Origin of the sequence: Lacicoccus alkaliphilus DSM 16010 (genome assembly GCF_900142805.1) — a bacterium.
Taxonomy (GTDB): domain Bacteria; phylum Bacillota; class Bacilli; order Staphylococcales; family Salinicoccaceae; genus Lacicoccus; species Lacicoccus alkaliphilus.
On the sequence record NZ_FRCF01000013.1, the window covers coordinates 1 to 57,671 of the forward strand.

A 57,671-nucleotide genomic window follows, 5' to 3' on the forward strand; every position below is an offset into this window, starting at 1 on the left:
GTCGATTCCTTGATGTACTGGACGTTGTCCAGCTCCTGATCGATTTTGTAGATCGTCTCATTTTCAAGGTCCACGTTTGCCGTGAAGGGATTGTTGTACATCATGATGGGCTTCGTCACGACATCATTGACATCCTTGAACTGGTGGAACGCTTCCTCTTCCGTCGGCGTCATGTAGAATGAGTTGATCAGCAGGTGACCGTCCGCGTTCGTCTGCTCAACGAATTTCGCATACTCGATCACTTTATCCGTCCGCTCATCCGCGATGCCGACCAGCAGTTTCGTATCACTGTCCTTGATCTGGTCACTGACCTGCGTGATGATTTTCTCCTTCTCCACATCATCCAGGGACGCAAACTCCCCCGTCGAGCCGACGATGATGATGCCCGCCACTTTCGCCTCCAGGAAATACTGGACATTCTCCTTCAATCCTTCATAATTCACGCTGTAGTCCTCGTTCATTGGTGTGATCAATACTGGAAATACTCCCTCAAATTTGTTCATTAAAATCTACTCCTTTTTTTAATTTATCTACTCATTATATTTGGTAACCATGTGATTAACACTGGTAATAAGATAATCAAAATAACAGCTATTAATTGGATGATTATAAATGGGACTGTTGCTTTGTATATCTTACTGATGCTGACTTTGTCACCAACCGCACTCTTCAGATAAAATATTGCAAACCCGAAAGGCGGAGTTAAAAATGCCATTTGTAACACTACCATAAATAAGATTGCCCACCATAGAGGATCAAATCCTGCTTCAATTATAATAGGACTTATGATTGGGGCGGCCAGCATAATCAGTGCCATGGTTTCTAAGAACATACCTAGAATAAGGATAAAAATCAAAGCAAAGATTAATACTCCCCACTCGCCACCTGGAGCATTGGCTGCCAGTTCAGAGACCATTTGGTTACCGCCAATACCTGAAAATACAGCACTGAATATTGCTGCTCCAATTAATATCCACGCCACCATTCCAGTCATTTTACCCGACTCTTTAACAGCCTCTTTTGCCTTTAACCAACTTAACCTCTTAGTTGCGACAGCTATTAGAATAGTACCTATAACTCCGACGGCTGCCCCCTCTGTCGGAGTTGCTACTCCAGCAAATATCGACCCTAAGACTAAAATTATTAAAAGTAAAGGTAGTATAACCGCTCTTAAAGCAATAAACTTTTCCTTCAATGAGACACGTTCTTCTTTTAATAATGCAGGAGCATTTTTGGGATTTTTATACGCCATAAACAATATGTATAGTATAAAAAGTGTGATTAGAAGCAAGCCCGCACTTAATCCTCCAGCAAATAAACTTGAAACTGAAACCCCAGTTATGGCTCCGTAGACAACCATATTTAAACTAGGGGGTATAAGTTGACCCAAAGTCCCTCCAGCCATTACTGTTCCCAAGCTTAAATTCTCGTTATATTTGTATCTCATCATATGAGGCAAGGCAATCAACCCTAAGCCTATAACTCCTGCTGCTACTACACCTGATATGGCACCAATTATAGCTCCAACTATAATGACAGTTATAGCAAGACCTCCTCTTAAGGGCCCTGACCACTTATAAATAGCATCAAACAAATCTGAAATTATATTCGATTTCTCTAACAATATTGACATGAATATAAAGAGTGGAATGGCTATCAATGTATAATTGTTCATTATGTTCCAAGCGCCACTCGTTAATAAAGCTGTACTATCATATCCCCAGAGAAGTAAAGCAAACAAAGCGCCTGTTCCGGCAAGTGAGAATGCGATTGGTACACCTAGGAACAACAGTATGAGCAATAGAACAAACATCCACAAAGGGGCATAATCAAATATCAGTTCCATTCTCGTCCCCCTTTTTTGTTATGACTTTTAAAAGTTCTACTAATGATTGCAATAATAAAAGGAAAGCACCAATAGGTATGAACCATTTAAACCACCAAATTATTGGATTAAACGAAGTTTGATGAGCTGAACGTTCTTGAATCATCGTTGACTCTAGAGATAAATCAATACCTTTGAGAAAAAGTAGTAAAGCCACACCAATTATTATTAAGCAAGTAAAAATATTCAGTGTTTTTGCGGCAGTACCTTTGATAGAGCTTTGTATTATATCAACTGATATATGCCCTTTAGTTCTTAAAGTATCCGCACCAATGAGCAGAATCATTATCCCGAACAGGAAGATTGTTACTTCAAAGCCCCATTCCGGATAACTGCCAAAAAACCTCCTCATTATAATAGTGTAGAATACCACGATAGTCAGAGGAATGATTAGATAATAAGCAATTTTCCCAGAGTACTCGGATATTAGTTCAATGCCTTTTATTAATTTTCCCATTCATTATCCTCCTTCATTCTGAGTATCCAAGTATTTTTGCTTCTTCCTCATACCCTAATTCCTGTAAAACTTTTGCATACTCATCAATATACTCCTTACTTAGATCACTTTCTTCTCTCTGGTTCATTAAATATTCAAACCCTATCTCTCGCATCTCTTCAATATCTTCTTCAGGTAATTCAATGAATTCTATATCTGGATTATTTTTCCATTCAGTCTCTGCTTTCTGACTTTCCACTCCATATGCAATTGCAGATTCGTACCTCACTTTATCTCTTGCCACATATACAGCCGCCTTCAGTTCTTCAGGAAGCTGCTCCCATGCATTTTCATTAACGATTAATTCTTTATCAGTACTCGGACCTACATGAATCGCTGGCTCTATTACATATCTTGTTACTTCATCTAAACCCATTTCTCCATTAACGAGAAAGTCATTAAATTCTGCTGCATCTACGGTTCCTAACTGCAATCCTGTATATATTTCAGGAGCAGAAAGCGATATTGCAGAGGCTCCTAATTCTCCATAAAAGCTCGAGGCCACTCCTGCTGCACGAATATTTTTACCTTTAAAATCTTCTATACCTTCAATGGGCACCCTCGACATAAGCATCTCTTCGGGTGCGTAATCAAACGCTCCAAGGTTCGTAATACCAAATTGTTCGTATGCTTTCGTAGTGATGGGTTCCAATCTATCTGATCTGTAGAAGTGCTCTTCAAAACCATTGATAGGGTCACCTGGTATCGTCCCCCCGGCTAAATTAAAAACTGGATCTTTGCCCGTCCAGAATCCTGTATAAATCGCAGCCATTTCAACTACACCATTTTGAACCATTTCAAATGTATCATTATTCGGAAATAATGTATTTGCACCGTAGGGCTCTATAATCAACTGTCCGTTTGTTATCTCCTCGACAGATTCCACAAATGGTTCAATAGTCCCATCATACCGTGAGGTTCCTTCTATTTGATGAGTGACCAACCTCCACTCATGAACTTTCTTCTCGCCTTCAGGTACGGTTTTGATAGGTGCACACGCGCTCATCAACACGATCAAAATTAAAGACAAACTTAATAAAATTCTTTTCAATTTCTCATCCCCCTTTAGAATCCGCTTACATAATTGAATTTTCTGTTAAAACAATAATATTTCACTCACAGTAAAAAGTCAATGTTTATTTTGCTGTGAGTGAAATTATTTTTTGTAGATTTATGTATGAAGAATAATTAGACATTTAAGGATAAATAAGAAGACCGACCATTCGGCCGGTCTTTCCATCAGTCCCACTTCTCTATCAGACCCTTCAGTTTTTCCACTTCCTCATCCTTGAGGTCCAGTCCTGGCTTTCTCGCGGGCTTCCATTCAGGACAGAAGATTATTATGTTTATCGACTTAAAGTGATAATTTCATCTGGTTGCCGAAGGATGATACCATTGGGAGCATTCCCCGATAATATTGCTTCTAGTAATACAACGCTGCCCGTGCAGGACCCTCTTCCTTCTGGTAAAATAAAGATTTTCCCAGCTACTTCAATACCATTTAACGGATGATATTGATCAATCACTTTCCCATTGGATGGATCGAGCCCACCCCAGAAGCTTAATGGAACTCGTGTACTAACAACTTGGCCTTCTCCATTCCCTTTGACAACTGCCGTACCATTGATGGTTTCATCTATTAATTGTTTCAAGTATAGTCCCTCCTTCATATAGAGTGCATTTTGCACTGATAAGGTTCTCAAGGTGGAAAAAGTTTGTTCTTGATTGTTTGGAAGAAGAAATCTTTCAAGTTATCCTAGCAAGAATGCACCTTGCAACAGATCTATTAGGGTGGCTACAAATTGATGGAAATCTATTATAAATACCTTCCCAACATTTCATTAATAACTACTTGAATATTCCCGATTTATCATTGGAGTTTCTCCCTTTTAATTTACTATATATCATACTTTCACTCATAAATAATCATTCTTCTTTTGGCTTCTTTAATATACTTTACACTAATCAACGCTCCATCATTCGACTCCCACTAGACTTTTAAATATTTCACAAACCTCCTTTATCTGTGTATCGATGAAGTCGTATTCCGGTGTATGGACAGGCGGGTGATTTTCTCCGTTCCCCATATAGAAGTATGTGGCCAGGACTTCCTTTGCATAATGTCCATAGTCTTCTGACCCTCTCAACGCGGCTGCCAGTTCATGAACAATGAACCCTTTCTCCTTCGCCGCCAGCCTCACATCATCTGTCACCCCCATCGATGCACACTGTACATTTCCATCCATCACATTTACAGAACGCTATCTCATGACGCTCATATTGTGAAAACCATATATTTTGTCTATTTTTTCTTTTCTATCAGCGACAGGCACTGTTTTGCACCGTCCCTGGAATCTTCGACCCCACGGCAGTTCAATGTATTCATCCATCGGCAACTCATAGTTCTTTTCTTCCATGCCATAGGCACTCCTTCCGTTGATTTCGATTTCAATATATATGCAAAATCTACAAAGACACAATCACAATGGCATACTCGCCTTTTGCTGTGAACCGTTGGATGTATCATACCTCTAAATATTCATCATTGTATTTTTTTGGTATAATATCAGTATGATAAATATCTAAATCTTTGAACACTTTCTAAATTGGAATACTTTATACGAGCATCATTATGAAGATTCATGAACTGAGCGTATGCATCAATAACACAAAAACCGCAATGTATAACAGCTATTTGCTGATTCAAGGAGATGTGTCGAATGCCACAAAAAAGCGCACTGATCATCGGCGGCGGACTCGGAGGGTTATCCGCCGCCATTTCCCTCGCTCAAAAGGGATATGATGTATCGTTATATGAAAAGAACACCCACCTCGGCGGGAAGCTGAACCGCCTGGAGCAGGATGGTTTCGGTTTTGACCTCGGCCCATCCATCCTGACGATGCCGCAAGTGTTTGAAAAGCTCTTTACCGGAAGCGGGAAGAAGATGGAGGATTATGTTCCGACCGTCAAACTGGATCATCAATGGCGTTCCTTCTTCCCCGATGGCAATGTCATCGACCTGTATGAAGACATCGATGATATGCAGGAAAAGAATCCGTCACTGAACAAAAAGGACATCAAGCAGTATGAAAGACTGCTCGCCTACTCCAAGAGGATATATGATACGACAGAAAACAGCTACTTCAAAGGTGTCGATGATGAAAAGGACATCCTTAAATATCAGGGTGTGTTCAGCACCTTGAGGGGCTTTGATCTGTTTTCAACTGTACACCAGGCGATCGATAAGCGGATCAGCAACAAGCAGTTCAAGGATATGCTGTCCTACTTCATCAAATATGTCGGCTCCTCCCCATACGATGCGCCGGCTGTATTGAATATGATGATATACATGCAGCATGATCAGGGCGTCTGGTATGTACCGGGCGGCATGGACAATCTGGCCAAGGGGCTCGTACAGCTTGCTGAAGAAATCGGCGTGAAGTTTCATACGGGGAAACACATCCGTGAACTCCGGAATGCGGAAGGCAGGATCACCGGTGCTGTTCTGGATGATGGTACACAACTCGATGCAGACTATTACGTCTCCAATATGGAGGTCATTCCGACATATGAACAGCTGATCGGCGGAAATGAAGGATATGTCCGGAAAATCAAAAAGAAATTCGAGCCTGCGAGCTCCGGTTTGGTCATGCACCTCGGGGTGAAGAAGATTTACCCCCAGCTTGCCCATCATAATTTCTTCTTTGCAGAAGATATGAAGAAGCAGATGGATAAGATCTTCCATAAGCATGAACTGCCGGATGATCCGGTCATCTACCTTGTGAATCCCAATAAGACGGACCCGGACCAGGCGCCGCCGGGACATGAGAATCTGAAGGTGCTCCCCCACATCCCACATATACAGGACGAACCGTTCACTGCTGAAGACTATGAGCGGTTTGCAGAGCTGACGCTGATCAAGCTTGAAAAGATGGGCCTGACAGATCTGCGGGAGAATATCGTAACAAAGGATGTATGGACACCGGAGGACATCCAGCAGGTGTACGGCTCCGACCGGGGCGCCATCTACGGCACCCTCTCCGACCGCAAGAAGAACAAGGGGTTCAAGCATCCAAAGCAGAGCGCGCACTATGACAACCTCTACTTCGTCGGCGGCACGGTGAACCCCGGAGGCGGGATGCCGATGGTGACCTTGAGCGGCCAGCATGTCAGCGACCAGATCGCCGAAAGGGATTCGGAGGGTGATTGATCCCTCCTTTTTGATGAAATTTTAAAATGATTCCGCAGAAGAATGCTGCGAGTTTTGAAGAAAGGCAGGAGACCCCGCCATGCAAGTAATCTCATTACCCCTGTTCTGGACCATCGTCGTAGATATACTCGCCTGGTTCTTCTTCCACATGGCCATTTCAATCATGTGTTTGAAGCTCCCGCCGGCAGCCTTCCGGAACAACGCTTTCTGGTCCCGCATCTATTCATGGGAAAAATATGGCGGACTTTGGCATCAGCTGTTCCGGGTGAAGTCATGGAAAAGCAGATTGGTCGACGGGGCCACGCTGTTCAGAAAAGGGTATCAGAAGAAATCACTCCATGGCATGAACAGAGGAGACCTTCGGACATTTGCCATGGAGACGAAGCGGGCTGAGCTGACACACTGGCTGTCGATCGTGCCGGCCCCGCTGTTCTTCCTCTGGAACCCGCCGTTGGTGGGCTGGCTGATGATCGTCTATGCGGTCGGCTTCAACATGCCCTTCATCATCACCCAGCGATATAACCGCGGACGCATCAAAAAGATGCTGTCCTGACCCGGCAGTTTAACATTATTCCAGGATTTTCATCTTTAAAGGGAAAGAGGTGTATGCATGACAAAAAAAGTGATCATCATCGGTGCAGGTGTGGCGGGGCTCGCAAGTGCCATCAGACTGCAGCATGCCGGCTATCAGGTGGAGATCCATGAAAAGGACGCCACTCCGGGTGGCAAGATGAACCGGCTTGAAAAAGATGGCTACCAGTTCGACCTGGGGCCGAGCATCGTGATGATGCCGGAATTGTACCGTGAAATATTCGAGCTTTGCGGCCGTGACCCCGACGACTACATCCCGATGGAAAAGCTGGATCCCATGTACCGCGTGTACTTCAGTGACACACCGGGTGCACCCATCGACATCTCCTCCGACCTGACCGAGCTGACCAGGACGATCGAATCCATCAGTCCGGGGGACACCGAGGGTTTCCTGCACTATCTGCATGATATATATAAAGGGTTCATCTTCGCACAGGACAATATTCTCAAACGTCCCTTCCACAGAAGAAGGGACTTCTACAATCTTTCGATGATCAGAAAAACACCGAAAGTGAAATTGGTGGGGACAGCCGACAATTTCATCGGGAGGTACATCAACAGCGAACGCCTGAAGCAGATCATGGGTTTCCAGACACTGTACATCGGCGTCTCCCCCTTCAACGGGCCGTCCTTCTATTCCATGATCCCGATGATTCAATTTCTGTACGGGATATGGTTCATCAAAGGCGGGATGTATACCATGGCAACGGCCATGGAGCGGCTTTTCAAGGAGCTTGGCGGCCAAATCCACTATGGAAGCAGCGTGCAGGAAATCTCCATCGATGACCGGAAAGCGACCGGCATCAAGGTTGATGATAAGAAAATCGATGCCGATTTTATAGTCTGCAACGCCGATTTTCCATATGCGATGAAAAACCTGGTGAAAAGTCCTCTGGCCAAAGGGAAATTCACCGATGAGAAAATTGATGGCATGAAATATTCGTGCTCCGCCTTCCTCCTCTACCTGGGGATGGATCGGAAATATGAAGACGTCGAAAATGTCCATAACTTCATCTTCAATGAATCACTCGAGAAGAACATGCAGGACATCTTTGAAGGAAAAAGATTGGAACACGGGGCTTTCTATGTCTATATCGCCTCTAAACTCGATCCAACGCTCGCGCCGGAAGGAAAGGACGGACTGTATATCCTGATGCCCGTATCCGACCTCGGCACGGCTGATTATGAGTGGAATGATGAAACGGTGCAGTACTACCGTACATACATTTTGGAGACTTTGAAGAAAATACGCGGATTTGAAAACATCGGGCAGGAGATCGTTACAGAAGCTCACTTCACACCGCTTGATTTCGAGTCGAGATTCAATTCATATAACGGTGCCGCCTTCGGTCTGCAGCCCACCCTTTCCCAAAGCATCCACAGGCGGCCGCAGAGCAAGTCACCGAGCTGCGTCAACTTATATTTTACCGGCAGCAGCACACACCCGGGCGCAGGTGTCCCGATTGTACTGCTGTCAGCCGGCATCGCTGCCGGGGAACTCATCAATGACGACGAATGAATTAAGAGGGGGAGAAAGTTATGATGATCAATATTATACTGGGTCTTCTGGCAATTGGTGTTGGAATGATGATGTTCCGGTCCCTGCCCCGCCCTGTCAACCGGGATGAAGATGCCGGGTATCCTTTTGTATCCATCATCATCCCTGCGAGAAATGAAGCGGAAAGGATCTCTTCCCTGCTGAAATCCTTACAGGAGCAGGACTTCAGATCATTTGAAGTCCTGGTCGTCGATGATCATTCCACCGATTCCACCGTTTCTGTGGCGTCGGCTTTTGATGCTACAGTGCTGCATAATGACTCCAAGGCGGCCGGGGCAGGAAAATCTTCAGCCTGCTGGCATGGTGTGCAGCATTCTAAAGGAGAATGGCTGTTGTTTTTGGATGCCGATACGCGCTTTTCCACCCCTGACAGTCTTCGGAATCTGTTGGCGCTGTACCGCCGGAAAGGGGCAAAAGGCATATTATCCCTGCAGCCCTTTCACCGCATCGAGGATATGTATGAGAACCTGTCGGCCATCTTCAACGTGATTGTGGTCGTGGGGATGAATGTATTCACCGTCTGGGGAAAGCGGTTTGAACCTGCAGGCTCGTTCGGTCCCTGCATCTTGTCCAACAGGGCGGATTACCTTTCCACAGCCGGACATAAAGGAATCCAGGAAGCCATCATGGACGACCTGGCATTGGGTCAGGCGTATCTTGACCGGGATCTGCCTGTGCATTGCATGGGCGGCAAAGGCGTCATCTCCTTCCGCATGTATCCGGAAGGCTTCAAAAGCCTTGTGGAGGGCTGGTGCAAAAGCTTTGCGCTCGGTTCAAAGGCGACCCACCCTATAGTCATGCTGATGACCATCATCTGGATCTCCGGCAGTTTCATCAGCACCGGGGCATTTATTTCTTCACTTATCGCCATGGATCTTGTGCTCATTGTGCTCACCGGAGTGGTATATCTCCTTTATGCCTTGCAGACGATGATTTTTGCCCGAAGGTGCGGGGATTTCAAAAGGTTCATTTTCATATTCCACCCCATCCTGTTCTCTTTTTTTGCAGGCGTGTTCGTCTACTCCATCTTCCGGGTATATATACTGCGTACAGTGAACTGGAAAGGACGGAAGATCAATGTTAAATAAATCGTCTTCCTCTTCCTTCCAGCCGATGTCCACGAAATTTTACATATGAATTTAAAAAATAAAGCGAGGTCAGCCAGTCATGCCCAAAGTCATCATTGCAAAATTACTGAGGCTCTTTCCAAACAAGGCAGCTAAAAATCCGTTGGTTGATCACCAGCCAGTAAAAAACAAAAAGGATCTCACCGTCGATACATCCGCCGGCCCCACCGCCATATCACTATATTATCCAATGGAGACAGAGCATAAAAAGCCTCCCGTCTACATCAATTTCCACGGCGGTGCCTTCATAATGAATGATATGAAGATGGATGACCCGTATTGCCGGTATCTCGCCAATGAGACGGGGTGCGTGGTCCTCAACATCGATTATGTGAAAGCGCCGGAATACCCTTTTCCTGAAGCAATCGAACAAAGCTATGACGTGTACCGATGGATGAAGGCACATGCGGAGGAATTGGACATAGACCCCGAAAAAGTGATGGTCGGCGGTCAAAGTTCAGGCGGCAACATTGCCGCTGCATTCTGCCTCCATCTTGAGGAAAAGTCGGAAAAGCAGCCACTCCTGCAGGCATTGTCCTACCCGATGCTGGATTTCATCACCTCGTATGCAAAGAAACCCGAGCCCAATAAGCTGCGCGCGAAATTCCCGCAGGTGGCACACTTTTTGAATGCGTGCTATGTACCCAAAAGGGAGATGGCCTGGAACCCCCTCGCCTCCCCGGTACGTGCTGATGTGAACGACCGATTGGCCCCTGCCCTCATCCTCATCGCCGAGCACGATGCATTCAGGCCGGAGGCACAAACTTATGCCGATAAATTAAGAGCAGCAGGCGTCAGCGTGCAGGATGTCCTTTTCACAGGCTGTTCCCACGCGTTCACACATCTCGGTCCGAAAGAAAAAGCACAGGCCGCCTGGGATTTGATCGCACGTAAAATCAGGGAAGCTGCCGGAACCGAAGCAGTTGAAAAAAGATGATGCAGAACACAAACCATTCCATAAAAATAGGGGGATATGATCAATATGGTTAAACTCAATACATTTTCAATCACAGCGCGCTGCGCAAAAACCGGACAGCTCGGCATCGCAGTATCCACCAAACTGCCGGGTGTGGGCATGCTGTGCCCTTTCGTGAAAGCAGGTGTCGGGGCGGTCGCCACGCAGTCCTTCGTCAATCCTTACATCGGCATCCGCGGACTGGAGTACCTTTCCTCGGGCATGTCCGCGCAGGAAGCGAAGGAGAAGATAATGGCAGAAGAGATCAACCTGGAGCACAGGCAGTTCGCGATCGTCGATAATGATGGCGGCACCGCAGCGTTTTCGGGCAATGAGTGTGACGGCTACTATAATCACTTCGAAGGTGACGGTTTTGTCGTGGCAGGCAACATGCTCGTCAATGAAGAGACGCTCACGGATATGAAAGCGGCATTTGAAAACCACACCGGGCTGGATTTGTCGGAGCGGCTGCTGCGGGCGCTGGAGGCCGGCCAGGCGGCAGGCGGGGATAAGCGCGGTAAGCAGTCGGCGGCACTGAAGGTTTTCGACACGGAAGAATATCCCTTCGTCGATCTGCGCGTCGATGAACACGAGGACCCTGTATCAGAACTTGCACGTGTGTATGACGTGGCCAAGGCGGAACTCCTCCCCTTCATGCCGATGATGCCGACGAAGGACAACCCGGGCGGCAGCTTTAACCCGGATGAATATTAGATGCATTGAACAGGAAGAAGGGATGCCCGCTTGCATCCCTTCTTCCTGTTCCATTCGATTGTGCCAAACCTCATGAGAAAGTGACTTCCACTTCGCCCAGGTGATCAAAAGTGGCTTTGAATGTATCACCGCTTCTGACTGCTTCCGCCTTGGTCAACGCTCCGGCGAGTATGATTTCCCCGGCTTTAAGTGAAATGCCGTATTCATGCAGTGCCTCCGCCAGCCAGACGACGGCTTTCAACGGATTCCCGAGCACGGCGGCACCCTCACCCTCGCTGATCTTTTCACCGTTTTTGAAGACTTCCATCTTCACAGACGGGAGGTCGATGTTCTTCAGAGGTACATGTCCCCCGCCCAGTACTGCGCCGGCTGATGAGCCGTTGTCGGCTACGGTATCCTCGAACTTGATCCTCCAGTCCCGGATGCGGCTGTCGATGATTTCAGCCGCCGGCAATGCGTAGTCGATGGTATCCGCCACATTCTCCAGAGTGACCTTGGCACCATCGATGTCCTCCTTCAACACGAAGGCGATTTCGAATTCCACCTTCGGTGCGATGAAGCGGCCTGTATCGATTGCTGTGTCTTCGCTGAAGACCATGTCATCCAGAATATGGCCGTAGTCCGGACGGTCGACGCCGAGCATCTCCTGCATGGCCCTGCTCGTCAGTCCGATCTTCTTGCCGACGATTGCCGTGCCATCCGCAAGCCTTTTTTCAACATATTGGAGCTGGGCCCGATAGGCTTCCTCCACCGTGATGTCCGGATGGCTTCCGGTGATGGGCGGAATGGGCTTCACACCCTTTTCCGCTTCATAAATTTCCTCTCCAAGCAACCTGGTGATTGCCATTTAAAAACCTCCTATTGTGCGATCAGTTGATAGTCGGAGTATGTTGCGACCCTGCTATCCCATGTGATGGCAATTTCATTCCGATCGATTTCATCCATCAGGCAGCGCCTGGTGAAGGAAATCTTCTGAGCACGGTTGTCCACGTGGATCTGGGAATGGTGGCGCCTTCGGCCTGTATCGATGATGACATCATAGACGCCGTCCTGAGGCAGCATATAATACGGCTTCAGGGACAGATACCCCCGTGAAATTTCAGCGCACGTCCGGTATTTCCTCCCCATAAGCTGCTCCACCTCGGAGAGCCGGCCATTCAGTATGGCACTCCTGATGCGGGTCGAACTGATCTTCTCCCCCTGATAGGCCACTTTTTCGACCCGCGATGCAGTGATGCACCCGCCGGAGTCGGATGCTATAGTGTCGATCGTACCTTCCCCCCTGTAGCCATAGGAGAAGTCATACCCTGCCACGGCATGGATGGTGCCCATGCGTTCCAAATAAGCTTCAATGTATTCTTCCTTCAGCAGGGAGGCGAATGCCTTCGTGAACTTCACGATATAGAAACGGTCTGCACCGAAAGCTTCGAGTGCACGTGCCTTCTCCTCAAGCGGCATGAGATAGTCCATATTGATCCTGCCATCCGACAGGACCGTTTTCGGGTGCGGGAAGAAACTCATCACGTCGAATGCTGCATCTTCTTCCGCCGCAATCCGCCTTGCTGTGTGCAGGACTTTCTGATGGCCTTTATGCACACCGTCGAAGAATCCGAGGGCGATGACATTCCGTCTCGTCCTGCTCTGCCATTCTTCAAGATTTGATTCGTCCAGATGAATGATCTCCATCCACGGCCACCTCCCTTCTGAAATAGTCGAATACTTTTTATTTGCTCAAGACTTCCTCGAGCGCTTCCAGCCTGCGGTATTTGCCACAGTTGAAAATCAGCGGATCGCCCTCTTCCAAAACCAGCTCATTCACTTTGCCGATGAAGAGCACATGGTCCCCTTCGACATGTTCGTTATACACTTCGCAGGACAGCTGGCATAATGCATTTTTCACCACCGGCGTCTCCCCGAGCTGATCGAATTCAAATTTATCCTCGAATTGCTTCTGTCCGGCGAACCGCATGGATTCCTCCTGCTGCTCGCAGGACAGCACATTGACAGAGAACTTGCCGCTCTGACGGATGCGCTCCAGCATATTCGCCTTGTCCCCGATCGAGATCACGATCAATTTCGGGTCGAGGGAGACGGACATGAACGCATTCGCGGTCATGCCGTGCACTTCCCCGTCGACTTCCGTCGCAATCACGTTGACTCCCGTTGCAAACTTGCCCATCGCATTCCTGAACTGACGATCATCCATAATGCTTCATCCCCTTCTAAACTTTTTTAGCGCTCTTCAACGGCTCGCCCGCTGAAATGGTCGTTAAATCCTCAGGCCTCATGCCCGACTGCTCACCCCAGAATGTAAAACCGACCGCCATTTCTTCGGCTTTCCATTCAATCGGCTCCCAATCCGGTTCAAAGATCAGATATCCATTCGAGAAGAGTTCCAGACGGACGCCGCTGCCCGGGTCCACCACGTATATATACATCGCCTGCGATATCCCATGTTTGCCCGGGCCGACGAACGGTATGCCATGGTCTGCAAGAATGTCCGCTGCACGCAGGATGTCCTGTGCATTATCGGACCAGTAGGACAGGTGGTGGATTTCATGCGCCGATTCTATATCCGGCCGTCCCATCACCGCAATATCGTGGACGAGGTTCGTGACACTCATCCATGCCGCCCCGACTTTATCATCGGGCGTCTTCAAGTATTCACGCAGCTTGAAGCCAAGCTTCTCCTGCAGGAACTCGATGATCGCTGTCGGATCCGTGTTCGTCCCGATGTTGACATGGTCGATGCGGCGTGGTGAAATCCCCTTGCGCCATGCCTTGTATGGCTGGTTCTTCAGTACTGACCTACGTTTCGGATCGGCCACCGCAGGTTTTTCCATATCGAAGTAGATTTCGAAGTTATGTCCGGAAGGCAGCTGGAAACGGATGGCATCCCCCTGCCCCGTCTCAGTGCCGGCCTTCACTTCCTCCACTTCCACACCCGCTTCGCGGAGGAGGACCATGAAATTCCCTATGTCTTCCCGTCTTTTCGCTTTCCATGCGATATGGTCCACTCGTGCTTCAGGGCCTTCCTTGATCGATAGTGTATGATGGTCGAAATCGCCCCATGCCCGCAGGTAGTGCACACCGTCTTCGACGGTCGTCTTCTCCAGGCCCACGACTTCCTCGAAAAACCATAATGATTTCTCCAGGTCCGTCGTTTCAAGAGCCACATGTCCCAGTTTCGCGATTTCCGGTAACAGTTCATATCTCACATTTTCCATAGTTTTATCCCCTTTGTTTTCTTTTTTTATCCCATCGCCATGGATTCGACGCCGAATAACGCTTTGCCGTAGTTGTCGATGCCATCTTCATAAAGTGACGTGACATGGGTGCTGATCGCCATCAGATCCCTCAGGATCATTTCGAGCGGCTGCCCCTTCGCCAGGGCACTCGCCCCAAGCGTCGCCACTGCGCGATTCGCAATCTCCAGGCAGCTTTGGATGATGTGCACGCGGATGCCGTTGTATTCCCCTGGATTATACTGCCCTTCGTCACTCTCCAGCATCTCGATGTATTCTTTCATCAAGCCTTTCGCGGCTTTCAGCTTCAAAGTCATTTCCGCAGCAACGCGCTGACTCTTCGGCGACTCCCCTTCGTTCGTACCGTCAAAACGTCTGCGCTTCTTGGTCCGTGCAATGAATTCTTCTATTGCCCGTTCAGCCGCCCCGATGCTCATCGCCGGGAAGCCGACGTAGAATGCCGGGAAGAACGATACATTGTAGTACAGATAATCCTCATCGATTTCCACCTTGTAGGGCTTGCGGTTCATGATCATCTCATTGAATGAAATGACCATGTCATCCGGTACGAAGAGGTCTTCTGCTGCCACGCTGTTGCTGCCCGACCCCCGCAGTCCGAGCGAATCCCAGTTTTCGATCACTTCGAGATCCGAGACGCGCATGCATAGTCCGATGCGGTCAGGCGCCTCAACACCTTCCTTGAAATAAGTCGCGCCCACGGATATCCATTCGGAATGATTGATACCGCTTACAAAATTCCATTTGCCATTGAGTATGAAGCCACCTTCAACTTTTTCGACTTTACCCATCGGTGCAAAAATGTCTGCAAGCAATCCGCCGTCCTCATAGATCTCATCCATCCGCTTCTTCGGCAGGAAAGCCACCCATGAGTTGTGCAGTGCATAGAAGTATGTCAGCCAGGCGGCGGACAGGTTATGATAACCGACCGTCCTGACGATATCTGCAAAAGTGTTGAAATCGATTTGTGGAAATCCATACTCTTTCGGAATGATGAGGCGGTTCAGGCCACCTTCCACGATGGCCTCCGCGACATTTTCTGAAACGGTCGCATTGTCATCGGCTTCGACCGCTTCCTGTTCGGCAATGATGCCGACCCTCTTGGCACTTTCCATCAATTCGTTGTAGAGTTTTTCATCTGAAATTTTCGCTTTCATAGTCCCACCCCTTACATTCTAATTTGAAAGCACTTTCATTTCATCGGTTAAAAATTGGTCGACCAGTTCCAGGAAACGTTCGGCTTTCTCGATCTGCGCCCAGTGTCCGCACTCCTTCAAAATGACGAGTTCCGCATTCGGAATATGCTTCAGCAGGTCAAGACTGCCCTCCACCGGTACGAACTGATCTTCATAACCATGGATCATCAGCGTCTTCTGCTTGATGCGTCTCAATGCACTTGGCGGAATCAGCAATTCCATCGGGTTGTCCGGGAATAATGTCGGATACAGTTCCTCCATGCCCGAACGCATGAGATTCTCATATCGTGTCTGGATGATGCTCTCAAGGTCATCACCGAGTACAGTCTCATCGTATACGAACCATTTGATCAGGTTGCGCAGTGATTCGATCGTAGGATCATTGAAGAATCCCTTCATTCTTATGATTTCAGGTGTCGGACCCGGGGTCTTGCCGCCGCCGCTGCCCATGAGCACCAATTTGTCGAATTTGGTTTCGTCGTACATGATCGCATGCATCGAAATGACGCCGCCCATCGAGTTGCCCACAAGATGAGCCTTTTCAATATTATGATGTTCCATGATTCCGAGAACCTGTTTGACACGCAATGTCGTCCACTGCCAAAATGTCAAATCCGTATTTTCCGGTATTTCAGTGTTTCCGAAACCAACGAAATCCGGTGCAAAGACTTCGTACTTTTCCCCCATGACTTCAAGCACCTTTTTCCAGTTTGAAAGTCCGTTCGCCCCCGGTCCTGAGCCGTGCAGGAAGAACACTGCCTCATCCTGTCCTTCGCCGCCGTGGGCATATACCGTGTTGAATCCTTCTGTCTGTAAATTCTTAACTTCAAAAGTTGCCAATTTTTGTATCCCCCTTTGTTATTCTGCTACACTCTCATAGTAACGGATAGGATTTTTAAATATAATATCGATTTTTATCGTAATTTATCGAATTCTCAGTATAATTTATTGAAAATTCAAACACCGCTCTTTATTATGGGCTATATAACACTTTTATGGGAGGTCAATCCATGACCCTGTTTCAACCAGGTAAATTACAAGCCAACGACCTTGTCGTCACTTCAGCCACGTTCGGATTGATGAGGAAAGTACTGATAGAATATCTCGGACAGGAGAAAGCTAAACGCTTCCTGCTGCGTTTCGGGAAGGACCTTGGGATTGAGAAGGCGAAAGAAATGCTCTCCGGCCCCAAAGATCTGGAGACACTGGTCGAGGAGATCCGAGACCTCCATGTAGGGCTCGGTCATGTAGCGGATATAGAACGCAGGGGCACACTCACCTATGAAAATAACTTTGTGCAGTTTGAGGACTTGGGCGGTGTCTGGCGTGATTCATTCGAAGTCGGCATGCAGCTCGAAAGTTTCGGCATGTCCGATGAATGTTCCTGTTACATACTCAGCGGCTTCGCCAGCGGTATGATGACGACATTCTGCGGAGAAGAGATCTTCGTCAAAGAAGTGACATGCTGCGCACGAGGCGATGCGGAATGCGCATTCGAAGTGAACACAAGAAGCGACTGGGAAGCGCTGCACGGGGAAACTTTACCGATCTACGATGATCAAAAGTTCGTGGATGAACTTGAAGGCACTTATGATCAACTCCTGGAGAAGACCAGGCTGCTCGACAAAGTGTCCGATTTCCACAGCCGCATCACTGAAAGTATAGCGAAGCAGAAAGGCCTGCCCCAGCTGCTGAAGACAGTCGCAGATCTTCTGACGATCACCAGTATCATCACGGATGCGGAGGGTAATATACTTTTCCAGGAAGGCAGTGTCCCCTCCCCGGAGGAAGTGAAGCAGATTTTCCAAAGTGGGCAGTTCGGCGGCCATGACACCGATGCGCACAGATTGGAAAGCGGTTACATCATGACGGCGCCCATCCTGCTCAACGAACGTATCGAGGGATACTGCGGTTTCATTTATGTGGATGCAGAGGAAATCCCGTGCAATGACCATCTTTATCTGGAGCGCCTGGCTGTGGCGACGAGCCTCTTTTTCCTCAATGAAAAAGTGAGCTTTGAGACGACCGAACGGTTGAAGATCAACTTTCTCGACCGCATGGTGTACAGACAGTTTGAAAACAGCGCCGAACTTGCCCTGCATGCCAGCTATCTGAAGCCGAAAATCCTGCCGCCGTTCCATACGATTTCAATCAAACCGATCCATTCAAGCAGGCCCGACGCCCTGACGGACCATTACCAGATCCTCATCTCGATCGCAAAATCATTGAAGTTATATAATCTGAATGGTCTGCTCACCCAAAAGGATGACAATATACTCCTCTTCCTGTACGACTTTGAAGATGACGCACGCACCTTCAATATGCTGCAATCCATCATGGATCAATTGTCGAAGAAACTCCCGCCCTTCCGTTTCAAGGCGGGCGTCAGTAAGAAGTTCACTGAACTGGATCAGTTTTCCGCAAGCGTCACAGAAGCGGAGCAGGCAGCCAACTTCCCTAAAGACTCGACCTTCATCCATCATGAGGACCTGGGGATCTTGAGCACACTGCTTGAAAATATTGACCCTGAAGTGATCGTCGGCGTTGCAAGGCAGGAGTTGAAGTCCTTGATTGAACCCGGTGATAAAAACGAAGAACTCCTCCACACATTGTATGTATTCCTTAAAAACAACCAGAAGCTTGAAAAGACTGTACAGGACCTTTCCTTGTCCATCGGCGGCATCAAATACCGCATCGGCAAGATTGAAAAGATACTCGAAAAGGATTTCAAGGATGCGGCAACGACCGCACACCTGCTGCTGATGCTGGAGACATTGATACTGACAGGAAATATATCGTTTGAATGAGAAATCCCGTGAGTCCCCTTGGATGAGGACTCACGGGATTTATTCACTCTCCAGCACATGTCTGATGACCCTGTTGGTCAGGTTCGGCACCATCTCCAGCGAGTATGTCATCTCCATCCGCTCAAGCCGCTTGTGGCCGTCCATGCCATAAGGGCCGATGTTGATGACGGGGATGTTCAAGTCTGCAACATCCTGGTACTCGACGGACAGCTTCTTCCCCCATGACGGCGTATTGCGGATCATGTCATCGATTTCCGGCATGTCGTCACTCATCGCAACAAAACTCATATCCGATATGTGCGGGAAGAAATTCTTCGCCACGATCGGATGTTCATACTCCGGCTGCACCGCTTCTATCGCTTTGTCCAGTGCATCAAGCAGTGTGCGTTCATTTTCATCCTCACCTTTGAGCGCAACCCGCGGGGAATAAAGTGAGGAATAGAATACGATGATCGCAGGCCTCTTGTCCGGCATGAATTGCCATGCCTCTTCGACGACACGTGCCGCTAGCATGCGTGAATCGAGGCTCTCATCCTGTTCAAGCTTCTCCTTGAATGCATTCATGTGCTGTACGTAAACCTCACCATGCGTTTCCTTGAGCAGCTCTTCCATCTCATCATATGTATAGACCCTCGGTTCCCACTGGATTGTATTTTCCTGACCATCACTGATTCCATTATATTTCCGATACCGTGCTTCGAAGGTATCGAGTGCATTGCGGAAGGCAATATGCGCTTGTTCCTTCAACAGCTCCAGCACTTTCTCCGGCGACCATGAATGGACGAAAAAGTTATAGTACACGTAGGCGGACAGCGCCGTCTGAACGGTATAGTTCGGCTTCAGATCGGTCTGTTTCAGCGACACCGGCGGCAATGTCGCCTCCCCGAACGCCATATCGGAAAGTCCCGGATTGTAACTGATCTGGCGTGTGAGTTCGGCTGCGATGAAATTCGGGTCAAGTCCGTCGAATGCCGAACCGACATGCGTCTCTTCACCTGTGATGAAGAAGGAAGGGAGCAGCTTCCCGACCGTGCCCTTATATATGTAGCGGTTCTCATCCCCCGCATAGGCCGGAGCGACGAAGTCGGCATTGATGGCAGCGACGTAATCGAATCCTTCTTCTGCCTGCCAGCGCTTCAACGTCTTCAGGGCTGAAAGGATGCCGTGCGAGCCGTCCTCCTCATCACACTCCACAATCAGGACAAGATTGCCTTCAAGCAGCTCGGGATTCGATGCATAATGGCTGAGCAGGTAGAGGTTGCTTGCCACCCCGCTCTTCATGTCCAAAACACCCCGGCCGAACATCCAGTCATCCGATGCCGCCTGGGTCTGGACCGTTTCAGGGAGTGGTTCACTTTTCAGGTGGGCTTTCCACTCATCGGGTTTGAAGGCCAGCTCCTGATGCACACCGAAGTCCTCCACACCGACCGTATCCATGTGCCCCATCAGCACCACCGTACGGTTGCTGTTCCCTTTTGTCCCTTTGACATACGCCATGACATTGTACCGTTCCCGTTCATCATTGACCGTCGGCTCCATGACGAGTTGTGACGGGTTCGCTTCAAAATATGGGTGGGACTTAAGCATGTCGTGGACAGTTTCAGCAAGTGCCCTCTCCCCTTCCGTATTGACTTCACTTCTGATGCCGACGAGCTTTTTAGTGATTGCGAGTATTTCATCGCGGCACTCGAGTTTTTCCATTTCACCTTCCATATGTACGTCTCCTTTTATAGGGTTCCTCGTTCATCCCTTAAGTAAGATTATATCAATATGTCCATCCGGCTGCACCGGTGAAACCCCCTTCCAAGCCAGATTACAGGGTGAATTTGATACTGAAAAAGCACCGGCATCATGCCGGTGCAATGGCACTGCCTATTCACTATTTTCATCCGGCTGCACCCGTTTCAGCATGTTATCCACTGCAGCGATGCGTCCCTGATTGTCTTTATAAATAAGATGTCTGCGTTCAATTTTAGTCGGTGAATCCACACCGGCAGCTGCCGCCACATTGAACAGTCCCGAACGCAGTGAATTGACGTAGTTGGTGACCCGGTAGAGTTTTTCATCAACGATGAGGCCCTCCTGCAGATTATCATCCGTCGTCGCCACACCGACCGGGCATGTATTCGTATGGCAGACCTCAGCCATGATGCATCCGACGCTGAACATGAACCCGCGTGCGATGTTGATGAGGTCTGCACCCATCCCGAGTGCGACGGCCGCTTTGTCCGGGGTGATCAGTTTACCTGAGGCGATCAGTTTCACGCGGTTCCTGACCCCGTATTCACGGAGCAGCTCATCGACGATGGGCAGCGCAGTCATGATCGGCAGGCCGACCGAATCCGCAAGCTCCTGATATGTCGCTCCCGTGCCGCCTTCCCCGCCGTCTATCGTGATGAAATCAGGGCCTTTACCCGATTCCTTCATGATCTGCACCATCTCCTCAACACTTTCGATATCGCCGACGACGATCTTCATCCCCACCGGCTTGCCGCCCACTTCACGCAGTTCTTCGATGAAATCGAACAGCTTCGGGAAGGTATCATAGTCGACGAAGCGGTTCGGGCTGTTGACCGTCTTACCGGGTTCAATCAACCGAATCCTCGCGATCTCTTCGGTGACTTTCCGGCCTTCAAGGTGACCGCCCCGGGTCTTCGCTCCCTGGGCAAGCTTGATTTCAAATGCTTTCACTTGCGGCATTTCCGCTTTTTCCCTGAATGCGTCCCATGAAAATTCACCCGCCGGTGTCCGGACGCCGAACAGCCCCGGCCCAATCTGCATCATGAGGTCCGCATTGCCGGCCAGGTGATGGTCGGATATCCCGCCTTCACCGGTGTTCATCCATGTGCCCCCGGCAAGCGCAAGTCCTTTTGAGAGCGCCCTGATCGCCCGTTCCCCGAGCGCACCGTAACTCATCCCCGACATGCCGACCTGCCCTTTCAGGCGGAACGGCTGCCGGCACGTACCCTCACCGAGGACGATGGCATCTTCATCCTGCAGGAAATATGGGTCCTCCTGCGTCTCTTCACGATGCTCCTTACGGGAAAACAGTCCCTCATTGTCGACGATGTACTTATAAGTGTTCGTCTTCTCAATATTATCAACCCTCATTTCCTCTAAAAGTTTCGGGAAAAGACTGTTCCTTATGAAAAAGCCCTCTTCTTCAAAGACCCTGTCAGAGCCGAAGCCCACCAGCCGTTCATTGTATTTCCCGGCTTTGACCACATGCTGGAATTCGAGTCTTGAAAACGGCTCCCCTTCATTGTCTTCCGCGAACAGGTACTGCCTCAGTTCAGGGCCGACATGTTCCGATATATACCTCACCCGTCCGAGCAGCGGGAAATTCCTGAGGATCGCATGCTGTTTCTGACGGTCGTCTTTCTGATACATATATGCCATATAGGCAAGCGGTGCCGCGATCGACGTCGTCATGATCGCCGACGGCAGATGCTTCGTGATTTTTCCCATATGAACCACCCTTTCATTTTAATTGTCATAAAGAATCCAAAGCCTCTTTGATGTATGAATCTCCAGAGACCATGCCGAATGACTGCTTGAATGTATTCGCATTTTCCAATGCTTCCACCAGGACTGCAGCCACATCTTCAAAAGGTATTTCATCATTCCCTTCACCCGCCGAATCTGCCAGATTGATCTTCCCATACCCCGGTTTGCCGACCCGCTTCACCGACCGGATGATCGTATAGGAAAAACCGCTCGACTCAATCCATTTTTCCGGCTCATCCTTACCGCCTGTTTTCTTCGACTCATCGGATTCATCCAGCCGGACCGGGCTCAGGTAGACGATGCGTTCGATTCCGTTCGATTCCGCTTCTTCCAGTGACCTGACCACTTCTTCCGCATCGATCAGAGCATCCTGGCTCCCCCCCGACCCGGGGCTTGCCCCTGCAATATAGATGATGGCATCCACACCGGCGAGCGCGCGCTTAAAACTCCCATCCTCCGACATGATGACGTCAACTGCACCCAGCTGCTCCAACATCTCCGCCCTGTTCTCAGCCTCGACGATCGTCACCGCTTCATGCCCTTTTTCATCCAGCTGCTTTAAAATGTATTCACCGAGTGTCTCACTGCCGCCATAAACGAATACTTTCATCTTATCCCCCCTGACTTGTTTATTCTTCAACTTCCCCATTCAGAGCAGCCGAAACACCCGATTCCATCTATATGTTACAGGTAAGATTTAAATAGAAATCAAGATGGAGGCTTTTGAACATACAACAGAAATAAGCGCAGCACTTATTCGAGCATGTGCTGCGCTTATTTTTAACTAAATCCATTAATTTTTAAACCCATTTGGTGGTGACGACTTTTTTACGCGTGTAGAAATTGAGGCCATCTTTTCCATTTGCATGAAGATCTCCGTAGAAGGAATCTTTCCATCCTGAGAATGGGAACATAGCCATCGGCGCCGGTACACCTATATTGACCCCCAGCATACCTGAATCGATGGTCTCCCTGAATCTACGGACCTTGCCACCATCTTTAGTGAAGATGCAGGCTCCATTTGCAAATTTTGATTTATTTGCAAGATTAACCGCTTCATCAAGGTCTTTCACTCTTGCGATGGATAAAACCGGTGCAAAAATTTCATCCTGCCAGATCTTCATTTCGGAAGTGACATTATCGAAAATCGTAGGACCCACAAAATACCCACTTTCCTTTACTTCTTCATCATCTCTTCCATCGCGGACCATTGTAGCGCCTTCCTTCTCACCAGTTTCAACATATTCCAAAGTACGCTCTTTATGTCCTTCACGGATAACCGGCCCGAGGAAATTGCCTTCCACCTGACCATCGCCGATATTAATCTCATTGGTCTTCTTAGCTAATAACTCAATGAATTCATCAGCTACAGAGTCCTCCACTGCCACTACTGAGGCAGCCATGCATCGTTCACCGGCCGAACCAAATGCGGCGTTCATGATTTGTGTCGTCGCATTATCAAGGTTGGCATCATCGAGGACGATGGAATGGTTTTTGGCGCCCGCCAGAGCCTGTACTCGTTTCAGGTTGGATGTTCCGCGCTTATAAACATACTCTGCTACAGGCTGGGAGCCGACAAATGAAATGGCTTCAACCTTCTCATGGTCCAGCAAACCGTTCACTACATCATGGGCTCCATGGACGATGTTGAATACCCCTTCAGGCACTCCGGCTTCCTCCAATAATTCAGCAAGGCGGTTGGCTAATAAAGGGGTACGCTCCGACGGCTTCAAAACAAAAGTATTACCCGTAACGATTGCCATCGGGAACATCCAACAAGGGACCATCATTGGAAAGTTGAATGGTGTGATGCCACCGACAACACCAATTGGATAATGGTAAACAGCGCCTTCAAGATCTGTTGCAATCGTAGAAAGCTGCTCGCCCATCATGAGGGAAGGTGCACCAGCTGCAAATTCGACATTTTCAATGCCGCGCTGAACTTCCCCGCGTGCTTCAGCTAAGTTTTTACCATTTTCAAGCGTTATGATTTCTGCAAGTTCCTCCCAATTTTCCACCAGTAATTGCTGGTATTTGAAGAGGATGCGGGCCCGCCTAGGCACAGCTAAATCCTTCCATGTTTGAAATGCTTCATCTGCGACCTCGACTGCATAATCCAGGTCTTCCTTGGAAGAGACCGGAACATGAGCAATGACTTCGCCAGTGGCTGGATTGATCACTGGTTCCGTTTTATCGGTTTTTGCTTCAACCCATTTGCCACCTATATAATTTTTTAAAACTTCTAAAGTTGTCTGTGTCAATTTGAGTCCTCCTAGTTTATATGTGTTTATTTTGATGCCGCTTCCGTTTAGAGTGTTCCGTTTGCCTCGTGTCAGACCGGTGTTAAATTTTTTTCTTCCCGGTCAGGAAATGTTTTCATGGAACACCTCTTTCAAAGTTTCCGAGATGAACTCCATATCCTCATCCGTCGAAGACAACGGCGGACAAAGTGCCAGAATATTACTTTGGCCGGCGACAGTTTCACCATTCCTTCCAATGATCAGCCCCCGTGCTTTACAGTCTGCAATCAGCTTACTGACCCGCTCAGAAGACCCGGGTTCTTTCGTCACCTTATCTTCCACAACTTCGATTCCAGCCAACAATCCCAAACCACGGATGTCCCCGACATTAGGGTGGTTCTTCAATTCTTCCAGATCATCCAGCAGGCGTCTGCCAAGCTTTGCAGAACGCTCGAATAATGCTTCCCTTTCCATGATTTCAATGTTCTTCAAAGCGACTGCGCAGGCTGCGGGGTTGCCGCCGAAAGTATTCACATGACGGAAATGGCAATTCTCTTCCTCCTTCTTGAAAGCTTCGTAAATATCCTTCCGCACCGCTGTTATGGAAAGTGGCAAGTAGGCACTCGTCAAACCTTTTGCCATGGTAATAATATCCGGTTTGATGCCGGAGTGTTGATGACCGAAAGCTTTGCCGGTCCTTCCAAATCCACATATGACTTCATCTATAATAAGCAGGAGGCCGTGACGTCTGCATATACGTTCAATTTCTTGGACATACGTATGATGAGGAATCAATATCCCTCCGCCGGTGATGAGTGGTTCCATAATTACTGCAGCGACGGTTTCTTTTTGCTCCCAGATGATTGTATCTTCAAGCTCTTTTGCTTTTTGAATATTATATTGTTCAACCGTCAAGCCTTCAGGCTTCCTGTAGTTATCTGGTGGCGCAACATGTAAGAATCCTGATGAAAGGGGTTCATATTTGTATTTCCTTAATGCCTGACCTGTAGCAGCCAGAGCCCCCATGGAACTTCCATGGTATGCCCGATATCTTGATACCACTTTATAACGGTTCACATCTCCATGCTGCTGATGATATTGCCGTGCAATCTTAAAAGCGACCTCATTTGCATCAGAACCACTATTCGAATAAAATATCATATAATCATCATCGAGCATCTCGTTAATTTTTTCTGCCAACTCAATCGCCGGTATATGACTTTGTGTCATAGGTGTATAAGCTATTTGCAGCATTTGATCATAGGCGACCTTAGCTAATTCTTCACGTCCATAACCAACATTTACGCACCATAATCCCGACATTCCATCCAGATAACGATTCCCATTTGAATCCTCTATCCATGATCCTTCGCCACTTTCCACTATCATCGGCGGATTCTTTTCTCGATATGGTGAAATATGTGGCCAAACAACCCTTTGGTTTCTCTTTTCAAGCGGAACTATCTTCTTCGTTTCCAGAGATTCCATCTGAATCTCCCCCCTTTGTAAATAAATTAGATATTTACGAAGTGTCTATTTCATGATCCCATCCAGAAACACTTTAATTTTCCACTTCGATACGATAGGCAGACGATTGACAATGATTTATTTCTCTCTCATAATCATATTATAATATTTTGAATTATTTATCATTTGACGAAATGTTAAAATATATTAAATCAGATTTTACAATCCGGAGGCAGGAGATGGAAAATTATAAAATTACTGTTGAAAGCATTATGCAGCGCGAAATATTTATGGATGCTGAACTTGTTGCAGGAAGCGAAGGTATTGACCGTGAGATAAAATGGACTCATATTTTAGAAATGGAATCTTTTGATTCATTTATTAATGGCGGGGAATTGATTTTAACTACCGGGTCAAACATCGACTTCGGTTCACCTCACGGGATGTCGAAAATCAGAACATTGATAGAAAGTGGTGTCACAGGCATTTGCATAGAGCTTGGGCACCACGTCACAAAAGTTGATTCTTCAATTTTAAAATTGGCTGATGATCATGCATTCCCAATCATTATATTTAATAAAACGGTTAAATTTGTTGATATCACGCAGGACTTACACACCTTGATAATAAACAGTCATCACACACAGCTTGAGCACCTTCATCTACTTTCGAAAGAATTTAATGAACTCTCGTTGGAACCAAATGGTATTATAAAAATACTCAAAAATCTTCATAACTACTTTCATAAAACGGTGATACTTATTACAGATGAGAAAAAACTCTATTACTATCCTCTAAAAGTTAAAAAACATGCTGAATATATCAATTCTCTAATTGATGACAGCTGGGAAATCCAACCATATATATCGGTTAACTTGGATAAAACAGACTATTCCGTATTCCCAATAAAGGGACTTGGTCATTCGTGGGGTAATTTATATTTTCAGGAAGAAGCGGAAGACATAGATGAATTCTCATACTCCATACTGGATCGAGCTACTCTGGCGATTGCACAAATCCTCCTGCGCAATCAAACGATAGAAGAAAGAAAGCAGAATCAGGAGGGGGATATAGTAAAGAAGTTAGTTCATGAAAAATCTTTCGAACCCTCTCTTGCCCAGAAATTCCTTCCCTACCCTTCTGAAAATCTCTACTACAGAGTGATGATTATTGAAAAAAGCAATATAGGCGATGAAATCAGTCCAGAGGATTGGGAAGAGATCAAACTAACCCAGGCGATTATTTTAAGGAATCTGTTCAAAAGTTTTGGTTTCAGAGCGATGATATCTGTGACCATCAACACCATCACCGTAATTTCATCATTTTATAAAAATCAACAGACAATAGTAAAAGATCAGAACTTCAACCTTGTCACTGATGCAATCCAAAATACACATGAAAAAAACATTTTTAATGGTGAAGAATGCCATATCAGTGCCAGCAGCTTGAACAAAGATTACTCCAAATTACATGAATGCTATAAAGAGGCAAATGAGGTGTTGCATTTAAAGAAGCTGGATGTGCTCAAGGATGTTTTGTTCTATGAGGAACTGGGTGCTTACCGTCTTCTGACGAAGTTGGATAAGAATGAATTGGAATCGTTGGTGTCCACTTATTTGAGCCCTTTATTGGACTTTGAAAGAAAGACGAACAATAACAATTTACTTTTGACTTTGACAATTTACTTGGAAACGATGGGATCCAAGAAAGAGACATCCGAACGACTCTATATCGTCCGGCAAACCCTTTATTATCGCCTGGAGAAGATAAAGGAGCTGCTAGGAGAAAATTTCATGAACCCAGTCAGCCGTCAGGCAATTGAACTTGCCATCAGCGCCAACAAATTGTTGGATGAAAAGAGATCTAAACAATAGTACGCCCACATAAAAGATTCAAGTTATGAAAGCATTAAAAAGGGGGTCAAGGGCAGCATGCCCTCGACCCTTTTGATTCATGATTATTTTACCAGACTGATTATAGCCTGCAAAAGCACATTGACCCCTTTTACGAGATCTTCAGGTCTCGTAAATTCCTCTTCAGAATGACTGATGCCGTTTTTGCTTGGAACAAAAATCATGGCAGTCGGTATATTGGCGGCCATGAATTGGGCATCATGTCCTGCGCCGCTCACCATTCTTTTATAAGGGTACCCCATTTTTTCTGCTGCTTCTTCAAATAAATTAATACAATCTTCATCAAACTGGACGGTCTTTCTCCCCCACAGTTTGTCCGCTTTGACATGGCACCCGTTTTTTTCTTGTGTATGCTTCAGGTTTTGGATTATTTTCTCCACCTGTCTGATTGTCTCCATATCCTGATGTCTGGCTTCCAGAGTGAATACAACCTTATTGGGAATGACCGTGTGGATGTTCGGGGTTAAATTCATCCTTCCCATCGTATAAACAAGATTGTCATCCAATTTATCCATTTCCTGCCGTATTTCCGTAATCAAGTCATTGGCTGCAAATAAAGCATCTTTCCTATATTTCATCGGTGTCGTGCCAGCATGATTGGATGCCCCTGTCACCTCAAGTTGATAACAGACCATTCCCATCACCGCTTCAACGACCCCAATGGAAAGCTGTTCACTCTCAAGGATCGGACCCTGTTCGATATGTAGCTCCAGAAAACACTGTGCCTCTTTCAATCTGTTCCCCTCTGAACCTTCATATCCGCTATCCAGGAGTGCATCTTTAAACAAAGTCCCTTGAGCATCCTTGGCTTGCATCATCCTGTGTTTATCAAACCATCCGGACAGCACCCCGGAAGACATCATGGAAGGCTCAAACCTTGCACCTTCTTCATTTGTAATATTCATGACAACTATAGGCATGCGCGGTTTAATGTCATTTTCCCTCAACGTCCTTACAATTTCCAATCCTGCGATCACGCCAAGGGCCCCATCGAATTTACCGCCTTTCTCAACTGAGTCCAAATGCGATCCAATGACAAGCGGAGGGCGATTATTTTCAAGCCCATCCAGTCTCGCATACATATTCCCCATGTCATCACATTTGACTGTCATGCCGGTTTCTTCACACAGGCTCTTGAAATGTGCTCTGGCATTAATATCCGCTTCAGAGAGGGCCAGTCTTGTCACCCCTCCGTTTATGGTTCCTCCAAAGCCTGCAAAGTCTTCAATCGTCTCCTGCAGTCGTTGCCCATTGATCAGCAGCGTTTGAGTATTCATATTATCCTCCTTAAAAATTGAGCTTTCACTTTATGATTGAAGTCACAACCTGGAATAGACCACTTCACCTTCTATCATCGTGCCGTCCACCTGGACTTCGGGTAAAACCGCAGTGTCGCAATTCAAGATAGACCGATCAAGCATTATCAAGTCCGCCACCTTGCCTGGTTCAATACTTCCTTTGATATCTTCCTCAAAGGAAGCGTACGCACCGTTCAGCGTATACATGCGGATTGCTTCAAGGAGGGAGACTTTCTTATCTTCTCCAATCACGTTGCCTGCGTTGGATTCCCGCGTAACCGCTGCATGTAATCCACGCATCGGGTCATAATCCGTCACGGGGCTGTCGGATGCTATTGCAGCAGGGATGCCGCTTCTCTGATAGTCGCCCAATGGATACATATAACCTGCCCTTTCCCCGTAATTCTTCACATAACCTTCTCCATACTCATATAAAAATGCCGGATTGGGTATCGGTATCACATTTTGCTCCTTCATCCGATTGATGAGGTCGGGTGCGGCAATCCCCGCGTGTTCTATACGATGCCTTGCATCTTCCCTCGGATGAAGATGGTTTGCTTTTTCAATTGTATTCAGAAGCATATCAATTGCTGCGTCCCCCTGGGCATGCGCTGTTATTTGCCAGCCGTTCTTATGGGCGGGTATGAATAAATCATCAACCTCTTCCTGTGAGAAATAATGTATACCGTAATTTTCAGGGTCGCTCGTATATCCTTCCCTACTCCAGACCGTTGGTCCGCTGCTGCTGCCATCAAGAAAAAGCTTAACAGGGCCGATTCTGAACTTCGAGTCTCCCAGTCCGGTGTAGATTCCGGCAGCCACCATATGCTTTACGACACTTTGAGCATCATAGAGTGCGCCGGCCATTACATATAGCCTTTGCTTTATCACACCGTTTTTTGAATCCGTCTGCAAAGCATTTATATTGCTTAAGCCATACCCTCCGGCATCATGTATCGATGTGATGCCCTTTGCCAAAAAGTGCTCGGATGCGACCTTATGGGCGCAGGTAAGTTCTTCTTTGGTAAAAGCTGCTGTATTAAACATCTCCATATGCGCATTTTCCAATAGCAATCCTGTAGGATTCCCTTCTTCGTCCCTTTCTATTTTACCCCCTTCAGGATTGGGAGTACCTTCATTTATGCCGGCAATTTCCAATGCCTTGCTGTTGACCACCGATATATGTCCGCATGTCCTCGTGATTATGATTGGATGATTTTTTGAAATTTCGTCCAATTCCTCTATCTTAGGGAAACGGCGCTCTTCAATAAGCGTTTCATTATACCCCCAGGCTCTTATCCAGTCATCTTCCGAAGTTCTCTCCACCTCCTTCTTAAGCTTGTCCATCAAATCATCCAGGGATTTCACACTTTCACTCTTACAGGATATTGATATGGTGTTCGTGCCGTACATTGAAATGTGTAAATGTGGATCAATAAATCCTGGCATTAAAGTTTTCCCTTCTAAATCGATCACTTTACTTTCCTCATTCTTCAAAGCAAGTATATCCTCATTCGAACCGGTTGCTGTGACTCTCCCTCCTTTTATAGCAACTGCTTCGACAACATCATCATTATTATTGACTGTTATGACTTCACCATTCAGGAAAAAAATTTGTTCATCCATTTCAATGCACCTCAGATTTTTTTAATATGTGATTTAAAATTGTTATGTCGACGGGGCTTTACTTGACAGTGGAAGCGGACTTATCCTCATCTTCATATAACTCATCCATCATTTCAGGGAAGAAGCGTTCAATGGTCTCCCTGGAAGCGGGTTGAGTCATCAATGAAACTATGATGAATATGAGCCCATTCGCAATCAATCCCCAAATACCTGCATGGATGTCCAAAGGATGTACAATGACGAAGGAGAAAATCACTGTGATGATAAATCCACCGAACAATCCCCAAAAAGCGCCCTGTTTAGTTGCTCTCGGCCATAAAAATATACCCACGATGGAAGGAAATGCCTGTGCTATGAATCCATATCCTATCAGTAAAATATAAACAAGACTGGCAGGCTGCATGATTGATATCGGTGCGATGATGAGTACCATAATCGGGAAAATCAGCCTCCGCGTTGCCCTCCCCGCCACTTCATCACTCCAATTTAAAATCGGCTGCAATACATCTTTACTGTAAGTCAATGCGGTGGCATGGATACAAGGTTCGCTTGAAGACATTGATGCTGCAAGCGTTCCAGCACCAAGTAACCCCGCCACAAGAACAGGCATGGTATCAACAGCCAATTGGATGGCGACATGGTCAGGATTGCCGATGTTTGGATACATGAAAATCCCAATAACTCCGACTATAATCATCGGTATGAGTACCAGGTAGAATGTTGGCAGCATGGTTGCTGATCTGCGTATCGATTGTTTGGAATTCGCGCCCATCCACTGAATCCAGTGGGTCTGCCAAATTGAAAAGAAAGAGATTAAAATGGATGTCGTCCAAAAAGTGACATTCATATCTCCCAGCGCACCCGGAAGAGTAAGAAACTGTGGTATATCTTCTTTTACACGCTCAAAGATGGGGGCTATTGAAAACCCGCCGGTAAATTGCTGTGTTGCCCAAAGCCCGATGAAGAAAGATACAAAAAGCATCAGACCGCCTTGGAAAGCGTTGGTTACACCTATTGCTTTCAGGCCACTCCTGTAAAGGTAAATTGAAATCGCACCCAGCAATATGAACACACCGGCCCAAATGGGGATGGCCCCGAAGCTCATCACATTCAAAATGTATGCTGCCCCTGTCGTCTGGATGATTGCATAGGCCAATATGCCGATTGATGTAACTATTCCGGCCAGACCGCCTAAGGCCCTGCTCTCATAACGGTCTGTTATAGCTGCTGATTGAGTGACATGCCTGTGTTTCTTACCAAGCTCCCATACCTTGGGACCGAAATACCACGCCAGGAATGCCATATAAGTCAGATAAACAACGACGTATAAAGCAGGCGCTCCTTTGGAGTATGCCCAGCCCGGAGATCCCATGAATGTATAAGCACTTACTCCCCCTGCGCCTATCAGCAGATACATCATGATGGGACCCATACTTCTGCTGCCGACTCCCCATTCTTCTACGTTATCCATATCCCTTCCTTTTCCGGAAAAGGAGCCAAGCAGTATAGCTATAACAACGTATGAAAGTGTGATTGCTAGTGGTATGTATTCATACATTACTCTACACCGCCAATCTTATTTATAATCACCATTACGGAAGTTGTCACTATGATTATAATAATTGACCAGAACATGAGTAATGGCATGCCAAATATTAATATTTCCTGGTTGAACAAATGAATGATCGGCCATATACCTATTAACAAAGTGAAGATTACCAAGCCTAAGCTTATCCACCCTTTTTTTGTTTTTGGTACTTTGAATGTTGCCTTCATTAAAGCTTCTCCCCTTTTGGATGCATGATTGTTTTAACTTCATAATATGAAACTTTTCCTCTTAAAATAGTTGAATTAGTCTGACAATAACAAGAGTAACAATAATTGAAAACCCTTACACTTTACAGAACGTTAAATTATCATCCATCAATTTTTACTCTGTATCTAAAAGATGCATAGTTTAGCCATTTGGTTGACGGTGTTAATAACATAATACGTTTCTGTAAATCCATCCTATCATAATAAAATTTAAAATATTTATAAATAGTACGGCTCATTGTGCCGTGACTTGATTGGTTTTTCTAAAAGGTGATATTTAAATATTTGTACTACCCAATTTGAAACTGTGCGAATGCAGAGGGCTAATTAGAAAATCTCCAATAAATTATTCATATACAAACTATCTTACCGATGTATCACTTAGGTAAGCCAGTCGCCTTCAAAGTTGTAGTGATGTCGAAATTAACGGTTTAACATAGCGCCTGCAATTTTTTATAAATAAGCACAAACACTTTACATCTTTATTAGTACGCGAATACAAAATAATAAAATTTTGCCATAAATAACATTGATAAACATTTCACAAAGTTGTATAATAAGAGTGTATTCAAATATTCCCAATTTTAAAATGATATCAGCAAATCAGGCATTCTGCCTATTTAATATTACAATGTACAATTTAAGAAGAATAAAAATCACAGGAGGTCAAACATGGGTAAATTACAGGACAAAGTGACAATCATCACAGGTGGCATTTCAGGAATCGGGAAAGCGTCTGCAGATCTCTTCGCAGATGAAGGCGCGAAGCTCGTACTGGTCGATATGGATGAAGAAAAAGGTCAGCAGATCGCTTCGGAATTCGAATCAAAGGGTCATGAAGCCATCTTCATCAGGGCGGACGTGACGAGTGAAGAAGATGCTGAAAATGTATTCAATACCACAGTCGAGAAGTTCGGCCGTGTGGACATCCTCTTCAACAACGCCGGCATCGGTGCGGTCAAGCCGACGCACGAAGTGGAGTATTCGGAATACCGCAGGACGGTGAACGTCGATTTGGATGCTGTATTCCTTTTCGCCCAGCACGCAATCAAGCTTTTCCTCGAACAGGGTGAAGGGGTCATCGTCAACACCGCTTCGATGTATGGCTGGATCGGCGCACCGGGTTCTGCAGCATACAATGCAGCCAAAGGCGGCGTCATCAACCTGACACGCTCACTCGGCGTCGAATATGCGGCGGAGAACATCCGCGTCAACGCCCTGTGTCCGGGTTTCATCGACACACCGATCATTCCTGAAGAACAGAAAGAGGCACTTTCCGAAGCCACACCGATGGGCCGTCTCGGCCAATCCGAGGAAATGGCAAAAGCGGCACTCTTCCTTGCTTCGGATGACTCAAGCTTCATGACGGGCAATACACTCACCATCGATGGCGGCGTCACAGCTCAGTAATCATAATTTCATACCAATGCAATCCCCGGCCGATTGAAATGGCCGGGGATTTTTCTGCCACCGGGGTCCTTCCCCCACTTCTTATCCCATATGAAAAATCATTTCACAATTCCGCCATCATTAAGAGGCCCCCCTGGAAAACGCTTAACCCCCGGTGGACATGGATCCGGTCAGTGTGATGACTTGAGCACCAAAAGTCTGTAAATTAGGACTATATGAAAAGGTGTTGTAATTTGTCACCATCCTCCAGTATCATGGATTGAAGCTGATCAAGGATTAAGGTGAAGATGCATCCGTATAGATTAAAATCATGACGGGGAAGGCGCTCTCAGAAGGCGCTTTCCCCATCTTTAAGTTCATGATGCCTGATGCATTTCAGGCGCGTTATAGCAAAGTGTCACCAATGTGTCATTCACCGCTTCCGTTTGTTATAATTCACCTATAAAATCAAATTTAAAACATGAAAATACACTGACCAAGAAGGAGATCAACTTGACCATTATATTCGTTTCCATAGTCTTACTTTTCATAGCTTCAAGTTATTTTTCAGGCAGTGAGACTGCACTCACCGCCACCAACGAAATGAAACTGCAGATGAAGGCACGGAGCGGCGATAAAAAAGCCGCCCGGCTCCTGAAGCTCGTCAATAATCCGACCGTCTTCATTCCGGGCATTCTGATCGCAAACAACCTGCCGAACATCATACTGCCTTCACTGGTCACCATCGTCGCCATCGAGTACGGCTGGAACATCGGCCTCACCACCGCGATACTGACTGTCATGATCATCATCTTCGCTGAAGTGATGCCGAAATCCGTCGCGGCCGCTTTCCCTGAACGGATTTCCCACTTCGTCTATTACCCGACGATGGCGATCCTTTTCATCCTCCGGCCTTTCATCTTCCTGTTGAACCTGATCACCAAAACGACGATCAGGCTCCTCGGCAAGGATGACGGGCGGGAGTTGACGATTTCAAGGTCGGACATGCGGGCGATGGTCGACATCGGGCATACTGAAGGGACGTTTGAAAACAACGAAGTCTACAGTTTGAAAGGGGTCCTCGATTTCTCGGAACTGAACGTGGCGGACATCCTGCAGACGCCCCGCATCGAGGTCGATGCACTCAGTGCGGATATCTCGTATGAAGAGGCCAAGGAAGTCATGCTGCATTCGCGATACAGCCGTTATCCGGTCTACGAAGGCGATCTCGATAACATCATCGGCGTCTTCCACACGAAGTTCTTTGTCGCCTGGTCGGATCATCCGGAGAAGGCCATCAAGGATTTCTCCGATCTGGATCCGCTCACGGTGTATGAATTCCAGCCGATAGACCAGGTCTTCAAAAGGATGCTCCAGGAAAATAAACACCTTGCGATCGTGCTCGACGAATATGGCGGCACCGAAGGCATCCTGACGAATGAGGAACTGATTGAGACCATGATCGGTCAGGAAATCAGGGATGAAACCGATGTGGACGGCATACTGATCAAGAAGCATACGGACGATGAAATCATATGCGACAGTAAAATCCCCCTCCACCAGCTGAATAACATGCTGGAAGGGGAAATACCCGAAGGGGAAGACAACCTTGCCGGTTTCATACTCAGCGAACTTGGCTATCTGCCTGAAGCCGGTGAAACACTGGATTTCTCCAACCTGACGTTCGAAATACTGAAAGTGAGTGACAGAAGAATCGACACTGTGAGAATAATAAGGAATACACATGGGGCGGATGGATGACGATCACCCACCTCATGAAAAAACCGGTCAGAGAATCATTCTCTGACCGGTTTCCTTATGTTCAATCCAGATCAATCACGACGCTATTGGGTTGGATATCGATTTAAGTTTTTTCAATCGCATATTACACCCGAAATCATCTCCCCTCTTCAAGGCTCCGTCTGATTTTTTCATAGGGGAGGACTTTGGCATACACGCCGTTCAGAATGCTCAATGTAAAGGCGTTGATTTCTTCGCTCGTGGTTGCCACGCCCTCCTCGACGATCGTCATATGATAACCCCTGTCGGCACCGTCCCTCACCGTCGTATCAATGCACTCATTCGTCAACACGCCCACCACGACAAGCTGTCTGATACCAAGGTTCCTCAGGACATAGTCGATATTCGTACTGTTGAATACGCCGGAAGCGGTCTTGGTGATGATGACCTCATCCCCTTCCGGGGCGATCTCATCCATAAACTCGGCCTCCCTCGTCCCTTTGACGACATGACAGCCAATCCTTTTGTGGCCGGCACTGCGGTCCCGCCCGTCTCTGGTCAGGGATTCCATCTTTACGTGTATCACTTCCTGACCGGCATTTCTGAATAAGTCCTGAAGTTTTTTCACCGTCGGCAATACGGTGTCTTCAAGCCGGTCGAAGTAATATGAATACTGCTCATCATCACGGGTGATGTCCTTGAAGAAGCCATACCCCGGCGCGCAGTCGTAGTACTGCAGATCTATGCAGAGGAGTGCCGCATCCGGACTCCTGTAATCCCCTTCATCAAAATCATCATAAAGTTCATTTGTTAAATGATCCACATGTCCGTCCTTTTTCCATTCCATTCTAGATCGGCCCCCATTCAATCAGCACACTGACGACGAGGAAGATCCAGCTCACGAGGAAAACCAGTATGGTGAACGGGAATATATAGCGCAGCCATCTGCCGTACGGGACTCTGCACAATCCCAGCATCGCCATCAGCCCGCCAAGGGTCGGTGTAATGATGTTCGCCGCACCGTCCCCGACCTGGAAAGCCAGGATCGTCGTCTGGCGGGTGATGCCGATCATATCCCCCACGGGGATCATGATCGGCAGTGTAACAAGCGCCTGTCCGCTTCCGCCCGGAATGAATACATTGATCACGGCCTGGGCGATTGACATGAAGATGGCTGCAAGCATCGTCGGCAACACTTCCAGGACAGTGACGAAACCGTAGGCGATCGTATCGGTGATGTTACCGTGGGTCATGACGATCTGGATGGCCTGAGCGGCCCCGATGAGCATTGCCGCGAGCGCACTCGGCTCGAGTGCCTTCGAAAAGGTTTCTGCAATCTGGCTGCCATTCATTTTGGCGATGAGACCGTTCACGATACCAATCATTAAAAATATTGCAGATATTTCATTGATATACCAATCTGCGGTAAAAACACCGGTGAGCATGATGCTCACCCCGACCAGGAAGACGATCAGCATGGCAATGTCGCGTTTTCTCATACGGTATGACTCCAATGGCTGGTTCAGTCCCATCCCTTCCGTCGAAATGCCTTCACTTAGGCTTTTCTCCTCATCCTCCAGAATCTTTTTGAAGTATCGGATGTTATAGGCAGCGAGTAAAGACAGGACCGTGATCACCAGTATGGTTCTGAGCCCCCACCCTGAAAATATCTGCATTTCTGCGATGGTATGGCCGACCCCGATCGTATAAGGGTTGAATGGAGACAGACCGAAACCGACGGATATGCCGCCGATCGCTATACCCGCCCCGAGCATGACATCACCGCGTATCGCAAGACTCAGGATGATGGCGATGGGAACAAGTGCGATATTGTTCTCATAGCCGACAAATATACCGAGCAGGCCGTAGACGAATGTCATGATGATGACGATCAGATATCTCCGCCTGAGTCCGAGCTTTTTCACAAAAGTGCCTACCGTATTCTCGAGCATCCCGGTTTTGTCCAAAACCCCGAACATCATGGCCGCCGCAAAAACAATGAAGACGATTTCTGCGATTTCCTGAAAACCTTCAGGAAAGGCAGTGAAGATATCCATGATGCCGGCCGGATTCCTTTCGGTCAGTTCGAAAGTGCCGGGCACTGTACGTGTAGTATCATCAACCTCTTCCCTCTCATAGGCCCCTGCCGGTATTATGTAAGTCAGGGCAGCAGCCAAAATGACGATGTAAAATAATAATGCGAGCGGATGCGGTATTTTTTCCAGCCAACTTTTCTTCTTCTCCTTGTTTTCTTCCATCTTTTTCACGACCCTTATCTAATTTTTCTTACAGCGTTAAAAGATGTTGCGAACTTCCTGGATAAGCGTTGCAGTATGGCTTCCCACTGTAATTTAATATGCCTCCTTTCACCCGGAACATGGTGTGGCAGATCCGCAATATAAAGCGCTTTCATAATGATCGGTTGCATCATCACTTTTATGATGATTTCCAGCAAAGCTTCTTTCTTACGATGCACAAGCAGAAATAAGTTCACCTCTATTATGAAGTTTTTTTGTGTAAAATGTCAATGATATTTTGGACGGCCTGCGCCCCATATAAAACGCCCGGCTTCGAGTGGGTGTCCTCTCGAAACCGGGCGTTCATCCTTGGAATCATTCAAACATGCACACCGTTCACGATCTGCGCACCTTTATAGTTGCCGTCGAAGAAGTATTTGACGTTCATCGCGCTTTCAAACGAGGCTTCCCTCACCGCTTCTTCGGAATAGAATGCGATGTGCGGTGTCAGGATGATATTGTCATGATCCATGAACGGATGTGTGCTGAGGTCGGGGTCCTCTTCCGACAGTACGTCTGCAGCGTAGTATTGGATCTTCCCCGACTCGACTCCCCCTGTGATCGCCGCCTCATCGACCAGCTGCCCTCTGGCCGAGTTGATCAGCATGACGCCGTCTTTCATTTTGGCGATGTTTCTGCTGTTGATGATCTGTCCGGTGTCTTTGGTGACCGGCAGGTGCAGGCTCAGTATATCCGCTTCAGCGAGTACTGCTTCAAAGCTCTTCATATCCGTATCATACTCTGCCTTCACTTCTGCCACATCGACGAACGGGTCATAGGCGATGAGCCGTACGCCGAAAGGTTTCAGCCTTTTGGCAACCAGCCTCGGGATGTTGCCGAATCCAAGCAGCCCGATGGTCAACGTATCAAAGCGGCGCATGCCCGGGAAGGCATCGAATGCCCACTGCCTGTCTTCTTTGACCAGGCTGTGGAAGGCGCTGATCCTGTGGTTCAGGTTCAGCATCATGCCGACCGTGTAATCGGCGACTTCCCTGATGCAGTATTTGGATATATGCGAAACTGCAATGCCTTTCGATTTGGCATGATCCACATCCGCATAATTGAAGCCGATCGTGCCGAAGGCGATCAACTTCAATTTCGGCAGCGCATCGATGACCCTTCTGGTGAACGGTTCATATTCACATATCACGGCATCTGCATCCCTGCAGTTTTCAATCAGTTCATCTTCAGTGGATGACGGGGCTTCAATGATTTCGAATCCGTCACCGAAAACCTCTTTTTCTATTTCAAGTGCACCGGGGAAATCAAAGGTGCGGACGACTTTAATCACGTGTGTTCCTCCTTGCGGCTTCAGCCCTTAGTATATGATGTGTGCAATGATCGCAATGATCGGCATCGCGATGATCGTCCTCTGTATGAATATGACCAGCAGCTTCCAGAAATTCGCCGGCATTTTAGAAATGATGATCAGTGTCGCCATCTCCGTCAGATAGATGATCTGAACGAGTGACAGGGCTGCGATGAAGAAGCGTGTGATTTCCGCTTCGATGCCCGTGGCGAGCACTGCAGGTATGAACATATCGATGAATCCTGTGATCGTCGCCGGTGCCGCAGCTTCCGCTTCAGGGATGCGCAGGAATTCAAGCACATATACCATCGGCTGCGAAATGATGTTGAAGACAGGCGTGAATTCCGCAATGATCAGTGCAATCGTACCGATGGCCATGACCTGGGGAATCAACACGAATGAAATATCGACGAACACCTCATACCCCTGCTTCAGCTGTTTTTTGAACGAGCCGGATTTTTCTGCACGCCTCACGGCCTGCTCCAGTGCCCATTTGAAGACTGATTTATTTTCAGGTATCGTTTCATCGTAAGGGTCTGCCACTGCATAAGTATCTGGGATCCTCGATACCGGCGGGATTCTCGGGATGATCATGGCACAGATGATGCCTGTGATGACGATCGTCAGATAAAGCAGCGGGAATACGTGGTCGACTTCAAGCATACCCGCGATGACAAGACAGAACGGCAGTGACACTGCCGAGAAGTTGGTCGCGATCGCCACCGCTTCCCTTCCCGTATAATACCCGCGGTTATATTGTTCCCGCGTCAGTACGACACCGACGTTGACGTTCCCGATCCAAGATGCAAGGAGATCGATGGCCGAGCGGCCCGGCAATGTGAACATCGGTTTGATCAGCTTCCTGAGCAGCGTGCCGGTGAACTCCATGATGCCGAAGTTGATCAGGTACGGCATCAGGAAGGAAGCGACAAGGAACCACATGATCAATGTCGTGAGAAGCCCGAGCATCGTGCCGCCCGTGACTTCGGAATAAACCGCTTCGATGCCGGATTCGAAGTATGTCATGAGGACGGCTGCCATCCCTATCACCCTGATGATCAGCCATAACAAAGTCGTATTGAACAACCCGTTCAACATTTCGGATGAAGTGATGAACCTGGGTTTGAAGAAATACGTGATGACGGATAGGATGGTTGAAATGATGATGACGATGGTGATGACTTCAGGCAGGAAACCGGAAAACAGGTCGATGAAGAATTCGGTGATGACGCCGAGCAGGATATTGAAATTCCCATCCCCGTCTATGACCGGCACCAGGAATATGAGAATTCCGAACAGTGACGGGATCAGGAATTTCAACAGGTTCTTCCTTGTCATCCTGACTTCTTCAGGTGTGTTTTTATGTTCTTCCAATGGGGGTCCCTCCATTCATATGTACTCAGGATATTGAGTGTTATACAATTTTATTAAAAATACTTTATAATTATACACCCTCAATATCAATTAGGCAATCGGAATTTCACGCAAACTTTCCGTCAACTTGTCTAGTTTTGTTCATTACGGTAAGATATACAAGTGTGAAATATTCCAAATTATATAAAATCTTCGGGGAGGGTTGAATTTAATTCGTAAGATGACGCTGGTGGTTTCAAGTTTCTTACAGTTTGTAAGCGTTGTCAATAAATAACGGAGTTTTGGATATTTCAAATTAAATCAATAATTCAAATGGAGAGTGTTAAGATGAAGAACACCTTAAGAGTCGCCGGCGTATACATCGGGGCCATCATTGGGGCCGGCTACGCTTCAGGACAGGAAGTGCTCCAATTCTTTACAAGTTCGGGCTGGATCGGCACCATCGGTGCCGTCATCACCATGATCCTCTACCCCCTGCTTGGATATTACCTGATAGTGCTCGGGGATAAATGGAAGGCAACATCCCATAAAAAGGCACTTTATAAAATTACGGGCAAATACATCAGCCCGGTCATAGACATTTTGATCGTATTCTTTTTATTCGGTGTGGCGGTCGTGATGGTGGCAGGCGCAGGATCACTCGTCTCCCAGCAGTTCGGCATCCCTGCCATCATCGGCAATGTCACCTTGACGCTCCTCGTCATGCTGGTGATGACGCTCGGATTGAACAGGATCGTCACGGTCATCAGCTGGATCACACCATTCGCGTTCCTGCTGATCATCATCATTGCGATCTACTCTTTTGCAACAAGCAGTACGGAAATGGCCACTTTGGAAAGCGTGGCGACACAGCAGCTGTCCGCTTCACCCCACTGGTTCCTGAGCGCGCTGCTCCATGTCTCGTTCAATATCGTCATCGCCTTCGGCATCATCATGATGATCGGGGCGAGCGAAAAAGATAAAGTGGCGGCAAAACGCGGGGCGGTGCTCGGCGGTTTCACACTCGGCCTCATCGCGTTGATCATCAACCTGGCAGTATATGCCAACATCGATATACTGCAGTATGCTGAAATGCCGATGCTGCTGCTTGCGACTGAATTCAGCCCTGTCATCGGCGTACTGATGAGCGTCGCCCTGTTCGGGATGATCTTGAGCACTGCGGTGCCGTGCCTCTATACAGTCGGCGCCCGCTTCATACCGGCTGATACACGCAACTTCAAGATCGGTGCGGTCGTTCTGAGCCTCGCCGCGTTCTCGCTCAGCTTCGTCGGATTCACACAACTTGTGAACTTCGTCTATCCACTGCAGGGTTATGTAGGGTTCGTGCTCCTTGCCGGACTGCTTGTGAATGTGTTCAGGACAAAGATCCAAGCACGTGCACTCGCAGAACAGAGATGATTTTATAAAGAGGATGTCCCAGTATTTCCGGGACATCCTCTTATTGTATTAATTTTTGGTTCCATTCACATCTGCTGAATCAGACCGCCGTCGGCGACGAATTCAGTCCCGGTCGAATAGCTTGACTCATCGGACGCCAGGTACAGTACAAGGTTGGTGATTTCTATCGGTTCAGCGATCCGCTTCATCGGGATCATCTTCTCCATTTCCTTGACCAGTTCCCTCACGTCCTCCTGCTCGGTCATCGGTGTCCGGATCGTTCCGGGATGCACCGAATTCACACGGATGTTATGGGGCGCAAATTCCACTGCAGCCGCCTTTGTCAGCCCCCGGACTGCAAACTTCGATGCAGTGTAGGCACTATTGTTGTTACTTCCCACGATTCCCGCGATTGAAGAAATATTGACGATCGAGCCGCTCTCCGCCTTCTTCATGGACGGGAACACATATTTCATGCCGAGGAACACCCCGTCCTGGTTGATTGAAGTCGTCTGTCTGAAATCTTCCAGAGATGTGTCTTCAATCGATTTTGATACCACGATGCCTGCATTATTCACCAGAATATTAATCGGCCCAAAATGTTCCTCCGTCTCCTCGACAAGTTTCTTCCAATTCTCTTCATCCGTGACATCCAGTTCGATGAATTTGGCCTGATCCCCCAGTTCTTCAGCGGTGTCCTTGCCTTTCGACGTACTTAAATCAGCAATGACGACTTTCGCACCTTCGGCGGTGAATGTTTTAGCATGCACTTTTCCCATCCCGCCGGCACCGCCTGTAATCACTGCAACTTTACCATCCAATCTTCCCATTTTTATTCCCCCTTGTTTAATGATGAATTGTAATTATACTTGCAAGTTTATTATAATGGAAAGTAATCAAACATTTCATGTAAGCGCATTCATTTATGGACATTCATCATCAATATGTAAAATAAAAAGGGGGAGGACATGGATAAAGAAGAACTTTATCTTGACTGCAGGGTGATCAGAACAAAACGCGCTTTGAACAAGTCTCTTTTACACTTTTTAAAGCATGAACGATTCAGTGACATAAATGTCTCTGACATTTCAAAACACGCAGGGGTGACCAGAAGTTCCTTCTACAACCACTATTCAAGCAAAGGGGAACTGCTCAACTCATTAATGTCCATGAAACATCGCGAGCTGGTCTATGCATACAGAAAGCCCTTATTGAGGCAACATCCATTTTCATTCAGTCGCCTGCCTCCTTCAGAGCTGCATATATTCAATCACATTTCTCATAATGCAGATTATTATTCCACTATCCTGAAGTCGGACCTCTCCTCCATGGTCGAGACTTGGATGATCGAATCATTTAAAACAATCAACTTGGAAGAGGTCAATGTGAAGGATGATAATATCCAAAGTGATCTTTTAGCCAGCTATCTGGCATATGCAGTAGTCGGCCTGATTAAGCAATGGGTCGAGGAAGATTATAAATATGATGCTGAATTCATGAATGAACAACTGTTGGCACTCATGAAGATCCCCCCTCATAAAACCTTCCATATAAAGCTGCATAGGTGAGATTAATAAAAAATTCAAAGCGCCCTCTGATTGCAGTCATCTGAAGACCGCAATCAGAGGGCGCTGATCAATCATATCTATCTCGCCGCCGTCGCGAAGTCCACGAGGGCTTTTATTCCTGTTTTGATGCTCTTCTCCCCGAAGATGATCTCCGGGCTGTGGAGTGAGTAGCCGCTCTCCTCCACGTCTTCCATCCGCGTACCGATGCGGAATGCGGCACCGACATAGTCCTGGACATAAAAAGCAAAGTCTTCCGATCCCATGGACGGTTCTTTCAGCTCATGGTAGATTGAGCTGTCCTCCCCTGCATTGACGAATTCTTCCACGAGTTCAGGCGTGTTGAGGAGCGGCGGACAGTACTTCGTATACTCGATTTCACAATCCGCACCGGACATTTCGGTCACTTCGCCGATATACTTCTCCAGCATTTCCTTGGCTTCACGGATGGATTGTTCAGAGAAGCTCCGCATCGTCCCGCCGAAAGTCAGTTTATCGGGGATGACGTTATTCCTCTCACCGCCATGGATCTGCCCGATGGTGATGACGAGGGGGGTTGCCGGGTTGTTGAATCTTGAGACGATGCCCTGGATGAACTGGATGATGTCCGAAGCCAGGTATACCGGGTCTGCCGTCTTATGCGGATGCGCGGCATGCCCGCCCTTCGCCGTCAGTTTGATGTTGAAGCTCTGGGAGCCGGCACAGAACTGCTCATCCCTGTAGCCGATCAGCCCTTCATTCAGATTCGGCCACGTATGGTACATCACCATTTTGTCGACCGGCACTTCCAGGCGTTCCAGCTCTTCTTTGATGTACTCTGCACCTTTCAGTATCTCTTCAGCCGGCTGGAAGATGAAGACGATGTTGTATTTCAGGTCATCATACATTTCGTCGATGACTTTCGCAAAACCGTACAGGATGCTTGAGTGGATATCGTGGCCGCACGCATGCATCCTGCCTTCCGTTTCCGATTTGAACTCGAGGTCGGTCTCCTCATGGATCGGCAGTGCGTCGATGTCCGCCCGCACCGCGACATACTCATAGTCCGGGTCTTTTTCGAGCATGCCGATCAGACCGGTCTTCTCACTCAGTTCATAGAATTCTATCTTTGTATCTTCAAGTCCGTTCGCTATCAGTTTTGTCGTTTCATATTCTTTAAAGCTCAGTTCCGGATTCTTATGCAGTCTTCTTCTGAAATTGATGATGTGGTCCAGATGGTTGTCGATCACTTCTTCCTTTACAGCCATGGTCACAATCCCTTCCTTGTTCCTGAATTTATCTTCATACTTACTCTATCCGTTTCAGCATGTGTTAAACCTTAAAACAATCATATGATGAATCCCTCTTTAATGATTTAAAAGCGGGTTTGGAATATAATGAAAGATAAGAGGAGCTGATAAGAATGACTGAACAAAATTTCAGACAGACCGTCTACGTCGACCGTTTCACAGATGGCACGCTCGATCCGAATGTTGAAATGTCTTATCACGTCAAGAACCATGGAAACATCATCGCCAACACCGCTCCGGGCTGCTGGGGCCCGATGATCACGCCCGAACTGAAAGGCGGTCACGAAGTGACGCAGCCGGTGTATGTTGAAGGGGCAGAAGTCGGGGATGCGATCGCAATAAAGATCAATTCGATACGGGTGACTTCGGTTGCCACGGCTTCAGGACACGACCAGCCGATGGAAGGCAGGTTTTCCGGTGATCCGTTCGTCGCGGGCATCTGCCCGAACTGCGGTGCCAAAAATCCCAAATCCGTCATCAAAGGCATCGGCCAGGGCGCCGTCAGATGTGCCGAATGCGACGAGGATGTCACCCCGTTCAATTTCACAAATGCCTACACGATGGCGTTCAATGAAGAGAAGTCGCTCGGCCTCACGCTGAATAAGGAGGCTGCAGAGAAAATCGCCCGTAAATCGAAGGCTTACATGTGCACGCCGGAAAATTCCATACAGAACCCGGTCGTCACGTTCGCACCGCATGACATCGTCGGTGCCGTCGCGAGGGTGATCCCGTTTCTCGGACAGCTTGGCACCACTCCGGCAAGTCCTTTCCCGGATTCCCACAATGCCGGTGACTTCGGCCAGTTCCTGCTCGATGCGCCGCATGATTATGTGAAGACGCCCGAGGCACTGGAGGACAGGACGGACGGGCACATGGACATCAACCGGGTGCGTGAAGGTGCGATCCTCATCTGCCCGGTCAAAGTTCCGGGCGGCGGTGTATATCTCGGCGATATGCATGCCATGCAGGGGAATGGTGAGATCGCCGGCCATACGACGGATGTTGCGGGCATCGTCGACTTGAGCGTGAGCGTCCTTAAAGACCTCGAAGTTGACGGCCCCATCCTGCTGCCGCTCGTAGAAGACCTGCCACCAACCGCAAAGCCCTATACCGAAGCGGAAATGGAGAAAGCGCAGATCCTGGCCGATCAGTGGGGTGTGGAAAAGCTCGAAGCATCCTACCCGCTGTCATTCATCGGTACAGGTGCGACTCTGAACGATGCCACCCAGAACGGACTTGAACGGGCGGCGAAACTGCTGGATATCGAAGTGCCGGAAGTGATGAACCGCGCAACGATCACCGGATCGATCGATATCGGCCGCAACCCGGGTGTCGTCACCGTCACCTTCCTGGTGCCGAGGGATATGCTCCGCCGGATCCGGCTCGACCAGCTGACGGGACGCCATTATTCATGAGTTTTCCCGTCGTTCAACGGACAGGCCCTCCTGAGGGAGAGGTTCTGTCCGTTTTTCTTATGAGATTCCGGATGGAATGCGTCTTCACCGGGGTTCCGTCCGGAATACGCATGCATAAACGGATGGCGTTCAGTTATCGTGGGAGACTGTCCGGATATCGGAGTGAAAACAGGACAGAAGCTGCGGAACCTTTATTTCCATCCGTATAAATGAAAAAAATCCGGACAGCGGGACGTACAAACATCCTCTGTCCGGATTTCTCATTTCACATCTCTTTTATGCATCGTACGCGTTCAGTGCGTTGACACCATGCGCCATGGCAGACCCCGCCTTCAATGATGTCGCCACAAGGATCGCTTCCGCCATCTCCGCTTTCGTCACATCCAGCTTTTTGGCATTGGCCGTATGTATTTCGATGCAGTACGGGCAGCCCGTGACGTGCGCCACCGCAATGGCGATGAGTTCTTTATCCTTCCCTGAGACTTCACCCGGCTTCACCGCTTCTTTATCCAGCTGGGCGAAAGCCCTGAATGCATCCGGTGCGAGTGTCGCAAATTCACCGAGCCTGTCGATGTTCGATGCTTCGTACAGGTCGCCCCCGTTTTCGCCGTCATATGCCTGAAGTGCGTTGACGCCGTGCGCCATGGTGGAACCGGCTTTCAATGATGTCGCAACAAGAATCGCTTCTGCGACTTCCTCTTTGGATACATCCAGTTCCTTTGCGGCATTGACATGGATGTCGATGCAGTACGGGCAGCCCGTGACGTGCGCCACCGCAATCGCGATCAATTCTTTCGTACGCCTCGGGATGACCCCTTCCGCTACCGCTGCACCATCCAATGCCGCAAAGCTTTTGAATGCGTCCGGTGCAAGCTTGGAAAACTCTGATAACCTTTTGATATTTTCTTTCTGATACAAACTTTCCTGTGTCATGATTATTCCTCCTGTAATTCCAGTGCCCAATTTTCAGAATATAAAAACATCCCTAATGGATATCATATCCAAAGGGATGGTCGGACTCAACCGGAAAGGCTCCGGCGGGCCCGGATTATTTATTTTTTTTTGACAAGCTGTTTTGCCGCCTTCACTTTCTTTTTGTCGAGCTTGAGCTGCTTGTCGATATCATGTGCATAATACATATCGTTTTCCATCATATAATCGGCGATTCTCCCATGCTGGTCGATGGCCTGCCTCAACTGGCGCTTCAGTACATCACGCACTTCCGGTGATGCCGTTTCAGTGAGTGCCACAGCGTATGTGCGCACCGTTGCCTTTGCCGTCACGAGCAGCTCGGTCGCGATGATCTGGTCTTTGTTTTCTCCTGCTTTATCGAGTTCTTTAATCAAATCCATCAATACTGCCCCTTTCTTAAGGTAAAAGTTCCTGAATTTCTTTGATCGCTTTTTTCGAGTCGGTCGAATCTTTACGGATGATTTTCTTCAATTCTTTGTCTTCCGCCATCTCTTCCATCATGTTCGCTTTGAGGTATGCCGATTGCTTCACCGTCAGCACCTCATGCAGTTCAAGTGTTTCATGGACAGCCAGGTCCGGTTTTTGTGTGGACCCTGTTTTTTTCTTATTGGAATTTTTAGCCATGCTGATGCTCCTTTCATATTGCTTTGCCACTCTCTACTAAGTTTCCCCAAAGCACAGAAAATAAACAGCTTTTTCTGAAACATCCTATAAATCATGACGGCACGAAAAAGCCGGACAAAGTTTGTCCGGCCTTTTCACGATTTACATTTATCTTCTGTCCAGGTCGTCCCTGTGCCTGGTTTCACGCTCTCTGTTGTTCGTCTCTTCAATGTCCACTTCTTCACGGCGGACATCCTCGGAAATGTGTTCAGTGTCTTCCACTTTGTTCTTTTTGACGACGACTTCTTCATCGACCACATTTTCCTTCGAAACGTTGACGCGCTCTTCCTCTACAGGGATATGGATGGAATCATCGTCTCCGACTCTCTCATCCATGGAGCCTGTCGCGCGGCCGCCGTCCACCGGACGTCTTTCGATGGTCACTTCATCGCGCTCAACCGGTACATCCATTTCCTGACGGTCGGTTTCCACATGCTTATCCACGTGGACTTCACCGGTTTTGACATTTTCTTTATCCACTCTCAGACGTTCTTCCCTGAGCTCGATCCGCTCTTCATCCGAAAGCTTGTTCCACTCTTCATCCGTTACACCATAATTGTTGTTTTTCATTCTCTCATCCTCCGATACATAGTTGTCATCGTAGTTGTAATTGTCGTCACGGACAGGTTCATCAATGCCGTAGTCGGTCTCTGCGCGCCCGGTCGGCCCTGCAGGATTGTCACGGTCGGTGCCGCCTACGAACTGTTCACTCTTACCCGGTGCCGCGTCGTCCGTAACCGTGCGGTTGTCGAAATTGTTCCGCCGCCTTGCATCTTCGTCATCTGCAGGCGCCGTACCTGTCGCCGCGTCATCCTTTTCAATTGAACCATCGTTGCCTGCATAGAAGCCGCCGCCCGTCGTCCTGTTATTGACATAAAGGAGCAGTTCGCCCCTGTCAAGGGCATTCAGGAATGTGTTCTGCTCATCCTGCGTCAAATCAAGCTCCTCCATCACACGGTCTTCCGGCTCATCACCGCTGAACCATGAAGCGATCTTATCCCATGTGCTGCCGTCGGCTGAACGTACATTCACGCCCGTGTCATCCAACGCATCACCCGTTGTACCTTCGTTGCCTACGACGGTGATCATTTCATCAGTGACACCATCCGCCTTCAATTGCTCGATTCTTCTGAGTACTTCTTCTTCAGTCGTATATGTTTCAATCTTACGCATGACTCAAAACCTCCATTATTAATATTTTTAATTTTTAAGATTTCATTTAAAGTTTAAATTCATTATTCAACAGTCGATGTCTCATGCATCTAGTCCATATTTACCCACCCGGGCTTTTATTAAACACACAGCGCATGTAAAAAGAAACACCGGGTTTATCGGTTACCCCATTTGCATCGCGGGTAAAAGATGTAATATACATAGACCATGAAAGGGTGTTGTTTATAATGAAGGGAAAAAAGCGTCCGGTATCCGCCAGGCGCAAAATCATGCTGTCGGGGGTCCTGATCGGCATCGGCACGATGGCTTTGATCGATGAAATCATTTTCCACCAGCTGCTCCAGTGGCACCATTTCTTCGATTTCGACACGACGCAGTTTGGAATCTTTTCAGACGGGCTGCTCAATTCATTCGCACTGTTTGCCATCGTGGCCGGGATATTTTTATTCGCCCATGTGACCCGGCTCCATACCTACTCGCGCATGAGATGGTATGCAGGCATATTTATGGGCCTCGGCGGCTTCCAGCTGTTCGACGGCATCGTCAGCCATAAACTGCTGCGCATCCATCAGATCCGCTACAATGTGGACCTGCTGCCGTATGACATCGCATGGATCACCTCGGCCCTGCTGCTGCTCGCCGTCGGTGCCTTCCTATGGTACAGGACAAGGAAAAACGACCCTCCGGTTCAGGGAGATTAGAAGATGGAGCAGCACGGGATGGAACACTTTCATATGATACAGGATGCAGCCCTTGTCCTTGTCCTCGTTATGACCCTCGGATATCTCATGGCGATGCGCGTCTCTGGAAGGAAGTTCAAAAGATGGCCGCGGCACCGCCTGTTCTTATGGGTACTGGGCCTGCTCACTGCAGCAAGTGCATTAGCGGGACCGCTCGGTGATGCGGCACATGAGAACTTCGTCGCCCATATGTACGGACATCTGCTGCTCGGGATGCTCGCACCGATCTTCCTCGTCTACAGTAAGCCGATGACGCTGCTGCTGCGGGCACTGCCGGCCGGTGATGCACGCCTCATCAGCCGGGCGCTGAACAGCGCTTACGGAAAATTCATCACCAATCCGTTTGTTGCGTCAATACTTAATATCGGCGGACTGTATCTGATCTATATGACGGATTTGTATGTGTGGATGCATGAAAGCATGCTGCTTTTCATCATCATCCATCTGCATGTATTCCTTGCAGGATACTTATTCACGATCAGCCTGATTTATGTGGACGTCACCTCGCACAGGTATGCCTACTGGTACCGGGCACTCGCACTCATCGCCGCACTCGGCTTCCATAAGGCGTTATCGAAGCTCATCTATCAGAGCCCGCCGCCCACCGTGCCCACCGCTGAAGGACGGACGGGCGCCATGGTCATGTATTACGGCGGGGATGTCGTCGATCTGATACTGATCATCATATTGTGCTACCACTGGTACAAAAAGGAGACACCTGCACAAGGCACGGAAAATAAAAATACCAAAATGGCAAAAACCTGAACGGGCGCCCGTTCAGGTTTCTTACTGGGAATCATTCAAAGTCTTCCTCTAATCTTCCACCTCTTCCGAAATCCGTAACACCCTTCCACTTCTTCAATTAATGTGGTATTATTACAATGACGTTATCTGAAAATTGGCAATTAATTTTAAGGTGGCGGCATTTATGACGACGGAATCACTAAAACTATCATAAGGAGTGTATTTGTATGAAATCTTTCCTCAGCCGTTTTAGCATGATTTTCGCTGTAACACTTTTGACAGTTGTCACTGTATCACAAGGAGCGCTCGCGTCTTCTTTCGAACCGGACTACGGTACTGAAAATAATATCGCAACGGGCGATGACGGCATGGTCGTCTCCGCCCACCCGCTCGCTTCCGAGGTCGGACTCGATATTTTGAACTCGGGCGGTAACGCGGTTGATGCCGCCATTGCCATGCAGTATGCGCTGACGGTGACCGAGCCCATGATGTCCGGTATCGGCGGCGGCGGTTTCATGATGGTGTATGATGCCGCAACAGGAGAAACAAAAATCATAAACAGCCGTGAGCGTGCACCCGCCGGTGCCGATCCGGAAATGTTCCTGGATGATGACGGTGAACCGATGGAGTTCCAGGACCGTGTCATCCATGGTAATTCGGTCGGGGTCCCCGGCACAGCCAAGGGCCTTGAGACGAGTCATGAAATGTGGGGCACGATGGCCATGCATGACCTGATTGCACCTGCAGTCGCACTTGCCGAGGAAGGCTTCCCGATTGACGACTTTTTGGAGAGGCAGATAGAAGAGCACGCTGAAAAACTGGAAAGGAGTGCCGCAGGCGAAGTATTCTTCAGTGACGGCAACCCGCTTGCTGAAGGGGATATGCTCGTCCAGGGCGACCTCGCCAATACATTGAGGATGATCAGCGAGCAAGGCACAGATGTCCTGTATCACGGTGAAATCGCTGCAGCCGTTGCGGACACCGTCCAGGAATTTGAAGGTTCCCTTGCCGTGGCGGACATGCAGAATTATGATGTCACAATAGACGAGCCTGTATGGGGGCAGTATAAGGATTACGACATCGCAACCATGCCGCCGCCAAGTTCAGGCGGGATCTTCCTCCTGCAGATGCTCGGCATCCTTGATGGCTTCGATCTTGGACAATACGATATAAAATCTGTCGAGAAATATCATCTGCTTGCTGAAACGATGCACCTTGCCTATGCAGACCGTGCAGAATATGCAGGGGACCCTGAATTCGTCGACGTACCGGTGGAAGGTTTGCTGCATCCGGATTACATCGCTGAAAGACGGAATCTGATCAGCCTGGACTCTGTGATCGAAGAGCCTGAAGCGGGAGATGTCATGCCGTATCAGCAAGACTTTGAAAGACAGGGTGCCGTCGAGCAGCCGGACGACAAAGTGGACGGACAGACGACCCACTACTCCGTCATCGATTCACACGGCAACGTCGTATCCTACACGACCACCATCGAGCAGGTCTTCGGTTCCGGCATCATGGTGCCGGGATACGGTTTCCTCCTCAACAACGAACTGACGGACTTTGACGCGGAACCGGGCGGTGCGAATGAAGTACAGCCGAATAAACGACCGCTCAGCAGCATGACACCGACGATCGTCTTCAATGACGGCCATCCAGTGCTGACAGTCGGCTCACCGGGTGGACAGACGATCATCACCTCCGTGCTTCAGACGATCCTGAACACGTATGAATACGGACTGCCGCTTGAAGAAGCGCTGAATGAGCCGAGGATATTCACGAATAATCCGGACAACTACAGCCACGAAGAAGGCATCCCCGAAGAAGTGATCCAGCAGCTCAATGATATGGGCCACGGCTTCACTGAAGAACCGTCACCGATCGGCAACGTCAACAGCATCATGTTCAACCCTGAAGACGGCACCTACACAGGCGCCACAGATGAAAACAGGAACGGTGCCGCGTTCGGATTCGAGCTTGAAGCAGTACAGTAAATATGAATGGTCATTAAAAAAACGCACATTCCAAAATTGGAATGTGCGTTTGCTTTTTGTTCATGAGACTTACTTGACCAACCATCCACCATCTACAGGCATGATTGCGCCATGCATAAATGATGAATCGTCACTTGCAAGGAACAATGCTGCAGTTGCGATTTCTTCCGGCCTGCCATAACGGCCCGCAGGAACAGAATTGACCGACTCCATAACTGCTGCATCCCCACTTTCAAAAATCTCTTTCGTCATTCCGGATTCAACTGCACCCGGCGCAATGGCATTCACTCTGATGCCTTTATCACCATAGTCGAATGATAGTTGTTTTGTATAGCCCGCAATGCCGTGTTTAGCAGCCGTGTAAGCCGCACCGCCACCACCGGCAACAAATGCTGCGATGGATGCGATGTTGATGACGACACCTTTTTTATTATCGATCATCTGAGGGAGCACTGCGTTCGTGACGTTGTATACACCTTTAAGATTGATGTTGATGATTTTATCCCAAAGCTCTTCGGAGGTTTCAAGTGTTGGTGCATAGTCGTCAAGCACACCGGCAGTATTACTTAAGACATCAATTCTTTCAAATGCTTCAAGTCCTTCTTGAACTGCAGTTTTCACACTTGAACTGTCGGAAACATCTATCTCGACAGCTACCGCTTCCCCGCCATCTTGCTTGATTTTCTCAACAGTTTCCTGCACGCCATCAAGATTGATGTCGGCTGCTATGATTTTAGCTCCTTCTTTTGCAAATAAAACGGATTGCGCAGCACCCATGCCAGACCCTGCACCTGTAATGAATGCAACTTTGTTATCTAGCTTACCCATGTCATTACCATTCTTTCACTCTCAATTATACGCCCGCTCTACACGAAGTACTTCAGCAGTATTTTCCCCAGGTCATTCAAAAAATACCTCGCCTCGAGGTTGCTGTTCCAATCCGAGGTGAGCACGGAGAACTTCACTGTTTTATCTTTCGATTGCAGGACACCGATGTCGTGCTCGAGGTTGTCGATCGTCCCGGTTTTATTGGATACGGTGATATGATCTTCATCCCCGCCGTCATTGAGCGCCCCGCCGACCCGGTCATTGAACTGCGACTCGCGCATATGTTTCTGCATATCCAGCCGGACCGCTTCAGGGATGAATGCATTCTCTTCATATACCAGTTTCAGCGCCGTCATCATATCTTCGGCGGTGGCGACATTATACATCCCAGATGTGTCCCCCGACGTATCCATGAAATGGCGTTCAAGCATCGAATCCCTGATCCCCCACTCCTTGAATATGGCGGCAAGCTGGTCGAAGCCGACATATTCCATCAGCATGTTGGAGGCGGTATTATCGGAGACGATCATCGCAAGCACCACCGTATCCTTCACCGGCAGCACCTCCACATCATTCAGGGAATAAAGCACACCGGACCCGCCGACTTTCTTTTTGACGAGCAGCAGATCATCCCTCCCGGCATCATGTGCCTTTTTAAGCGCTGCAAGGCAGAGCGGTATTTTAATGACGCTCGCCGAACGGTGGATTTGACCTTCCTGATGAGTGATCACCCCACCCTCATGTTCGATCACGTATGAGATATTCTCAGTTGACTGTTGTTTTGTCAGTTGTGCGACTTCTTCTTTGATCATGGTGATTCCTCCTCCACCTACCATAGTAATGCAGTGGCATGCCGGTTTACAAATGACGCGTACCAAAAGATGCCCCGGCCTCAAAAAGGCCGGGGCATCTCTTCCATTTCCATCACTTGAATCTCACATCATCGATCCGCACCAGGCCGATCGGGTCGATTTCCACGCCTTCAATCTGCGAGGCATCCACGCCGATTGCAAAGTTCGGGTGCACAAGCGGAACCGTCGGTGCTTCTTCCATGATGATTTCCTGCGCCATTGAATAGGCGCCTGCACGGGCATCTTCATCGGACTCCGTCCTGCCTGCATCCAGTGCTGAGTCCAGTTCTTCATTGGCATAGAACGACCGGTTTCCGGTGGCACCGATATTATCTGAATGATAGAGCGCATACAGTCCGTTGTCGGCATCGCCGGTCACGGTCGTCCAGCCCATCGCGAACATCTCATGATCGCCCTGGGCTGTCCTGTCGAGGAACGTCCCCCATTCAAACTGCTGCACCGCGACATCAATGTCCAGTTCAGCAAGGCTTTCCTGGATGTAAAGGGCGGTATCGACGTTCATCTGATCATCCCTGACCCACAATTCCGTGCTGAAACCGTCCGGATGATCACTTTCTGCAAGCAGCTCTTTCGCTTTTTCGGGATCGTATTCATCACCTGAAAGTGAATCATCATAGCCCCATACATCCGGAGCGAGCGGATGCGTCGCGGTGATTCCCATGTTGTCATGGACACCTTCCACGATCATATCCTTGTCGATCGCATGAGCGATCGCCTGTCTCACTTTGATGTCATCAAACGGCGCTTTTTCGGTGTTGAAACCTAAGTAATCCGTTCTTGAAGACTCCTGTTCCAACAGCTCTGTATCATCACCTTCCATTACACGGTCGGCATTTGCGGAATCGACGTCCCGGACGATATGGACACCGCCGGTTTCAAGCTCCGCAAGCCTTGCGCCCGATTCCGGTATCACACGGAAGGTCACTGTATCGAAGGACCGCTCCCCACCTTGAAAATCTTCGAATATCGTCAGGACCGTTTCCTGCCCCGGGTGCCGTTCTTCGAGCATACCATGATTCGTACCGTCCGCCTCCGAACCGATCACTGAGCCGAGGTGTTCGGAGATCTCCTCCTGCACTTCCTCATACTCGCCCCCTGCGTCTTCCCTCAGTTCATAGTACTCATCCGCCGTCAGATCAACACCGGCTTCATCAAGCGCATACTGATAATCTTCATCTATGAGCGCTTTGCTGATGATCCCGCCAGTGTTGTGCGCAAGATGGCTCGGCAGCGGTGCAAATGAAAATTCCGTGTGGATAGTGACTTCATAGTCATCCACGATTTCCACTTCTTCGATCATATCAAACAGGAATGCAGCTTCCGAAGCCACCGCAGTGTCAGTCACGCGGTCGAGCGTCGCTTTGACATCTTCTGCAGTGAATGCTTCCCCGCTGTGGAACGTCGTCCCTTCCCGGAGCTTGAAGTTCCAAACATCATTTTCAACAGGCGCCCACTCTTCGGCAAGACCCGGCTCAAGTTCCATATCCATATTCTGGTTGACCAGCGTTTCGTAAATATTCATGCGTACCTGTGCTGATGCAGTGTCATTGCTTCCATGCGGATCGATCGACACGACATCATCCTGCATGGCCATGACGAGCTCCCCGGATGATCCTGAGGCCCCGTCCTCATCTCCGCCGGCTGCCTCCTCCACGTCGGAGTCGTCTGCACATGCCGAAAGCACCAATGCGGCGAGTCCGGTCATTAAAAATAATGTATATTTTTTCATTGTTTTTCCTCCTTCATCATAAACCATATAATACTTTAACACACTGACGTACTGAATGAATGCAATTTTCTAAAATTTTCGCGTCCTTTTTTTAAAAAAACGTTTCCAGCATAAAAAAGCCCCCGACTCAGGAGTCGGGGGCTTAAGGTTCAAATCAAATCCACTGTATATTTGTATTCACCATCTATGAAGTAAAAGCCGGTGTACTCGATCATCCGGCCGGCAGCATAGGCAAAGCGTTCAATATTCAACACAGCTTCCCCTCCCATCCGTCCAAGGTGTGCTGCATCCTCACCATTCAAAACGGCCGGCTGCAGCGTTTCAAACGCCCGATCGATTTTGACCGAGTGCACCCCTTCCAAAATCTGATACAGGGAGGATTCGCCGATATCCGCAACATCGAGCCCCGGGGCGGCACCGCAGGGGATGTAACTGTGCTCCACAGCCAAAGGCAGGTCATCGACAGTCCTGAGCCTGGAAACCTTATATACCTGTCCGCCTTCAGGCAGGCCCATCTTTTCTGCCAGATGCGCATCCACACTGATGCGTCCGATATGCAGCACCTTTGTCCCGTGCTGCTTCCCCTTCTTCTCAATTTCACATACGAACCTTGAGAAGATTTCAGGCAGCCGGCCGTATTCAAACGGGAGTATATAAGTGCCTTTGCCCTGTTTCCTGTCTATGATCTTCATTTCCTCGAGCCGGTCCAATGCCTGCCTGATCGTGATGCGGCTGACTCCAAACTCCTTGCATAACTGACGCTCCGAGGGCAGTTTATCGCCGTCCCTGTACTTCCCGCTGTCGATCTGCTGCCGGATTTCATTCGTCACTTTTGCATATAAATGTGCCTCGCTCTTCACCCCGACACCACCTGTCCCACTCTACAATAAAACCCGCAGTCAGACGGATGCCTAACATGCGGGTGTTCATCATGATGCAGTTGAAACTGCTTTTCGATTACTCGTTGAATGTCACGTTCTCAAGGCGGACATCACCAAGTGCATCGAGCTCAACACCGTCAACCTGGTCGGTGTCCACACCGATTGAGAAGTTGGAATGGACGATCGGCGCGATCGGCGCTTCTTCTATGATGATCTGCTGAGCTGTAGAATATGCTTCAGCACGTGCATCTTCATCCGATTCCGTTCTGCCGTTATCGAGTGCTTCGTCGAGGTCGTCATTCGCATAGAACGAACGGTTTCCGACTGCACCGAAGTTATCGGAATGATGCAGTGCATACAGACCGTAGTCAGCATCTGCAGTTACAGTCGTCCAGCCGAGCAGGTACATTTCCTGGTCGCCCTGGCCTGTCCTGTCGAGGAACGCACCCCACTCCATCTGTTCCACCTGAACATCAATGTTCAGTTCGCTCAAGCTCTCCTGAATATACAATGCCGTATCGATGATCATCTGATCATCCCTCACCCATAATTCGGTAGAGAAACCATCAGGATGGTCGCTTTCTGCAAGCAGTTCCTGCGCTCTTTCAAGGTCGTATTCCTGACCGTCCAGGCTGTCGTCATAACCCCACA

Annotated in this window: 52 protein-coding genes (1 of these 52 running past the window's edge); 16 read left to right on the forward strand and 36 right to left on the reverse strand. The window is 48.2% G+C overall.

Annotated features, from left to right (window positions below; all coding sequences use genetic code 11):
• The 7 genes from BUA12_RS11200 to BUA12_RS13110 all read right to left on the reverse strand — a co-directional run.
• Positions 1-503, reverse strand: a 503-nt coding sequence (locus BUA12_RS11200) for a dihydrodipicolinate synthase family protein (RefSeq protein WP_143146137.1), incomplete at its 3' end; no start/stop codon positions are given.
• A 23-nt stretch (positions 504-526) separates the two neighbouring features.
• Complete coding sequence (locus BUA12_RS11205) at positions 527-1,846, reverse strand: TRAP transporter large permease (RefSeq protein ID WP_072710709.1); 1,320 nt, start codon at positions 1,844-1,846, stop codon at positions 527-529.
• Entirely contained in the window at positions 1,830-2,342 is a 513-nt protein-coding gene (locus BUA12_RS11210) for a TRAP transporter small permease subunit (protein WP_072710710.1), read from the reverse strand. The genes BUA12_RS11205 and BUA12_RS11210 overlap by 17 nt, the downstream gene beginning before the upstream one ends.
• Positions 2,343-2,355: 13 nt before the next feature.
• Complete coding sequence (dctP, locus tag BUA12_RS11215; protein WP_072710711.1) at positions 2,356-3,432, reverse strand: TRAP transporter substrate-binding protein DctP; 1,077 nt, start codon at positions 3,430-3,432, stop codon at positions 2,356-2,358.
• 295 nt (positions 3,433-3,727) lie between these two features.
• A complete protein-coding gene (locus BUA12_RS11220) occupies positions 3,728-4,033 on the reverse strand; it encodes an aconitase X swivel domain-containing protein (RefSeq protein ID WP_072710712.1) in 306 nt (101 codons plus the stop codon).
• A gap of 324 nt (positions 4,034-4,357) precedes the next feature.
• The gene (locus tag BUA12_RS11225) at positions 4,358-4,600 is read right to left on the reverse strand and encodes a hypothetical protein (protein WP_072710713.1); all 243 of its coding nucleotides are present in this window, start codon (positions 4,598-4,600) and stop codon (positions 4,358-4,360) included.
• A gap of 42 nt (positions 4,601-4,642) precedes the next feature.
• Positions 4,643-4,798, reverse strand: coding sequence for a hypothetical protein (locus tag BUA12_RS13110; protein ID WP_178138266.1), 156 nt, complete (start codon positions 4,796-4,798; stop codon positions 4,643-4,645).
• A gap of 303 nt (positions 4,799-5,101) precedes the next feature.
• On the opposite strand from BUA12_RS13110, the gene BUA12_RS11230 reads away from it, so the two are divergent.
• The 6 genes from BUA12_RS11230 to BUA12_RS11255 all read left to right on the forward strand — a co-directional run bounded on the left by BUA12_RS11230 (position 5,102) and on the right by BUA12_RS11255 (position 11,537).
• Complete coding sequence (locus BUA12_RS11230) at positions 5,102-6,592, forward strand: phytoene desaturase family protein (protein WP_072710714.1); 1,491 nt, start codon at positions 5,102-5,104, stop codon at positions 6,590-6,592.
• 79 nt (positions 6,593-6,671) lie between these two features.
• Positions 6,672-7,145 carry a glycosyl-4,4'-diaponeurosporenoate acyltransferase CrtO family protein gene (locus tag BUA12_RS11235; RefSeq protein ID WP_072710715.1) on the forward strand — a complete coding sequence of 158 codons (474 nt, stop codon included), beginning with the start codon at positions 6,672-6,674 and terminating at the stop codon, positions 7,143-7,145.
• A gap of 57 nt (positions 7,146-7,202) precedes the next feature.
• On the forward strand, positions 7,203-8,702 hold the full coding sequence (locus tag BUA12_RS11240; protein ID WP_072710716.1) for a phytoene desaturase family protein: 1,500 nt from the start codon (positions 7,203-7,205) through the stop codon (positions 8,700-8,702).
• 20 nt (positions 8,703-8,722) lie between these two features.
• A complete protein-coding gene (locus BUA12_RS11245) occupies positions 8,723-9,829 on the forward strand; it encodes a glycosyltransferase family 2 protein (protein WP_084670168.1) in 1,107 nt (368 codons plus the stop codon).
• Positions 9,830-9,908: 79 nt separating this feature from the next.
• On the forward strand, positions 9,909-10,805 hold the full coding sequence (locus tag BUA12_RS11250) for an alpha/beta hydrolase (protein ID WP_072710717.1): 897 nt from the start codon (positions 9,909-9,911) through the stop codon (positions 10,803-10,805).
• A gap of 45 nt (positions 10,806-10,850) precedes the next feature.
• Positions 10,851-11,537 carry a DUF1028 domain-containing protein gene (locus tag BUA12_RS11255; protein WP_072710718.1) on the forward strand — a complete coding sequence of 229 codons (687 nt, stop codon included), beginning with the start codon at positions 10,851-10,853 and terminating at the stop codon, positions 11,535-11,537.
• Between the two features lie 70 nt (positions 11,538-11,607).
• On the opposite strand, the gene BUA12_RS11260 is transcribed toward BUA12_RS11255, so the two are convergent.
• Genes BUA12_RS11260 through BUA12_RS11285 form a run of 6 tightly spaced genes read right to left on the reverse strand, consistent with a single transcriptional unit; the run spans position 11,608 to position 16,836 of the window.
• Complete coding sequence (locus BUA12_RS11260) at positions 11,608-12,384, reverse strand: 2-keto-4-pentenoate hydratase (protein WP_072710719.1); 777 nt, start codon at positions 12,382-12,384, stop codon at positions 11,608-11,610.
• Between the two features lie 11 nt (positions 12,385-12,395).
• Positions 12,396-13,223 carry an FAD synthetase family protein gene (locus tag BUA12_RS11265; RefSeq protein WP_072710720.1) on the reverse strand — a complete coding sequence of 276 codons (828 nt, stop codon included), beginning with the start codon at positions 13,221-13,223 and terminating at the stop codon, positions 12,396-12,398.
• A 37-nt stretch (positions 13,224-13,260) separates the two neighbouring features.
• A complete protein-coding gene (locus BUA12_RS11270) occupies positions 13,261-13,743 on the reverse strand; it encodes a flavin reductase family protein (protein WP_072710721.1) in 483 nt (160 codons plus the stop codon).
• A gap of 16 nt (positions 13,744-13,759) precedes the next feature.
• Positions 13,760-14,764 carry a VOC family protein gene (locus BUA12_RS11275; protein ID WP_072710722.1) on the reverse strand — a complete coding sequence of 335 codons (1,005 nt, stop codon included), beginning with the start codon at positions 14,762-14,764 and terminating at the stop codon, positions 13,760-13,762.
• A gap of 26 nt (positions 14,765-14,790) precedes the next feature.
• Entirely contained in the window at positions 14,791-15,957 is a 1,167-nt protein-coding gene (locus tag BUA12_RS11280) for an acyl-CoA dehydrogenase family protein (RefSeq protein ID WP_072710723.1), read from the reverse strand.
• A gap of 18 nt (positions 15,958-15,975) precedes the next feature.
• Positions 15,976-16,836: an alpha/beta fold hydrolase gene (locus BUA12_RS11285; protein ID WP_072710724.1), complete on the reverse strand. Its 861-nt coding sequence runs from the start codon at positions 16,834-16,836 to the stop codon at positions 15,976-15,978.
• Positions 16,837-17,006: 170 nt separating this feature from the next.
• Here BUA12_RS11285 and BUA12_RS11290 point away from each other — a divergent pair, with 170 nt between their 5' ends.
• The gene (locus BUA12_RS11290) at positions 17,007-18,803 is read left to right on the forward strand and encodes a V4R domain-containing protein (RefSeq protein WP_072710725.1); all 1,797 of its coding nucleotides are present in this window, start codon (positions 17,007-17,009) and stop codon (positions 18,801-18,803) included.
• A 39-nt stretch (positions 18,804-18,842) separates the two neighbouring features.
• Here BUA12_RS11290 and BUA12_RS11295 read toward each other — a convergent pair whose 3' ends face one another.
• The 5 genes from BUA12_RS11295 to BUA12_RS11315 all read right to left on the reverse strand — a co-directional run bounded on the left by BUA12_RS11295 (position 18,843) and on the right by BUA12_RS11315 (position 26,038).
• A complete protein-coding gene (locus BUA12_RS11295) occupies positions 18,843-20,516 on the reverse strand; it encodes a M20/M25/M40 family metallo-hydrolase (RefSeq protein ID WP_245772813.1) in 1,674 nt (557 codons plus the stop codon).
• Positions 20,517-20,675: 159 nt separating this feature from the next.
• Complete coding sequence (locus BUA12_RS11300; protein WP_072710726.1) at positions 20,676-22,271, reverse strand: FMN-binding glutamate synthase family protein; 1,596 nt, start codon at positions 22,269-22,271, stop codon at positions 20,676-20,678.
• Positions 22,272-22,296: 25 nt separating this feature from the next.
• A complete protein-coding gene (locus BUA12_RS11305) occupies positions 22,297-22,920 on the reverse strand; it encodes an NAD(P)H-binding protein (protein ID WP_072710727.1) in 624 nt (207 codons plus the stop codon).
• Between the two features lie 190 nt (positions 22,921-23,110).
• Positions 23,111-24,571 (reverse strand): CoA-acylating methylmalonate-semialdehyde dehydrogenase, encoded by a 1,461-nt coding sequence (locus BUA12_RS11310; protein ID WP_072710728.1) that lies wholly within the window; start codon positions 24,569-24,571, stop codon positions 23,111-23,113.
• A gap of 102 nt (positions 24,572-24,673) precedes the next feature.
• Entirely contained in the window at positions 24,674-26,038 is a 1,365-nt protein-coding gene (locus BUA12_RS11315; protein ID WP_072710729.1) for an aspartate aminotransferase family protein, read from the reverse strand.
• Between the two features lie 218 nt (positions 26,039-26,256).
• On the opposite strand from BUA12_RS11315, the gene BUA12_RS11320 reads away from it, so the two are divergent.
• The gene (locus BUA12_RS11320; protein ID WP_072710730.1) at positions 26,257-27,891 is read left to right on the forward strand and encodes a PucR family transcriptional regulator; all 1,635 of its coding nucleotides are present in this window, start codon (positions 26,257-26,259) and stop codon (positions 27,889-27,891) included.
• Between the two features lie 83 nt (positions 27,892-27,974).
• On the opposite strand, the gene BUA12_RS11325 is transcribed toward BUA12_RS11320, so the two are convergent.
• The 3 genes from BUA12_RS11325 to BUA12_RS11335 are packed head-to-tail and all read right to left on the reverse strand — an operon-like array spanning position 27,975 to position 32,412.
• Positions 27,975-29,207 carry a Zn-dependent hydrolase gene (locus tag BUA12_RS11325; protein WP_072710731.1) on the reverse strand — a complete coding sequence of 411 codons (1,233 nt, stop codon included), beginning with the start codon at positions 29,205-29,207 and terminating at the stop codon, positions 27,975-27,977.
• A 42-nt stretch (positions 29,208-29,249) separates the two neighbouring features.
• Positions 29,250-30,854, reverse strand: coding sequence for an amidohydrolase (locus BUA12_RS11330; protein WP_072710732.1), 1,605 nt, complete (start codon positions 30,852-30,854; stop codon positions 29,250-29,252).
• Between the two features lie 58 nt (positions 30,855-30,912).
• A complete protein-coding gene (locus BUA12_RS11335) occupies positions 30,913-32,412 on the reverse strand; it encodes a sodium:solute symporter family protein (protein ID WP_072710733.1) in 1,500 nt (499 codons plus the stop codon).
• Positions 32,413-33,341: 929 nt separating this feature from the next.
• Between BUA12_RS11335 and BUA12_RS11345 the strand changes: the two genes are divergently transcribed.
• On the forward strand, positions 33,342-34,079 hold the full coding sequence (locus BUA12_RS11345; RefSeq protein WP_072710735.1) for an SDR family NAD(P)-dependent oxidoreductase: 738 nt from the start codon (positions 33,342-33,344) through the stop codon (positions 34,077-34,079).
• 492 nt (positions 34,080-34,571) lie between these two features.
• Complete coding sequence (locus BUA12_RS11350) at positions 34,572-35,819, forward strand: hemolysin family protein (protein ID WP_331463078.1); 1,248 nt, start codon at positions 34,572-34,574, stop codon at positions 35,817-35,819.
• Between the two features lie 136 nt (positions 35,820-35,955).
• Here the strand turns inward: BUA12_RS11350 and BUA12_RS11355 are convergent, their stop codons facing one another.
• The 4 genes from BUA12_RS11355 to BUA12_RS11375 all read right to left on the reverse strand — a co-directional run bounded on the left by BUA12_RS11355 (position 35,956) and on the right by BUA12_RS11375 (position 40,778).
• Positions 35,956-36,645 carry a cysteine hydrolase family protein gene (locus BUA12_RS11355; protein WP_072710736.1) on the reverse strand — a complete coding sequence of 230 codons (690 nt, stop codon included), beginning with the start codon at positions 36,643-36,645 and terminating at the stop codon, positions 35,956-35,958.
• 1 nt (position 36,646) lies between these two features.
• Entirely contained in the window at positions 36,647-38,056 is a 1,410-nt protein-coding gene (locus tag BUA12_RS11360) for a YfcC family protein (RefSeq protein WP_072710737.1), read from the reverse strand.
• A 358-nt stretch (positions 38,057-38,414) separates the two neighbouring features.
• Positions 38,415-39,386: a C-terminal binding protein gene (locus BUA12_RS11370; protein ID WP_178138267.1), complete on the reverse strand. Its 972-nt coding sequence runs from the start codon at positions 39,384-39,386 to the stop codon at positions 38,415-38,417.
• Between the two features lie 27 nt (positions 39,387-39,413).
• Positions 39,414-40,778 (reverse strand): YjiH family protein, encoded by a 1,365-nt coding sequence (locus tag BUA12_RS11375; RefSeq protein ID WP_084670175.1) that lies wholly within the window; start codon positions 40,776-40,778, stop codon positions 39,414-39,416.
• A 327-nt stretch (positions 40,779-41,105) separates the two neighbouring features.
• Between BUA12_RS11375 and BUA12_RS11380 the strand changes: the two genes are divergently transcribed.
• Positions 41,106-42,176 (forward strand): YkvI family membrane protein, encoded by a 1,071-nt coding sequence (locus BUA12_RS11380; protein ID WP_072710740.1) that lies wholly within the window; start codon positions 41,106-41,108, stop codon positions 42,174-42,176.
• Positions 42,177-42,241: 65 nt separating this feature from the next.
• On the opposite strand, the gene BUA12_RS11385 is transcribed toward BUA12_RS11380, so the two are convergent.
• The gene (locus BUA12_RS11385) at positions 42,242-42,985 is read right to left on the reverse strand and encodes an SDR family NAD(P)-dependent oxidoreductase (protein ID WP_072710741.1); all 744 of its coding nucleotides are present in this window, start codon (positions 42,983-42,985) and stop codon (positions 42,242-42,244) included.
• Between the two features lie 138 nt (positions 42,986-43,123).
• Here BUA12_RS11385 and BUA12_RS11390 point away from each other — a divergent pair, with 138 nt between their 5' ends.
• Positions 43,124-43,723, forward strand: coding sequence for a TetR/AcrR family transcriptional regulator (locus tag BUA12_RS11390; RefSeq protein ID WP_072710742.1), 600 nt, complete (start codon positions 43,124-43,126; stop codon positions 43,721-43,723).
• A 77-nt stretch (positions 43,724-43,800) separates the two neighbouring features.
• On the opposite strand, the gene BUA12_RS11395 is transcribed toward BUA12_RS11390, so the two are convergent.
• Positions 43,801-44,967 (reverse strand): M20 metallopeptidase family protein, encoded by a 1,167-nt coding sequence (locus BUA12_RS11395; RefSeq protein WP_072710743.1) that lies wholly within the window; start codon positions 44,965-44,967, stop codon positions 43,801-43,803.
• A gap of 155 nt (positions 44,968-45,122) precedes the next feature.
• Between BUA12_RS11395 and BUA12_RS11400 the strand changes: the two genes are divergently transcribed.
• Positions 45,123-46,424 carry an acetamidase/formamidase family protein gene (locus BUA12_RS11400; protein ID WP_072710744.1) on the forward strand — a complete coding sequence of 434 codons (1,302 nt, stop codon included), beginning with the start codon at positions 45,123-45,125 and terminating at the stop codon, positions 46,422-46,424.
• A gap of 276 nt (positions 46,425-46,700) precedes the next feature.
• Here BUA12_RS11400 and BUA12_RS11405 read toward each other — a convergent pair whose 3' ends face one another.
• The 4 genes from BUA12_RS11405 to BUA12_RS11420 all read right to left on the reverse strand — a co-directional run bounded on the left by BUA12_RS11405 (position 46,701) and on the right by BUA12_RS11420 (position 49,232).
• Entirely contained in the window at positions 46,701-47,357 is a 657-nt protein-coding gene (locus tag BUA12_RS11405; RefSeq protein ID WP_072710745.1) for a carboxymuconolactone decarboxylase family protein, read from the reverse strand.
• A 119-nt stretch (positions 47,358-47,476) separates the two neighbouring features.
• Positions 47,477-47,776 (reverse strand): spore coat protein, encoded by a 300-nt coding sequence (locus BUA12_RS11410; protein ID WP_072710746.1) that lies wholly within the window; start codon positions 47,774-47,776, stop codon positions 47,477-47,479.
• A gap of 16 nt (positions 47,777-47,792) precedes the next feature.
• The gene (locus BUA12_RS11415; RefSeq protein ID WP_072710747.1) at positions 47,793-48,020 is read right to left on the reverse strand and encodes a hypothetical protein; all 228 of its coding nucleotides are present in this window, start codon (positions 48,018-48,020) and stop codon (positions 47,793-47,795) included.
• Between the two features lie 147 nt (positions 48,021-48,167).
• Entirely contained in the window at positions 48,168-49,232 is a 1,065-nt protein-coding gene (locus BUA12_RS11420) for a YsnF/AvaK domain-containing protein (protein WP_072710748.1), read from the reverse strand.
• Positions 49,233-49,459: 227 nt separating this feature from the next.
• Between BUA12_RS11420 and BUA12_RS11425 the strand changes: the two genes are divergently transcribed.
• From BUA12_RS11425 to ggt, 3 genes are all read left to right on the forward strand, one after another.
• The gene (locus BUA12_RS11425) at positions 49,460-49,933 is read left to right on the forward strand and encodes a DUF2243 domain-containing protein (protein ID WP_072710749.1); all 474 of its coding nucleotides are present in this window, start codon (positions 49,460-49,462) and stop codon (positions 49,931-49,933) included.
• A 3-nt stretch (positions 49,934-49,936) separates the two neighbouring features.
• Positions 49,937-50,737, forward strand: coding sequence for a cytochrome c oxidase assembly protein (locus tag BUA12_RS11430; protein WP_072710750.1), 801 nt, complete (start codon positions 49,937-49,939; stop codon positions 50,735-50,737).
• A gap of 206 nt (positions 50,738-50,943) precedes the next feature.
• The gene (gene ggt, locus BUA12_RS11435) at positions 50,944-52,710 is read left to right on the forward strand and encodes a gamma-glutamyltransferase (protein ID WP_072710751.1); all 1,767 of its coding nucleotides are present in this window, start codon (positions 50,944-50,946) and stop codon (positions 52,708-52,710) included.
• Between the two features lie 69 nt (positions 52,711-52,779).
• On the opposite strand, the gene BUA12_RS11440 is transcribed toward ggt, so the two are convergent.
• The 5 genes from BUA12_RS11440 to BUA12_RS11460 form a co-directional block, all read right to left on the reverse strand.
• On the reverse strand, positions 52,780-53,538 hold the full coding sequence (locus tag BUA12_RS11440; RefSeq protein ID WP_072710752.1) for an SDR family NAD(P)-dependent oxidoreductase: 759 nt from the start codon (positions 53,536-53,538) through the stop codon (positions 52,780-52,782).
• 38 nt (positions 53,539-53,576) lie between these two features.
• Positions 53,577-54,350, reverse strand: a complete 774-nt coding sequence (locus BUA12_RS11445) for a serine hydrolase (RefSeq protein ID WP_072710753.1) — start codon at positions 54,348-54,350, stop codon at positions 53,577-53,579.
• A 112-nt stretch (positions 54,351-54,462) separates the two neighbouring features.
• Positions 54,463-56,139: a glutathione ABC transporter substrate-binding protein gene (locus BUA12_RS11450; protein WP_072710754.1), complete on the reverse strand. Its 1,677-nt coding sequence runs from the start codon at positions 56,137-56,139 to the stop codon at positions 54,463-54,465.
• Between the two features lie 149 nt (positions 56,140-56,288).
• Positions 56,289-56,999 (reverse strand): GntR family transcriptional regulator, encoded by a 711-nt coding sequence (locus BUA12_RS11455; protein WP_072710755.1) that lies wholly within the window; start codon positions 56,997-56,999, stop codon positions 56,289-56,291.
• A gap of 97 nt (positions 57,000-57,096) precedes the next feature.
• Positions 57,097-57,671, reverse strand: the end of a protein-coding gene (locus BUA12_RS11460) for a glutathione ABC transporter substrate-binding protein (RefSeq protein WP_072710756.1). Its footprint extends 1,123 nt past the window's final position; only the last 575 of its 1,698 coding nucleotides appear in the window; its start codon lies beyond the right edge, outside the window; its stop codon occupies positions 57,097-57,099.

Excerpts from the sequence above, each read along its gene's own strand:
- BUA12_RS11410 (WP_072710746.1), bottom strand. The coding sequence starts at position 47,776 with ATGGATTTGATTAAAGAACTCGATAAAGCAGGAGAAAACAAAGACCAG.
- BUA12_RS11250 (WP_072710717.1), top strand. The coding sequence starts at position 9,909 with ATGCCCAAAGTCATCATTGCAAAATTACTGAGGCTCTTTCCAAACAAG.
- BUA12_RS11210 (WP_072710710.1), bottom strand. The coding sequence starts at position 2,342 with ATGGGAAAATTAATAAAAGGCATTGAACTAATATCCGAGTACTCTGGG.
- BUA12_RS11255 (WP_072710718.1), top strand. The coding sequence starts at position 10,851 with ATGGTTAAACTCAATACATTTTCAATCACAGCGCGCTGCGCAAAAACC.
- BUA12_RS11345 (WP_072710735.1), top strand. The coding sequence starts at position 33,342 with ATGGGTAAATTACAGGACAAAGTGACAATCATCACAGGTGGCATTTCA.
- ggt (WP_072710751.1), top strand. The coding sequence starts at position 50,944 with ATGAAATCTTTCCTCAGCCGTTTTAGCATGATTTTCGCTGTAACACTT.
- BUA12_RS11390 (WP_072710742.1), top strand. The coding sequence starts at position 43,124 with ATGGATAAAGAAGAACTTTATCTTGACTGCAGGGTGATCAGAACAAAA.
- BUA12_RS11425 (WP_072710749.1), top strand. The coding sequence starts at position 49,460 with ATGAAGGGAAAAAAGCGTCCGGTATCCGCCAGGCGCAAAATCATGCTG.
- BUA12_RS11450 (WP_072710754.1), bottom strand. The coding sequence starts at position 56,139 with ATGAAAAAATATACATTATTTTTAATGACCGGACTCGCCGCATTGGTG.
- BUA12_RS13110 (WP_178138266.1), bottom strand. The coding sequence starts at position 4,798 with ATGGAAGAAAAGAACTATGAGTTGCCGATGGATGAATACATTGAACTG.
- BUA12_RS11360 (WP_072710737.1), bottom strand. The coding sequence starts at position 38,056 with ATGGAAGAAAACAAGGAGAAGAAGAAAAGTTGGCTGGAAAAAATACCG.
- BUA12_RS11400 (WP_072710744.1), top strand. The coding sequence starts at position 45,123 with ATGACTGAACAAAATTTCAGACAGACCGTCTACGTCGACCGTTTCACA.
- BUA12_RS11225 (WP_072710713.1), bottom strand. The coding sequence starts at position 4,600 with ATGGGGGTGACAGATGATGTGAGGCTGGCGGCGAAGGAGAAAGGGTTC.
- BUA12_RS11235 (WP_072710715.1), top strand. The coding sequence starts at position 6,672 with ATGCAAGTAATCTCATTACCCCTGTTCTGGACCATCGTCGTAGATATA.
- BUA12_RS11430 (WP_072710750.1), top strand. The coding sequence starts at position 49,937 with ATGGAGCAGCACGGGATGGAACACTTTCATATGATACAGGATGCAGCC.
- BUA12_RS11300 (WP_072710726.1), bottom strand. The coding sequence starts at position 22,271 with ATGGGAAAAATCACGAAGCATCTGCCGTCGGCGATCATGACGACGTCG.
- BUA12_RS11305 (WP_072710727.1), bottom strand. The coding sequence starts at position 22,920 with ATGAAAGTATTCGTTTATGGCGGCAGTGAGACACTCGGTGAATACATT.
- BUA12_RS11315 (WP_072710729.1), bottom strand. The coding sequence starts at position 26,038 with ATGGAATCTCTGGAAACGAAGAAGATAGTTCCGCTTGAAAAGAGAAAC.
- BUA12_RS11280 (WP_072710723.1), bottom strand. The coding sequence starts at position 15,957 with ATGAAAGCGAAAATTTCAGATGAAAAACTCTACAACGAATTGATGGAA.
- BUA12_RS11330 (WP_072710732.1), bottom strand. The coding sequence starts at position 30,854 with ATGGATGAACAAATTTTTTTCCTGAATGGTGAAGTCATAACAGTCAAT.
- BUA12_RS11355 (WP_072710736.1), bottom strand. The coding sequence starts at position 36,645 with ATGGAATGGAAAAAGGACGGACATGTGGATCATTTAACAAATGAACTT.
- BUA12_RS11415 (WP_072710747.1), bottom strand. The coding sequence starts at position 48,020 with ATGGCTAAAAATTCCAATAAGAAAAAAACAGGGTCCACACAAAAACCG.
- BUA12_RS11260 (WP_072710719.1), bottom strand. The coding sequence starts at position 12,384 with ATGGCAATCACCAGGTTGCTTGGAGAGGAAATTTATGAAGCGGAAAAG.
- BUA12_RS11205 (WP_072710709.1), bottom strand. The coding sequence starts at position 1,846 with ATGGAACTGATATTTGATTATGCCCCTTTGTGGATGTTTGTTCTATTG.
- BUA12_RS11240 (WP_072710716.1), top strand. The coding sequence starts at position 7,203 with ATGACAAAAAAAGTGATCATCATCGGTGCAGGTGTGGCGGGGCTCGCA.
- BUA12_RS11290 (WP_072710725.1), top strand. The coding sequence starts at position 17,007 with ATGACCCTGTTTCAACCAGGTAAATTACAAGCCAACGACCTTGTCGTC.
- BUA12_RS11440 (WP_072710752.1), bottom strand. The coding sequence starts at position 53,538 with ATGGGTAAGCTAGATAACAAAGTTGCATTCATTACAGGTGCAGGGTCT.
- BUA12_RS11230 (WP_072710714.1), top strand. The coding sequence starts at position 5,102 with ATGCCACAAAAAAGCGCACTGATCATCGGCGGCGGACTCGGAGGGTTA.
- BUA12_RS11270 (WP_072710721.1), bottom strand. The coding sequence starts at position 13,743 with ATGGATGATCGTCAGTTCAGGAATGCGATGGGCAAGTTTGCAACGGGA.
- BUA12_RS11245 (WP_084670168.1), top strand. The coding sequence starts at position 8,723 with ATGATGATCAATATTATACTGGGTCTTCTGGCAATTGGTGTTGGAATG.
- BUA12_RS11380 (WP_072710740.1), top strand. The coding sequence starts at position 41,106 with ATGAAGAACACCTTAAGAGTCGCCGGCGTATACATCGGGGCCATCATT.
- BUA12_RS11405 (WP_072710745.1), bottom strand. The coding sequence starts at position 47,357 with ATGACACAGGAAAGTTTGTATCAGAAAGAAAATATCAAAAGGTTATCA.
- BUA12_RS11335 (WP_072710733.1), bottom strand. The coding sequence starts at position 32,412 with ATGTATGAATACATACCACTAGCAATCACACTTTCATACGTTGTTATA.
- BUA12_RS11265 (WP_072710720.1), bottom strand. The coding sequence starts at position 13,223 with ATGGAGATCATTCATCTGGACGAATCAAATCTTGAAGAATGGCAGAGC.
- BUA12_RS11275 (WP_072710722.1), bottom strand. The coding sequence starts at position 14,764 with ATGGAAAATGTGAGATATGAACTGTTACCGGAAATCGCGAAACTGGGA.
- BUA12_RS11320 (WP_072710730.1), top strand. The coding sequence starts at position 26,257 with ATGGAAAATTATAAAATTACTGTTGAAAGCATTATGCAGCGCGAAATA.
- BUA12_RS11385 (WP_072710741.1), bottom strand. The coding sequence starts at position 42,985 with ATGGGAAGATTGGATGGTAAAGTTGCAGTGATTACAGGCGGTGCCGGC.
- BUA12_RS11295 (WP_245772813.1), bottom strand. The coding sequence starts at position 20,516 with ATGGAAGGTGAAATGGAAAAACTCGAGTGCCGCGATGAAATACTCGCA.
- BUA12_RS11420 (WP_072710748.1), bottom strand. The coding sequence starts at position 49,232 with ATGCGTAAGATTGAAACATATACGACTGAAGAAGAAGTACTCAGAAGA.
- BUA12_RS11395 (WP_072710743.1), bottom strand. The coding sequence starts at position 44,967 with ATGGCTGTAAAGGAAGAAGTGATCGACAACCATCTGGACCACATCATC.
- BUA12_RS11325 (WP_072710731.1), bottom strand. The coding sequence starts at position 29,207 with ATGAATACTCAAACGCTGCTGATCAATGGGCAACGACTGCAGGAGACG.
- BUA12_RS11445 (WP_072710753.1), bottom strand. The coding sequence starts at position 54,350 with ATGATCAAAGAAGAAGTCGCACAACTGACAAAACAACAGTCAACTGAG.